This window comes from Pseudomonas sp. WSY_20, assembly GCF_043104335.1.
GTDB classification, from domain to species: Bacteria; Pseudomonadota; Gammaproteobacteria; order Pseudomonadales; family Pseudomonadaceae; genus Aquipseudomonas; species Aquipseudomonas parafulva_B.
Window position 1 is genome coordinate 1 of sequence record NZ_JBICKP010000069.1, and the last position, 55514, is coordinate 55514.

The 55514-nt window shown below is 62.4% G+C and carries 55 protein-coding genes and 1 rRNA gene; 31 read left to right on the top strand and 25 right to left on the bottom strand.

What is annotated here, in order from left to right:
* Positions 1-201: ribosomal RNA gene (locus tag ACF8E5_RS16585) — 16S ribosomal RNA — on the bottom strand; the annotation flags it as partial.
* A gap of 454 nt (positions 202-655) precedes the next feature.
* Here ACF8E5_RS16585 and ACF8E5_RS16590 point away from each other — a divergent pair.
* Together ACF8E5_RS16590 and ACF8E5_RS16595 are read left to right on the top strand one after the other, a co-directional pair.
* Positions 656-1552, top strand: coding sequence for a formate/nitrite transporter family protein (locus ACF8E5_RS16590; RefSeq protein ID WP_196126844.1), 897 nt, complete (start codon positions 656-658; stop codon positions 1550-1552).
* A gap of 238 nt (positions 1553-1790) precedes the next feature.
* Complete coding sequence (locus ACF8E5_RS16595; RefSeq protein WP_196126845.1) at positions 1791-2888, top strand: diguanylate cyclase; 1098 nt, start codon at positions 1791-1793, stop codon at positions 2886-2888.
* Here the strand turns inward: ACF8E5_RS16595 and ACF8E5_RS16600 are convergent.
* From ACF8E5_RS16600 to ACF8E5_RS16620, 5 genes are all read right to left on the bottom strand, one after another.
* A complete protein-coding gene (locus ACF8E5_RS16600; protein WP_196126846.1) occupies positions 2869-3216 on the bottom strand; it encodes a DUF2025 family protein in 348 nt (115 codons plus the stop codon). The two genes, ACF8E5_RS16595 and ACF8E5_RS16600, sit on opposite strands and share 20 nt — an antisense overlap.
* Before the next feature lie 169 nt (positions 3217-3385).
* A complete protein-coding gene (gene ccoM / locus ACF8E5_RS16605) occupies positions 3386-3502 on the bottom strand; it encodes a cytochrome c oxidase subunit CcoM (protein ID WP_392475552.1) in 117 nt (38 codons plus the stop codon).
* Positions 3503-3637: 135 nt separating this feature from the next.
* Positions 3638-3796, bottom strand: a complete 159-nt coding sequence (locus ACF8E5_RS16610) for a hypothetical protein (protein WP_088523537.1) — start codon at positions 3794-3796, stop codon at positions 3638-3640.
* 65 nt (positions 3797-3861) lie between these two features.
* The gene (locus tag ACF8E5_RS16615) at positions 3862-4197 is read right to left on the bottom strand and encodes a hypothetical protein (RefSeq protein WP_058606026.1); all 336 of its coding nucleotides are present in this window, start codon (positions 4195-4197) and stop codon (positions 3862-3864) included.
* A 62-nt stretch (positions 4198-4259) separates the two neighbouring features.
* The gene (locus ACF8E5_RS16620; protein ID WP_196121833.1) at positions 4260-4952 is read right to left on the bottom strand and encodes a M949_RS01915 family surface polysaccharide biosynthesis protein; all 693 of its coding nucleotides are present in this window, start codon (positions 4950-4952) and stop codon (positions 4260-4262) included.
* Between the two features lie 159 nt (positions 4953-5111).
* Between ACF8E5_RS16620 and rapA the strand changes: the two genes are divergently transcribed.
* A complete protein-coding gene (gene rapA / locus ACF8E5_RS16625; RefSeq protein WP_058606028.1) occupies positions 5112-7958 on the top strand; it encodes an RNA polymerase-associated protein RapA in 2847 nt (948 codons plus the stop codon).
* 112 nt (positions 7959-8070) lie between these two features.
* On the opposite strand, the gene ACF8E5_RS16630 is transcribed toward rapA, so the two are convergent.
* Both ACF8E5_RS16630 and ACF8E5_RS16635 read right to left on the bottom strand, forming a co-directional pair.
* Entirely contained in the window at positions 8071-8964 is an 894-nt protein-coding gene (locus ACF8E5_RS16630; protein ID WP_058637972.1) for an NAD(P)-dependent oxidoreductase, read from the bottom strand.
* Positions 8965-9159: 195 nt separating this feature from the next.
* Positions 9160-9459 (bottom strand): DUF2288 domain-containing protein, encoded by a 300-nt coding sequence (locus tag ACF8E5_RS16635; protein WP_058637980.1) that lies wholly within the window; start codon positions 9457-9459, stop codon positions 9160-9162.
* A gap of 354 nt (positions 9460-9813) precedes the next feature.
* Here ACF8E5_RS16635 and ACF8E5_RS16640 point away from each other — a divergent pair, with 354 nt between their 5' ends.
* From ACF8E5_RS16640 to ACF8E5_RS16670, 7 genes are all read left to right on the top strand, one after another.
* Positions 9814-10929, top strand: a complete 1116-nt coding sequence (locus tag ACF8E5_RS16640) for a branched-chain amino acid ABC transporter substrate-binding protein (RefSeq protein ID WP_058637971.1) — start codon at positions 9814-9816, stop codon at positions 10927-10929.
* 185 nt (positions 10930-11114) lie between these two features.
* Positions 11115-12038: a high-affinity branched-chain amino acid ABC transporter permease LivH gene (livH, locus tag ACF8E5_RS16645; protein ID WP_023535272.1), complete on the top strand. Its 924-nt coding sequence runs from the start codon at positions 11115-11117 to the stop codon at positions 12036-12038.
* A complete protein-coding gene (locus ACF8E5_RS16650) occupies positions 12035-13291 on the top strand; it encodes a high-affinity branched-chain amino acid ABC transporter permease LivM (RefSeq protein WP_058606033.1) in 1257 nt (418 codons plus the stop codon). The genes livH and ACF8E5_RS16650 overlap by 4 nt, the downstream gene beginning before the upstream one ends.
* Entirely contained in the window at positions 13288-14055 is a 768-nt protein-coding gene (gene livG / locus ACF8E5_RS16655; RefSeq protein ID WP_023535212.1) for a high-affinity branched-chain amino acid ABC transporter ATP-binding protein LivG, read from the top strand. The genes ACF8E5_RS16650 and livG overlap by 4 nt, the downstream gene beginning before the upstream one ends.
* Entirely contained in the window at positions 14056-14757 is a 702-nt protein-coding gene (locus ACF8E5_RS16660) for an ABC transporter ATP-binding protein (protein ID WP_023535231.1), read from the top strand. It abuts the gene before it with no gap.
* A 176-nt stretch (positions 14758-14933) separates the two neighbouring features.
* Entirely contained in the window at positions 14934-15608 is a 675-nt protein-coding gene (locus ACF8E5_RS16665) for a COG3650 family protein (RefSeq protein WP_392475553.1), read from the top strand.
* A gap of 103 nt (positions 15609-15711) precedes the next feature.
* Complete coding sequence (locus tag ACF8E5_RS16670) at positions 15712-17319, top strand: NAD(P)/FAD-dependent oxidoreductase (RefSeq protein WP_078478109.1); 1608 nt, start codon at positions 15712-15714, stop codon at positions 17317-17319.
* Positions 17320-17391: 72 nt separating this feature from the next.
* Here ACF8E5_RS16670 and ACF8E5_RS16675 read toward each other — a convergent pair whose 3' ends face one another.
* A complete protein-coding gene (locus ACF8E5_RS16675) occupies positions 17392-17856 on the bottom strand; it encodes a glycine zipper 2TM domain-containing protein (protein WP_023535237.1) in 465 nt (154 codons plus the stop codon).
* Positions 17857-18002: 146 nt separating this feature from the next.
* Here ACF8E5_RS16675 and ACF8E5_RS16680 point away from each other — a divergent pair, with 146 nt between their 5' ends.
* Entirely contained in the window at positions 18003-18236 is a 234-nt protein-coding gene (locus ACF8E5_RS16680; RefSeq protein ID WP_392475554.1) for a hypothetical protein, read from the top strand.
* Positions 18237-18274: 38 nt separating this feature from the next.
* On the opposite strand, the gene pdxH is transcribed toward ACF8E5_RS16680, so the two are convergent.
* The 5 genes from pdxH to dinG all read right to left on the bottom strand — a co-directional run bounded on the left by pdxH (position 18275) and on the right by dinG (position 25742).
* Positions 18275-18922 carry a pyridoxamine 5'-phosphate oxidase gene (gene pdxH / locus ACF8E5_RS16685; protein WP_058606037.1) on the bottom strand — a complete coding sequence of 216 codons (648 nt, stop codon included), beginning with the start codon at positions 18920-18922 and terminating at the stop codon, positions 18275-18277.
* An 18-nt stretch (positions 18923-18940) separates the two neighbouring features.
* A complete protein-coding gene (locus tag ACF8E5_RS16690) occupies positions 18941-19942 on the bottom strand; it encodes an OmpA family protein (RefSeq protein WP_392475555.1) in 1002 nt (333 codons plus the stop codon).
* Positions 19943-20041: 99 nt separating this feature from the next.
* Positions 20042-21187 carry a serine hydrolase domain-containing protein gene (locus ACF8E5_RS16695; protein WP_325943400.1) on the bottom strand — a complete coding sequence of 382 codons (1146 nt, stop codon included), beginning with the start codon at positions 21185-21187 and terminating at the stop codon, positions 20042-20044.
* Positions 21188-21272: 85 nt separating this feature from the next.
* Positions 21273-23519, bottom strand: coding sequence for a beta-galactosidase (locus ACF8E5_RS16700; RefSeq protein ID WP_392475556.1), 2247 nt, complete (start codon positions 23517-23519; stop codon positions 21273-21275).
* Between the two features lie 78 nt (positions 23520-23597).
* Positions 23598-25742 carry an ATP-dependent DNA helicase DinG gene (gene dinG / locus ACF8E5_RS16705; protein WP_392475557.1) on the bottom strand — a complete coding sequence of 715 codons (2145 nt, stop codon included), beginning with the start codon at positions 25740-25742 and terminating at the stop codon, positions 23598-23600.
* A 98-nt stretch (positions 25743-25840) separates the two neighbouring features.
* Between dinG and ACF8E5_RS16710 the strand changes: the two genes are divergently transcribed.
* The gene (locus tag ACF8E5_RS16710; RefSeq protein ID WP_058637966.1) at positions 25841-26305 is read left to right on the top strand and encodes a CopD family protein; all 465 of its coding nucleotides are present in this window, start codon (positions 25841-25843) and stop codon (positions 26303-26305) included.
* 15 nt (positions 26306-26320) lie between these two features.
* On the opposite strand, the gene ACF8E5_RS16715 is transcribed toward ACF8E5_RS16710, so the two are convergent.
* From ACF8E5_RS16715 to ACF8E5_RS16725, 3 genes are all read right to left on the bottom strand, one after another.
* Positions 26321-27079 carry a hypothetical protein gene (locus tag ACF8E5_RS16715; protein WP_058637965.1) on the bottom strand — a complete coding sequence of 253 codons (759 nt, stop codon included), beginning with the start codon at positions 27077-27079 and terminating at the stop codon, positions 26321-26323.
* A complete protein-coding gene (locus tag ACF8E5_RS16720; protein ID WP_392475558.1) occupies positions 27072-27347 on the bottom strand; it encodes a DUF1145 domain-containing protein in 276 nt (91 codons plus the stop codon). Before ACF8E5_RS16720 ends, ACF8E5_RS16715 begins: the two co-directional genes overlap by 8 nt.
* 178 nt (positions 27348-27525) lie before the next feature.
* On the bottom strand, positions 27526-28230 hold the full coding sequence (locus ACF8E5_RS16725; RefSeq protein ID WP_058637964.1) for an OmpA family protein: 705 nt from the start codon (positions 28228-28230) through the stop codon (positions 27526-27528).
* A gap of 160 nt (positions 28231-28390) precedes the next feature.
* Between ACF8E5_RS16725 and ACF8E5_RS16730 the strand changes: the two genes are divergently transcribed.
* Genes ACF8E5_RS16730 through ACF8E5_RS16745 form a run of 4 tightly spaced genes read left to right on the top strand, consistent with a single transcriptional unit; the run spans position 28391 to position 30048 of the window.
* Positions 28391-28885: a DUF6231 family protein gene (locus ACF8E5_RS16730; protein WP_196125935.1), complete on the top strand. Its 495-nt coding sequence runs from the start codon at positions 28391-28393 to the stop codon at positions 28883-28885.
* Between the two features lie 2 nt (positions 28886-28887).
* Positions 28888-29364 (top strand): YchJ family protein, encoded by a 477-nt coding sequence (locus ACF8E5_RS16735; protein WP_196185223.1) that lies wholly within the window; start codon positions 28888-28890, stop codon positions 29362-29364.
* A 2-nt stretch (positions 29365-29366) separates the two neighbouring features.
* Entirely contained in the window at positions 29367-29843 is a 477-nt protein-coding gene (locus tag ACF8E5_RS16740; protein WP_078478105.1) for an LEA type 2 family protein, read from the top strand.
* Between the two features lie 7 nt (positions 29844-29850).
* The gene (locus tag ACF8E5_RS16745; RefSeq protein WP_023535239.1) at positions 29851-30048 is read left to right on the top strand and encodes an SEC-C metal-binding domain-containing protein; all 198 of its coding nucleotides are present in this window, start codon (positions 29851-29853) and stop codon (positions 30046-30048) included.
* A 37-nt stretch (positions 30049-30085) separates the two neighbouring features.
* Here ACF8E5_RS16745 and ACF8E5_RS16750 read toward each other — a convergent pair whose 3' ends face one another.
* Positions 30086-31303 (bottom strand): MFS transporter, encoded by a 1218-nt coding sequence (locus ACF8E5_RS16750; protein WP_392475559.1) that lies wholly within the window; start codon positions 31301-31303, stop codon positions 30086-30088.
* Between the two features lie 131 nt (positions 31304-31434).
* Here ACF8E5_RS16750 and ACF8E5_RS16755 point away from each other — a divergent pair, with 131 nt between their 5' ends.
* The 7 genes from ACF8E5_RS16755 (at position 31435) to pdeM (ending at position 42663) form a co-directional block, all read left to right on the top strand.
* Positions 31435-32775: a PLP-dependent aminotransferase family protein gene (locus ACF8E5_RS16755; RefSeq protein ID WP_196185221.1), complete on the top strand. Its 1341-nt coding sequence runs from the start codon at positions 31435-31437 to the stop codon at positions 32773-32775.
* Between the two features lie 190 nt (positions 32776-32965).
* Positions 32966-35407 carry a penicillin acylase family protein gene (locus ACF8E5_RS16760; RefSeq protein WP_392475560.1) on the top strand — a complete coding sequence of 814 codons (2442 nt, stop codon included), beginning with the start codon at positions 32966-32968 and terminating at the stop codon, positions 35405-35407.
* A 114-nt stretch (positions 35408-35521) separates the two neighbouring features.
* Positions 35522-36538, top strand: a complete 1017-nt coding sequence (locus tag ACF8E5_RS16765; RefSeq protein WP_196136200.1) for a ligase-associated DNA damage response exonuclease — start codon at positions 35522-35524, stop codon at positions 36536-36538.
* Positions 36535-38193, top strand: coding sequence for an ATP-dependent DNA ligase (locus ACF8E5_RS16770; protein ID WP_392475561.1), 1659 nt, complete (start codon positions 36535-36537; stop codon positions 38191-38193). The genes ACF8E5_RS16765 and ACF8E5_RS16770 overlap by 4 nt, the downstream gene beginning before the upstream one ends.
* A gap of 117 nt (positions 38194-38310) precedes the next feature.
* Positions 38311-39426 (top strand): succinylglutamate desuccinylase/aspartoacylase family protein, encoded by a 1116-nt coding sequence (locus tag ACF8E5_RS16775; protein WP_058637956.1) that lies wholly within the window; start codon positions 38311-38313, stop codon positions 39424-39426.
* Positions 39427-39491: 65 nt separating this feature from the next.
* A complete protein-coding gene (locus ACF8E5_RS16780; RefSeq protein WP_078478101.1) occupies positions 39492-41936 on the top strand; it encodes a ligase-associated DNA damage response DEXH box helicase in 2445 nt (814 codons plus the stop codon).
* Positions 41937-42009: 73 nt separating this feature from the next.
* Positions 42010-42663, top strand: coding sequence for a ligase-associated DNA damage response endonuclease PdeM (pdeM, locus tag ACF8E5_RS16785; RefSeq protein WP_078478100.1), 654 nt, complete (start codon positions 42010-42012; stop codon positions 42661-42663).
* Between the two features lie 6 nt (positions 42664-42669).
* Here the strand turns inward: pdeM and ACF8E5_RS16790 are convergent, their stop codons facing one another.
* Complete coding sequence (locus ACF8E5_RS16790; RefSeq protein WP_058606055.1) at positions 42670-42894, bottom strand: hypothetical protein; 225 nt, start codon at positions 42892-42894, stop codon at positions 42670-42672.
* 95 nt (positions 42895-42989) lie between these two features.
* Positions 42990-43556: a dCTP deaminase gene (gene dcd, locus ACF8E5_RS16795; protein ID WP_023535255.1), complete on the bottom strand. Its 567-nt coding sequence runs from the start codon at positions 43554-43556 to the stop codon at positions 42990-42992.
* 348 nt (positions 43557-43904) lie between these two features.
* On the opposite strand from dcd, the gene ACF8E5_RS16800 reads away from it, so the two are divergent.
* On the top strand, positions 43905-44114 hold the full coding sequence (locus tag ACF8E5_RS16800) for a cold-shock protein (RefSeq protein ID WP_016488765.1): 210 nt from the start codon (positions 43905-43907) through the stop codon (positions 44112-44114).
* A gap of 217 nt (positions 44115-44331) precedes the next feature.
* Here the strand turns inward: ACF8E5_RS16800 and apbC are convergent, their stop codons facing one another.
* A complete protein-coding gene (gene apbC, locus ACF8E5_RS16805) occupies positions 44332-45426 on the bottom strand; it encodes an iron-sulfur cluster carrier protein ApbC (RefSeq protein ID WP_058637953.1) in 1095 nt (364 codons plus the stop codon).
* A gap of 157 nt (positions 45427-45583) precedes the next feature.
* Here apbC and metG point away from each other — a divergent pair, with 157 nt between their 5' ends.
* From metG to ACF8E5_RS16820, 3 genes are all read left to right on the top strand, one after another.
* The gene (metG, locus tag ACF8E5_RS16810; RefSeq protein ID WP_145256624.1) at positions 45584-47626 is read left to right on the top strand and encodes a methionine--tRNA ligase; all 2043 of its coding nucleotides are present in this window, start codon (positions 45584-45586) and stop codon (positions 47624-47626) included.
* A 108-nt stretch (positions 47627-47734) separates the two neighbouring features.
* Entirely contained in the window at positions 47735-48373 is a 639-nt protein-coding gene (nth, locus tag ACF8E5_RS16815; RefSeq protein WP_058637978.1) for an endonuclease III, read from the top strand.
* A gap of 102 nt (positions 48374-48475) precedes the next feature.
* Positions 48476-48652, top strand: coding sequence for a PA3496 family putative envelope integrity protein (locus tag ACF8E5_RS16820; protein WP_178091282.1), 177 nt, complete (start codon positions 48476-48478; stop codon positions 48650-48652).
* A 96-nt stretch (positions 48653-48748) separates the two neighbouring features.
* Here ACF8E5_RS16820 and ACF8E5_RS16825 read toward each other — a convergent pair whose 3' ends face one another.
* Complete coding sequence (locus ACF8E5_RS16825; protein ID WP_058637951.1) at positions 48749-49372, bottom strand: response regulator transcription factor; 624 nt, start codon at positions 49370-49372, stop codon at positions 48749-48751.
* 339 nt (positions 49373-49711) lie between these two features.
* On the opposite strand from ACF8E5_RS16825, the gene ACF8E5_RS16830 reads away from it, so the two are divergent.
* Complete coding sequence (locus ACF8E5_RS16830) at positions 49712-50170, top strand: hypothetical protein (RefSeq protein ID WP_058637950.1); 459 nt, start codon at positions 49712-49714, stop codon at positions 50168-50170.
* A gap of 50 nt (positions 50171-50220) precedes the next feature.
* Here the strand turns inward: ACF8E5_RS16830 and ACF8E5_RS16835 are convergent, their stop codons facing one another.
* Both ACF8E5_RS16835 and ACF8E5_RS16840 read right to left on the bottom strand, forming a co-directional pair.
* Positions 50221-51438, bottom strand: coding sequence for an argininosuccinate synthase (locus ACF8E5_RS16835; protein ID WP_058606061.1), 1218 nt, complete (start codon positions 51436-51438; stop codon positions 50221-50223).
* Between the two features lie 121 nt (positions 51439-51559).
* Positions 51560-52534 carry an OmpA family protein gene (locus ACF8E5_RS16840; protein WP_326383891.1) on the bottom strand — a complete coding sequence of 325 codons (975 nt, stop codon included), beginning with the start codon at positions 52532-52534 and terminating at the stop codon, positions 51560-51562.
* 129 nt (positions 52535-52663) lie between these two features.
* Here ACF8E5_RS16840 and pyrC point away from each other — a divergent pair, with 129 nt between their 5' ends.
* Positions 52664-53710 carry a dihydroorotase gene (gene pyrC, locus ACF8E5_RS16845; protein WP_392475562.1) on the top strand — a complete coding sequence of 349 codons (1047 nt, stop codon included), beginning with the start codon at positions 52664-52666 and terminating at the stop codon, positions 53708-53710.
* Complete coding sequence (rnt, locus tag ACF8E5_RS16850) at positions 53707-54375, top strand: ribonuclease T (RefSeq protein ID WP_027915348.1); 669 nt, start codon at positions 53707-53709, stop codon at positions 54373-54375. The genes pyrC and rnt overlap by 4 nt, the downstream gene beginning before the upstream one ends.
* An 86-nt stretch (positions 54376-54461) precedes the next feature.
* Here rnt and ACF8E5_RS16855 read toward each other — a convergent pair whose 3' ends face one another.
* Entirely contained in the window at positions 54462-55064 is a 603-nt protein-coding gene (locus tag ACF8E5_RS16855) for a peroxiredoxin (protein WP_023535284.1), read from the bottom strand.
* A 219-nt stretch (positions 55065-55283) separates the two neighbouring features.
* Between ACF8E5_RS16855 and ACF8E5_RS16860 the strand changes: the two genes are divergently transcribed.
* The gene (locus ACF8E5_RS16860; RefSeq protein WP_196126859.1) at positions 55284-55502 is read left to right on the top strand and encodes a bacterioferritin-associated ferredoxin; all 219 of its coding nucleotides are present in this window, start codon (positions 55284-55286) and stop codon (positions 55500-55502) included.
* Positions 55503-55514: the final 12 nt, after the last annotated feature.

Sequence of the window (55514 nt, forward strand, 5' to 3'; positions counted from 1 at the left end):
GGTCCCCTGCTTTCTCCCGTAGGACGTATGCGGTATTAGCGTTCCTTTCGAAACGTTGTCCCCCACTACCAGGCAGATTCCTAGGCATTACTCACCCGTCCGCCGCTGAATCCAGGAGCAAGCTCCCGTCATCCGCTCGACTTGCATGTGTTAGGCCTGCCGCCAGCGTTCAATCTGAGCCATGATCAAACTCTTCAGTTCAATACTGCTTGGGTTTTTAAGAAACCCTAAACTTGGCTCAGCAATCTCAAATGACTATGTGATTTCTCGCATGGCCACTTGTGATGCTGATAATCTTTCTGACTATCAGTCCGTACTCACAAGCACCCACACGAATTGCTTGATTCGATTTGTTAAAGAGCGTTTGGCTGAGAGTGTTTCGTCTCAACCGAGGCGCGCATTCTACGCTTTCCTCACTGCCTGTCAAGCGTTTATGTTGAAGTTTTTTGAAGCGCCTTACTCGAAGACTTGAAACTTCAACCGCTGACCGACTTCCCCGCTGCGTTACTCGCTGCGAGGTGGCGAATAATACGCGCTTTGAATCTGGAGTCAACCCTTTGATTTAAAAACTTTTGCGCGTGTACCGCCCCACTCCGCGCAACTTAATGAGGCCGCGGTGAATCTGTAGATAAACCCACCACGGAGCGTAGCGGTAATGAGCGAGGCGCAAAGCGAGAAAACCCCGGGCCTGTCTGCAGACGAACAACAGGAGGTCAGCTCCAACCAACCGCCACGTGCGGCAGTGCTGCACGAGACCATCCGGTTGCAGGGCGATCAGGAACTGGAACGAACATTGGCTGCGCTCTGGTGGTCAGCCCTTGCCGCAGGTTTGTCCATGGGGCTGTCACTGATGGCCATGGGTCTTCTGTACTCGCGTCTGCCGGACGGCGAGAGCGCGCAAGTCATCGCCAGTATCGGCTACAGCGCCGGCTTCCTAGCCGTCATCATCGCACGGCAGCAGTTGTTCACCGAGAACACTCTGACCGCCGTCCTGCCGGTGATGACGACGCCAACGCTAGGCAACTTCGGTCGCCTGTTGCGTCTCTGGGGCGTGGTCCTGGCCGGCAACCTGGCCGGTACCTTGCTGGTGGCCTGGGTAATGCTCGAACTGCCCATCTTCGATACCAAGACGGACATCGCGTTCCTGGAAGTGGGGCGCAAGGTGATGGAAAACGACGTCAGCCAGATGTTTGCCAAAGGCATCGTGTCCGGCTGGATGATCGCCACCATGGTCTGGATGATCCCCTCCATGGAGCACGCCAAGATCTGGATCATCCTGGTCATCACCTACCTCATGGCATTGGGCGACTTCACTCATATCGTGGTGGGGTCGGTAGAAGTCTCGTATCTGGTCTGGGCAGGTGAAGAGACCTGGAGTAACTTCCTGCTGCACTTTGCCTTGCCTACGCTGGCCGGCAACATCATCGGCGGCAGTTTCATCTTTGGTCTGATCAGCCATGCCCAGGTGCGCAGCGACAGCGGCAAGTCGCCGTCACAGTTACTCAAAGATGAAAATCGCTCGCAAACGCCTCAAGACGGTCAGCAAAAGTGAAACGTAGCCTCACGGCGTACGGGTAACATCCCCTCTTCTTCTACAAGGAAGCTGGGCCAAGGCGTGCCAATAACGCCGCCCAGCTTTGCCATCTTCTTTCAGATCCCAGTCAGGCATACTTGCCTCCACTGCTCGCATCACCCGTGATTTGGCTTGCAAGGCCATGTCTCGTGCACCGCCCATGGCCCAGAATACTCGCGCACGTTAAGCGATAAGCGCTCCGACAGAGATCACACCCATGGACACACGCACCGGCAAGGGCCTTTCGTTTGCCAAACGGATTTATCTGCCACGGGTACTGGGCAAGGGTGTGGGGCTTTTCGCGGTAATGGCCGCAGTGGAACCCCTGTCTCCCCCCGCCTGGGTTTGGGCATTGATGCTGTTCAATGGTTTGCTTTGGCCACATTTGGCCTATCTGTGGGCGGCCCGGTCCAAAGCGCCCTACCAGGCCGAACAACGTAACTTTTATCTTGACTCGCTGATGGGTGGGTTCTGGGCCGGTGCCATGCAGTTCAATCCGCTGCCGACGGTTACCGTTCTATCGATGATCACCATGAACAACGTCGCAGCCGGCGGCAAGGCCTTGGCTATTCGCGCAGGCATGGCGCAAGTGGCAGGCATGCTTACGGCCTGCGTCTTGCTGGGGGCGGGATTTCAACCCGACGCCACCGCCTTTCAGGTCTATGCCTGCCTGCCGATGCTGACGTTGTACCCGGCGGCGCTAGGGTGGGTCTGCTATCGACTGGCGATCAAGCTGGCCGAGCACAAACGCCGACTCAACACCCTCAGCCTGACCGATAGCCTGACCGGGCTGCTCAACCACGGCGCCTGGAAAGACCTTCTGGCGAGGCGTTTTCACGGGTGCAGGAAACAGCGCGGTGAAGCGGTAGTTGCCCTGATCGACATCGATCATTTCAAGACCATCAACGACACCTTTGGCCATGTAGTGGGCGATCAGGTGCTGCGCCAGGTGAGCATCGAGTTGCTCGGCGCCCTGCGCGAGGGCGACAAGGCCGGTCGCTACGGGGGTGACGAGTTTTGCGTGATACTGCCGAGTACCACCGAAGCCCAGGCCTGCCAGGCCATGGAGCGCCTGCGCGAGCGCGTGGCGGCCTACCGCGACCCGCAGACGCCGCACCTGCGCATCAGCTTGAGCATTGGCCTGTGCCCGTTCGACCCCTCGCTGGAGACGCCGGACGGCTGGTTACGCCAGGCGGACACCGCTTTGTATGTAGCCAAGCGCAACGGTCGGGATCGCGTCATGGCCACTCATCGAGCCGATACCAGCGTGACGCCTTCTGCCGAGCCCCCCGCCTTCATATCCCTGGCGCGATGACGCCTGCCGGGTGCAAGCGCCGCTCGGCCACAATCTCCGGCAGGTCCTGCCGACGTAGGTAAGCCCTCAGCGGCTCACTCACATTCAGCCGCTCATCCATGCGTTGCTCCAGCAACAGGCCCAGCCGCTCGCGACACAAGGCCATGCGATGCCCCTGCTCAGGTCGCCATACGAACTCGTTGCACGGCATGATGCTGTCGTCGGCGATATCCATGCCGAAGGCATCCTCGGAGAAACGCATGATATAGAGGCCACGTTTACCGTGAAAGCCGACGAAGCCCTTGAGCTGCTCGGCTGCATTGCAGATATCCTGGGATGTAATGGTCATGCCCCACCTCACGATGAATGGAACGCGCTGCGCAGTCATCAAACGCAAATGCTTGCCGCTGCCAACCACGCCCGCGCGTAACGGCCCACGTCGCCGGAACAAATGCCAGGCAAAAAAATGGGCGACCGAAGTCGCCCTAAATGCCTTGCGTGCTCGTGAATCGAGAAGGTCAAGGGCGCTTGCGCTTGATCGAGTCCTTCCAGATGAAAATGCCTAGACCGGCGAAGAAAGCCACCATCAACCCCACCGTTACCACCCCTGCGATAACTACGTTGTCGAAGAACATGCCGACCTCTCCATTTGTTTGCCGTTGTCCGATGGGAGAACAGTAACCAATGTCGGGCGGGATGAAATTGACCAGGGTCAATGACGCCCGGGGACGGGCGCGTGGGGTAGGTGCAGGGTTGACCTGCGTCAAGCATCAGCGTTTCTTGGGCTTGCGCTTGGACTTCTTCTTGGCAGCATTCAAGGGCAGTGCCTGCTCGAAGGCATCGCGCATCTCGTTCAGGCGCTTTTCCTTGATGTCATGCACGCGGCGTGCACGTTCGGCATCGAAATCAATGAGATTGTCTTGGCTCATACTGGGCTCTACACGCTACGGATACTGCATGATGGGGCCAGAACCAGACGCTTGCCAGTCCCGTTTCATACTTCGATGTCCACCAGCAGCCCCTGGCGCACGGGCTCGCCCATCAAGGGCACCACTGGCACGGTATTGTCGGCGTTGACCTCATGGCCCGGCAACGCGTCGAATCGCTCATCGTGACCTTTGCCTTTACCCTCGCGTTGCTGCTGTCGGCGCTGCTCCTCGCGCAGCAGCAACTGTTGGTCCTGCGGGTCACGCTGGCGCTTGAGGTCGATTGCACTTTCACCGGACGCAGGCTGCGCCGGCACTACCGGCTTTATATCCGGGGTCGGTTTGACCGGGTCCTGCTGCGAGGTGACCGGGGCAGCGCTGAGCGGAATGATCGGTGGCAGCATGGCGGTTCTCCTGTACCCCTGTATCGGCAGCCCTGCTGCTGCCTTGAAGTCATGGACAACATTTAGCCCGGTTCGTCCGCCGCCTCATCCTGGTCCTGCAAGGCGGTTTCGCTCCAGGGACGCTGGTAGACCTGCTGCCACACTGCATCCATATGGGCCCGAACCCAGGCCGGGGCGGCCTTGAGCGAGGCACTGTCCTGGCGCTCGCCGCCGATCGGGTCTTCGCCTGCCGGGGTGATCAGCGACTGGCCCGTGATGCTGTAGACCGTTTGCCCGTCCCGCATCTCGATGGCGATGTCATGGGGCTCGACACCTCCTCCGCAGAACGCATGACTGGCCACCGTCACCTCGGCCGCACCGTTCTGGTCGAGGTCGGCCACGCCGCTGACATCGGTGTAGAAATCCACATCCAGGTCCAAACCCGGACACGTGGTTTGCTGATCGATCTGCCAGCGCGCCTGGAAGGCTTCCTGCGCTTTGCTTCGGCCGTACAAGGTGGCCTTGAGCACAACCTTGTCCACTTCCTGCTCACTTTCAGGGTCGCTGGCCTGGCCATCGACACGGCTCAAGACCAACAGCCCTTCGCCGTCCCTGTCGCGGTAGTGCACACTCTTGAGCGGTGCCTGTACGCCCAGCACCTCCAGCTGCTCCATGGGGATAGGCGGCAACATTTCGAAGGTCTTCGGCTTGCATCCTGCCAGGAGCAGACCGCCAACAGTGAGGCTCAAGACAACGCAAAGAGGCTTGGCAGGCATGGGATGCAGAACCCTCGTCGGCACGGCAGGAAGCGACGAAACGGCTAGACTGATGCACCGGCCGAGACCGTTCGGCACCCTCAGGTGCACTCGGCACTTTGGTCTGCCCGGCCGATCCGTTAACATAATCGGCTTTTTCATCGCGGGAGTGCAGGCAGTATGGCGCAGCAGTATCAACCGGGGCAACGCTGGATCAGCGACAGCGAGGCAGAGCTCGGCCTGGGTACCATCCTGGCGCAGGATGGCCGCCTCCTGACCGTCCTCTACCCGGCCACTGGCGATACCCGCCAATATTCCCTGCGCAATGCGCCGCTGACACGCGTGCGCTTCTCGCCAGGTGACCAGATCACTCACTTCGAAGGTTGGAAGTTGACCGTGCGGGAAGTCGAGGACATCGACGGCCTGATGGTCTATCACGGGCTCGACGGGCAGAATCAGCCCCGCACGATGCCGGAGACCCAGCTGTCGAACTTCATCCAGTTCCGCCTGGCCAGCGACCGCCTGTTCGCCGGCCAGATCGACCCGCTGTCCTGGTTCAGCCTGCGCTACAACACCCTGCAGCATACCAGCAAGCAGATGCAGTCCACGCTGTGGGGCCTGGGCGGCTGCCGTGCCCAGCCCATCGCCCACCAGTTGCACATCGCCCGCGAAGTGGCCGACCGCAGCGCACCTCGCGTACTGCTCGCCGACGAGGTGGGCCTGGGCAAGACCATCGAGGCAGGCCTGGTGATTCATCGCCAACTGCTGACCGGCCGCGCCAGCCGGGTGCTGATCCTGGTGCCCGAGAACCTCCAGCATCAATGGCTGGTGGAGATGCGCCGGCGCTTTAACCTGCAGGTCGCCCTGTTCGATGCCGAACGGTTCATTGAAAGTGATGCCAGCAACCCCTTCGAGGACGCCCAGCTCGCGCTGGTCGCGCTGGAGTGGCTGGTCGACGACGAGAAGGCCCAGGATGCGCTGTTCGCGGCGGGCTGGGACCTGATGGTGGTCGATGAGGCGCACCACTTGGTCTGGCACGAGGAACACGCCAGCGCCGAATATGCACTGGTCGAACAGCTGGCTCAGGTCATTCCCGGCGTGCTGCTGCTCACTGCAACCCCTGAACAATTGGGCCAGGACAGCCATTTCGCGCGTCTGCGCCTGCTCGACCCCAACCGTTTCCATGACCTGGCGGCCTTCCGCGCCGAAAGCGAGCATTACCGCCCGGTGGCCGAGGCGGTGCAAGAGCTGCTGGATGAGGGACGCTTGTCGCCAAAGGCCCACGCCACCATCCAGGGTTTCCTCGGGGCCGAGGGCGACGCACTGCTCGCGGCGGTCAACGACGGAGACAGCCAGGCCAGCGCCCGACTGATCCGCGAACTGCTCGATCGCCATGGCACCGGACGCGTGCTGTTCCGCAACACCCGCGCCGCCATCCAGGGGTTCCCTGAGCGGCAGTTGCACCCTCACCCACTGCCCAACCCAGAGCAGTACGCCAGCTTGCCCGAGGGCGAACACGCCGAGCTTTACCCTGAGGTGGCGTTCCAGTCCCAGGCGGACCAGGCGCAGGAAGAGCGCTGGTGGCGCTTCGACCCGCGGGTCGACTGGCTGATCGACACCTTGAAAATGCTCAAGCGCACCAAGGTGCTGGTCATTTGCGCCCATGCCGAGACCGCCATGGACCTGGAAGACGCCCTGCGCGTGCGTTCCGGGATTCCGGCTTCGGTCTTCCACGAGGGCATGAGCATCCTGGAGCGCGACCGCGCGGCGGCCTACTTCGCCGATGAAGAATTCGGCGCCCAGGTGCTGATCTGCTCGGAAATCGGCAGCGAGGGGCGCAACTTCCAGTTCGCTCATCACCTGGTGATGTTCGACTTGCCTGCCCACCCCGACCTGCTCGAACAACGTATCGGCCGTCTGGACCGTATCGGCCAAAAGCACACCATCGAGTTGCACGTGCCGTACCTGCAAGGCACGCCGCAAGCGCACCTGTTCCAGTGGTACCACGAAGGGCTCAACGCCTTCCTCAACACCTGCCCCACCGGTAACGCCCTGCAGCATCAGTTCGGCCCCCGCCTGCTGGCACTGCTGGACAGTGATGACAGCAAGGCCTGGGACAGCCTGGTCAACGAAGCGCGAAGCGAACGTGAGCGGCTCGAAGCCGAGCTGCATACCGGCCGTGACCGCTTGCTCGAACTCAATTCCGGCGGCGCCGGAGAGGGTGAAGCGCTGGTGGAGGCCATCCTCGAGCAGGACGATCAGTTCGCCCTGCCGATCTACATGGAAACCCTGTTCGATGCGTTCGGTATCGACAGTGAAGACCATTCGGAAAACGCGCTGATCCTAAAGCCCAGCGAGAAGATGCTCGATGCCAGCTTCCCTTTGGGCGATGACGAAGGTGTGACCATTACCTATGACCGCGGCCAGGCGCTGTCGCGTGAAGACATGCAGTTCCTGACCTGGGAGCACCCGATGGTGCAAGGCGGCATGGACCTGGTGCTGTCCGGCTCGATGGGCAATACCGCTGTGGCGCTGATCAAGAACAAGGCGCTCAAGCCTGGGACCGTGCTGCTCGAGTTGCTGTTCGTCAGCGAGGTGGTCGCGCCGCGCAGCTTGCAACTGGGCCGGTACCTGCCGCCAGCCGCCCTGCGCTGCCTGCTTGATGCCAACGGCAATGACCTGGCGTCGCGGGTAGCATTCGAGACCCTGAACGATCAGCTCGAAAGCGTACCCCGTGCCAGTGCCAACAAGTTCGTCCAGGCACAGCGCGACGTGCTTGCAAAGCGTATCGGCAGCGGCGAAGAAAAGATCGTCCCGCTACACGAGCAACGGGTGGCCGAAGCCCAACGACGCCTGGCCGCCGAGGCCGACGAAGAGCTCGCACGCCTGGTGGCACTGCAAGCGGTCAACCCAAGCGTGAGGGACAGTGAAATCGACGCGTTGCGCAAGCAGCGCGAAGAGGGCCTGGCCATGTTGGCCAAAGCAGCGCTGCGCCTTGAAGCGATCCGCGTACTGGTCGCAGGCTGACCGCAGCGGGCCCGCCTGACCTGCAGCGGCCTTACCCGTCTTGGGATGAGGCCGCTGCAGGTCAGACCGTCCCAACCTCGCGCGGTTTCCCTACCGCGCGCTTGGGCAGCACCTAGTCCTGGCGTTTGATTCGATACTGCTCGACCAAGGTCGAAGGGTCCTGGTCCAGGTAACCCTGACTGCCGTGCAAGCGCATCAATTGGGCAGCCAGACCCGTCAGCGGTGTCGCCGCGCCCTGTTCGCGTGAAAACTTCACGGCACCATCCAGGTCCTTGAGCAGCGTTCGCACATGCCACTTTATGGGAGCGAAACGGCTTTCTGCCATCTGCGGGGCCAATATCTGCAAAGGCTTGGAATCAGCAAATCCGCCTGCCAGGGCCTGGGCGATCAACCCGGCGTCCACCCCGGAACGCTCGGCCAGCGCGATGACCTCGGCAATGACCAGGGCATTGCACGCCACGATCATCTGGTTGCAGGCCTTGGTCACTTGGCCCGCGCCAACGCCCCCCATGTGCGTCACCCGCTGACCAAGTACCTCCAGCACTGGGCGAGCACGCGCCAGGTCAGCCTCCTCCCCGCCCACCATGATGGCCAGTGTACCTGCCTGCGCGCCCGCCGTGCCGCCGGACACCGGGGCATCCAGCCAGGCCATCCCACACAAGGCGCCCAGTTGGGCTGCCATTTCCCGGGTAGCGCCAGGCTCCAGGCTGGAAAAATCCACCAGTAGCTGGCCCTGCCGCCCGCCTGCAGCAACGCCCTGATCGCCAAATACCACCTCGCGCACCACGGCGGTATCGGCCAGGCATAGCAATACCATGTCCACCTGCCGTGCAAGCTCGGCGGGGCTTGCGGCCAGTCGTGCGCCTGCGGCAACCAGCGCCTGGCATTTTTCCGGGCTGCGGTTCCATACCCACAGCCGATAGCCGGCCGCCAGCAGGCGCTTGCACATCGGCAGGCCCATCAGACCGACACCAGCGAAACCAAGTGAAGGTAATGCGTTGCTCATCAGGTACTCCTGGCTGAAAAAGGGGCTGGGGCAACGCCGCGCTGCGTGACTGCGGCGACGACCACCTTTACGCATGCCGTAAACTGTTACCGCCACGCCGAATTGTTACTTACCTCTACCTCAATTGAGCAATGACGAGCACCCAAAAGAGGCGCCTGCGCGTTTTCGCGCACCAAAAAAGCACAAGGCTGCTATTCACTGCCTGACTTGAATGACGATGAACGGCGCCACAACCACCGCCCAGATCTCTGGATCGCGGGTTTGCAGTTCACTGGCCTGTTCTGCCGTCACCGGGCCGACAGTGCCATCAGTGCGCCACTTATCGAAGAGATCACTGCGGTTTTCGGCCATTGCCGTGGCCACGGTGATCAGATCCAGGGCGGGATCGACCCAAATCAGGTCACCTTTTGCCCAGAATCTTTCCAGGGCTTTCCACTCGATGGTGGCGGTCTCTCCGAGCAATTTGGCATAGAGGGTGCTTGTTCGATCAGTCATGGGAATATCCGCTGGAAATCTGGCTTTGAAAGGGCCGGCATTTTTGCAGAAAAACCTGGTTTCAAATATGCAATTGGCTGGCAGGCCGCGTCTTTTCGAGGTGCGACTGCCAATATAGGCCATCTGATGGCGCCTTTTTGTACTTTAGTGTCAAGCAAGCGACAACCGTGAAACCAGGCGCTTTTTGCCCGCTTTTCAAGCGCGCAGACAGCGCTCTACACTGTACCGGTACAGTTCCGGGACATGTTCCGGGGAAGGTGGGCTTGCGCGTTGGCATGACCACGCCGCAACCCGCCTGGTCTGTAGCCCTGGCCGCCAGGACTATAAGAATTACAACAGAATGAGTGGAGCACTATGATCAAGATTTCCAAGCTGTTCGCTGCAATGGTTCTGGCCGGGGTAGCCAGCCATTCGTTTGCCGCCGACACCATCAAGATCGGGATCGCCGGGCCCAAGACCGGCCCCGTGACCCAGTATGGCGACATGCAGTTCATCGGTGCCAAGCAAGCCATCAAGGACATCAACGCCGCAGGCGGTGTCGATGGCAAGATGCTCGAAGCCAAGGAATACGACGACGCCTGCGACCCTAAACAGGCCGTGGCCGTCGCCAACAAAGTGGTCAACGACGGCGTCAAGTTCGTCATCGGCCACCTGTGCTCCAGCTCTACCCAGCCAGCGTCCGACATCTACGAAGACGAAGGCGTGATCATGATCACCCCGGCGGCAACGTCCCCGGAAATCACCTCCCGCGGCTACAAGCTGATCTTCCGCACCATCGGCCTGGACAGCGCCCAAGGCCCTGCCGCCGGCAACTACATCGCCGACCACGTCAAGCCCAAGGTAGTCGCGGTACTGCACGACAAACAGCAGTACGGTGAAGGCATCGCCACGGCCGTCAAGCAGACCCTGGAGCAAAAAGGCACCAAGGTTGCCGTGTTCGAAGGCCTCAACGCCGGCGACAAGGACTTCTCGTCCATCATCCAGAAGCTCAAGCAGAACAACGTCGATTTCGTGTACTACGGCGGCTACCACCCAGAGCTGGGCCTGATCCTGCGTCAAGCGCAGGAAAAAGGCCTGAAAGCCAAGTTCATGGGCCCGGAAGGCGTGGGTAACGACTCCATTTCGCAAATCGCCCAGAATGCCTCCGAAGGCCTGCTGGTCACCCTGCCCAAGTCGTTCGATGCCGACCCTGAGAACAAGAAGATCGTCGACGCGATCAAGGCTGACGGCAAGGACCCGAGCGGCCCGTTCGTCTTCCCTGCCTACTCGGCTGTCGAGCTGATCGCCCAAGGCATCAAAGCCGCGAAATCCGAGGACACCGACAAGGTGGCCGAGGCTATCCACAGTGGCTCGTTCAAGACCCCTACCGGCACCCTGGCCTATGACGACAAGGGTGACCTCAAAGACTTCAAGTTCGTGGTTTACGAATGGCACTTCGGCAAACCGAAGACTGAAGTCTCCCCTCAGTAACAAGCGTGACTAATAGCTGACCGAGAAGCCCACTGTGCGAGCAGTGGGCTTTGTTTTACGAGGTTCATGGGCCCGCCCCCGCGATCCGGGGACGGGCTCACCTGAAAATCTTAAAACCGTCACCCGCGGTTTCCTGGCCGTACCCCGGCCAGCGAAATGCAAATCAGGTTTTTAGGAGCGCTGTAATGCCTGAGATCTACCATTTCTTCCAACAACTGGTTAATGGATTGACCATCGGCAGCACCTATGCCTTGATCGCCATCGGCTACACGATGGTGTACGGCATCATCGGCATGATCAACTTCGCCCACGGCGAGGTTTACATGATCGGCTCGTATGTGGCGTTCATCGCCTTGGCGGGTCTGGCCATGATGGGTATTCATTCGCTGCCGATCCTGATGACCGTTGCCTTCGTCGCGACCATTTTCGTGACCAGTGCCTATGGCTACAGCATCGAACGGGTTGCCTACCGCCCGCTGCGCAACAGTAACCGGCTGATTCCGCTGATTTCTGCCATCGGTATGTCGATTTTCCTGCAGAACACCGTGCTGTTGTCCCAAGACTCCAAGGACAAGTCCATTCCCAACCTGATTCCGGGCAGCTTCTCGTTCGGACCAGGCGGCGCAGAAGAAGTCCTGGTGTCCTACATGCAAGTACTGGTGTTCGTGGTAACACTGGTGGCCATGACCCTGCTGACCCTGTTCATCTCCCGTTCGCGACTGGGCCGCGCGTGTCGCGCCTGCGCCGAGGACATCAAGATGGCCAACTTGCTGGGCATCAACACCAACAACATCATCGCCCTCACCTTCGTCATCGGTGCTGCCCTGGCGGCCGTCGCGGCCGTGCTGCTGAGCATGCAATACGGGGTCATCAACCCTAACGCCGGCTTCCTGGTTGGCCTGAAGGCCTTTACCGCCGCGGTGCTAGGCGGTATCGGCAGCATTCCGGGCGCCATGCTCGGTGGGCTGGTGCTGGGTGTGGCCGAAGCGTTCGGCGCCGACATCTTCGGCGACCAGTACAAGGACGTCGTGGCATTCGGCTTGTTGGTTCTCGTCCTGTTGTTCCGGCCGACCGGCATCCTGGGCCGCCCGGAGGTTGAAAAAGTATGAACAAGAATCTCAAACCGGCGTTTTTCAGCGCCTTGCTGGTATGGGCCGTGGCCTTCCCGGTGCTGGGCCTGAAGCTGAGCATCGACGGCATTAGCCTGGTGGTGCATAGCCAGGGCTCGTTCACTATCAGCATCATCGCCGTGTGCTCGGTGCTGATGTTCCTGCGCGTGCTGTTCGACCGGCAGTGGAGCTCGGTGATGAGCCGTCGCTCGGACCGCAAGCTGATTCCACCTGCGCTAAGCAACTACCTGACCCTTCCCAAAACCCAGCGCTGGGTGATTCTGGGGCTGGTCGTGGTGGCCCTGATCTGGCCCTTCTTCGGCTCGCGCGGCGCGGTCGACATCGCCACCCTGATCCTGATCTACGTGTTGCTCGGCCTTGGCCTGAACATCGTGGTCGGCCTGGCCGGGTTGCTGGACCTGGGGTATGTGGGCTTCTACGCCGTGGGTGCCTACAGCTACGCCATGCTGTCGCACTATCTGGGGTGGAGTTTCTGGGTCTGCCTGCCGATTGCCGGACTGATGGCCGCCACCTTTGGCTTCCTGCTCGGTTTTCCGGTGTTGCGCCTGCGGGGTGACTACCTGGCGATCGTGACGCTGGGCTTCGGCGAGATCATTCGCCTGTTCCTGCGTAACCTCACCGACTGGACCGGTGGCCCCAACGGCATCAGCAACATTCCCAAGCCCGAATTCTTCGGCCTTACCTTCGAGCGACGCGCCGCCGAGGGCATGCAGACCTTCCACGAGTATTTCGGCCTGCCCTACAACTCGATCAACAAGGTCATCTTCCTGTACCTGGTTGCACTGTTGCTGGCACTGCTTGCGCTGTTCGTGATCAACCGCTTGTTGCGCATGCCCATCGGCCGTGCCTGGGAAGCGTTGCGCGAAGACGAGATCGCCTGCCGTGCCCTGGGCCTGAACCCCACCGTGATCAAACTCTCGGCCTTCACCCTGGGTGCCTGCTTCGCAGGCTTTGCCGGCAGCTTCTTTGCCGCTCGCCAAGGGCTGGTGACGCCAGAATCGTTCACGTTCATCGAGTCGGCCATCATCCTGGCCATTGTGGTGCTCGGCGGCATGGGCTCGCAGCTCGGCGTGATCCTCGCTGCCATCGTCATGATCCTGCTGCCGGAGCTGATGCGCGAATTCAGTGAATACCGGATGCTGATGTTCGGTGCGCTGATGGTGCTGATGATGATCTGGCGTCCGCAAGGTCTGCTGCCAATGCAACGTCCCCACATGGAGCTGCGTCGATGAGCCGCGAAATTCTGCAAGTCAGCGGCCTTAGCATGCGCTTCGGCGGCTTGTTGGCGGTCAATGGCGTAGGCCTGACCGTCAAGGAAAAACAAGTGGTGGCGCTGATCGGTCCGAACGGCGCCGGCAAGACCACGGTGTTCAACTGCCTGACCGGTTTCTACCGGCCCAGCGGCGGCACCATCCTGCTCGATGGCGAGCCCATCCAAGGCCTGGCCGGGCACCAGATCGCGCGCAAAGGGGTGGTACGCACCTTCCAGAACGTGCGCCTGTTCAAGGAAATGACGGCGCTGGAAAACCTGCTGATCGCCCAGCACCGGCACTTGAACACCAACTTCTTCGCCGGGCTATTCAAGACCCCGGGGTTCCGCCGCAGTGAAAAGGAAGCCATGGAGCGGGCGCAGTACTGGCTGGACAAGGTCAATTTGACCGAATTCGCCAATCGCACCGCCGGCACCCTCGCCTACGGCCAGCAACGGCGCCTGGAAATCGCCCGCTGCATGATGACCCGCCCGCGGATCATCATGCTCGACGAGCCGGCTGCCGGGTTGAACCCGAAAGAGACCGAGGACCTCAAGGCATTGATTGCCTATTTGCGTGAATCACACAACGTGACCGTGCTGCTGATCGAGCATGACATGAAGCTGGTGATGAGCATTTCCGATCACATTGTGGTCATCAACCAGGGCACGCCCCTGGCCCACGGCACGCCCCAGGAAATCCGCGACAACCCTGAAGTGATCAAAGCCTACCTGGGGGAAGCGTAAATGCTGAAGTTCGAGAACGTTTCCACTTTCTACGGCAAGATACAGGCGCTGCACAGCGTCAACGTGGAGATCAACCAGGGCGAAATCGTCACCCTGATCGGCGCCAACGGCGCCGGCAAATCCACTTTGCTCATGACCCTGTGCGGTTCACCCCAAGCCCACAGCGGCAGCATCAAGTACCTGGGCGAGGAACTGGTCGGCCAGCCCTCCTCGCACATCATGCGCAAGAGCATTGCCGTGGTGCCCGAAGGCCGCCGGGTGTTCGCCCGGCTGACCGTCGAGGAGAACCTGGCCATGGGCGGGTTCTTCACCGACAAGGGCGACTATCAGGCGCAGTTGGACAAAGTGCTGCAGCTGTTTCCGCGCCTGAAGGAGCGGTATGCCCAGCGCGGCGGCACCATGTCCGGGGGCGAACAGCAGATGCTGGCCATCGGGCGTGCCCTGATGAGCAAACCCAAGTTGCTGCTGCTCGACGAACCCTCCCTGGGCCTGGCACCGATCATCATCCAGCAGATCTTCGACATCATCGAACAACTGCGCCGTGATGGCGTGACAGTGTTCCTGGTAGAACAGAACGCCAACCAGGCACTGAAGATCGCCGACCGGGCCTATGTGTTGGAGAATGGGCATGTGGTGATGCAGGGTACGGGCGAAGGGCTGCTGACCGATCCAAAAGTGCGTGACGCCTATCTAGGCGGTTGATGCCAGCGGGGCCTGCCAGGGCCCCGTTATCTTGACACTGCACGCTTGCACCCCCGGTTCACGATCAAACAGCACGGACTGCGCGCAGGTGGCAGCCGTCTATTTATCTTCGCCGGGCTTGTATTGCCCCTGCCTGCCTCAGTAACGTGACGGCCTCTCGAACACCGGAGCCCGTCATGCGCCTGACCCCTTCCCTGCTACTGACCGCCTTGTTGCCCCTGTTCGCGGGCTGCCAGCTCCTGGCCGAAAAACCCGCCGACCCTGATATCGGCAGCACCCGCATGCAAGGCCAGGTTCACGCTGCCGGTGGGCAGTTGCTATTCAAGCCCTGCAACGAACCCCGCAGCTTCGTCATCAACGATGCCGCCGCCACGGGTATCCTGCAGGAAGCAGCGAACCTTGCAACCGGTGCCAACGACACCCTGTTCGCCGACGTGCGTGGCCGGCTTACAGGCAGCAAGCAGGCCAATACCGATGGGCAGCTGGACCTGCGCCGCCTGTACCGCCTGGAACACGCCAGCAATGGGTGCATCGACCCCAACTTCAAGCAGCTCACCCTGCGAGCCGGTGGCCACAAGCCTGACTGGGACGTCAAGGCCAATAGCCGGGGCATGGTGCTCAACCGTGCCGACCAACCCCCGCTTGCCCTGCCCTTTCTGGAGGAGCAGGTACCCGGTGGCGGCTTGACCCTGACCAGCGAAGCCAATGGGCAGCGCGTCGAACTCTGGCTGGCGCCACAGCGCTGCAGGGACCCGGCCACGGGCGCGTTCAACCATCTGCGCGCCGAGCTGCGCATTGATGGCACGACCCTGCAAGGCTGCGGTTATTACGGTGGCGCGCGCGATGACTGATGACCGGGCGGCTTAATCCTGCCAGTCGAGGCGGCTAAAGCTTTATACTTGGCGGTTTGTGTTAAGCCGCCGGCCGCCCATGGCCGGGATACTGGACCCTGCCATGCTACGAATCACCGAACTCAAGCTGCCCCTGGACCATCCCGATGAAGCACTGCGCGAGGCCATCGTCCAGCGCCTGGGCATCCGCGACGAGCAGCTGATCAGCTTCAACCTGTTCAAGCGCAGCTACGATGCGCGCAAGAAGAACACCGAACTGCTGTTCATCTACACCATCGACCTGCATGCCAGCAACGAAGAAGAGTTGCTGCGCAGGTTCGCCGACGACCATAACGTCGGGCCCGCGCCGGACGTGACCTACAAGTATGTCGCCCATGCTCCTGAGGGCCTGGGCGCAAGACCCATCGTGGTGGGCCTGGGCCCGTGCGGGATTTTCGCCGGTTTGCTGCTGGCGCAGATGGGCTTCAAGCCGATCATCCTCGAACGCGGCAAGGAAGTGCGCCAGCGCACCAAGGACACCTGGGGCCTGTGGCGCAAGAGCGTGCTCAACCCCGAGTCCAACGTGCAGTTCGGCGAAGGCGGCGCCGGGACATTCTCCGACGGCAAGCTGTACAGCCAGATCAAGGACCCGCAGCATCACGGCCGCAAGGTGTTGGAGGAGTTCGTCAAGGCCGGCGCGCCTGACGAGATCTTGTACATCAACAAGCCGCACATCGGCACCTTCCGCCTCACCGGCATGGTCGAGCAGATGCGCCAGGAAATGATCGCCCTGGGGGCCGAGGTTCGTTTCGAACAAAAGGTCACCGACCTGCTGATCGAAGAAGGTCAGGTTCAGGGCGTGGTGCTTGAAAGTGGGGAGCAGCTGCTTTCACGGCATGTAGTTCTGGCATTGGGCCATAGCGCCCGGGACACCTTCCGCATGTTGCATGCGCAGGGTGTGTACATGGAAGCCAAACCGTTTTCCGTCGGTTTCCGCATCGAGCACCCGCAATCGCTCATCGACAAGGCGCGCCTGGGCAAGTATGCAGGTCACCCCAAGCTGGGTGCGGCGGACTACAAGCTGGTGTATCACGCCAAGAACGGGCGGTCGGTCTACAGCTTCTGCATGTGCCCAGGCGGCACGGTAGTGGCCGCCACCAGTGAACCCGGCCGCGTCGTCACCAATGGCATGAGCCAGTACTCACGCAACGAACGCAATGCCAACTCCGGCATTGTCGTCGGCATCGACCCGGAACGGGACTACCCCGGCGGCCCACTGGCCGGCATCGAGTTGCAAGAGCGCCTGGAAGCGCACGCCTACGTCATGGGCGGGAGCAACTACCAGGCACCGGCGCAGCTGGTGGGCGATTTCGTGGCTGGCAAGCCTTCGACCGCACTGGGCAGTGTCGAGCCGTCCTATAAGCCTGGCGTGACCCTGGGCGACCTGGCGCCAAGCCTGCCGGCCTTCGCCATTGAGGCAATACGCGAGGCCTTGCCCGCCTTTGATCGGCAAATCAAGGGCTATAACCTGCATGACGCGGTGTTGACCGGGATCGAGACCCGCACCTCTTCGCCGCTTCGCATCACGCGGGGCGAAGATTTCCAGAGCCTGAACGTAAAGGGGCTGTTCCCTGCCGGCGAAGGGGCCGGTTATGCAGGTGGCATTCTGTCTGCAGGGGTTGATGGCATTCGGGTTGCTGAAGCGGTGGCCAAGGCCATGCTGGCCCAGTAACAAGCCCTGAAATGCTGGTACAAAAAACCCGACCAGGCCAGAAGCCTGATCGGGTTTTTTTTAGGGCGTTGATCAGTGCGAGACGCGGCTGGTGCCATCGACCGTCATGATGCGCACACGGTCGCCCACTCGGAAAATCTCGTTTTCCTGCACGGACTGCACATAGGCGCGCATGCTGCCGTCGTCTTCGCGCACCGTGATCTCCACACCCTGGGTACGGGTGATACCCTCTTCGGCGGCCGAACCGGCCAGGCCACCGGCAACGGCACCAATCACGGCAGCGACGATGCTGCCACGCCCGCCACCGACGGCGCTGCCCGCCAGGCCACCCACTACGGCACCAGCGCCTCCGCCAATCGGCGTCTTGGTACCTTCGATCTTCACAGGGCGCAGCGATTCGATGGTGCCCATGCGCACGGTTTGCACACGGCGGGCCTCATCGCGCGAATAGCTGTCGCCGCTCAAGTTTGACGCACAGCCACCGAGTAGCAGCGCGGTGGCTGTGAAGGTCGCAACCAGCAAAGCGGATTTACGCATGGGTAGAATCTCCATAAGTCAGGTACTCATTAGACGCTGCACATTGACGGCTGTCACGGTACTCACTGCATAAAATTGCTTTCATTCAGCCAGCGTACAGCCAACGCGGTCAGGCAGGGCGCTTACCCATCAGACCAAGGATAACCATGGATTACTTCATCGTCGTGGTCGCCACCCTCGCCGGGTTGGGTTTCCACGTCTGGCTGTACGTGCGCATGCGGCGATGGATGGACCGTGACCTGGCGCTGTCACTGGCAGGTGGCGACCCGCACAAGCAGGCGTACATGCTGCAGCGGTTGCAACATGCGCGTCAGTCGAAGATGGGGCGCAAGGCACTGGCTCAGTGGCTTGCGCAGGAGGCGGCGGCGTATTCGCGCTGAAGAACAGAGCCGATGGGGCTATCTCGTAGCCCCGTGTATCAAGGCGCGAGACGCTCGCGATGCCAGCCTTGGGCCGCCTTGCGGTAGTTCAGGCGGTCATGCAGGCGACTGGCGCGCCCTTGCCAGAACTCGATGCGCTCTGGCAGCAGGCGATAGCCACCCCAATGCTCGGGGCAATGAGGCTGGGTGTCGGAGAAACGCGCCTCGGTCGCCTTGACCAAGGTTTCGAGCGCCTCGCGCCCAGCGATCACCTGGCTCTGGGGCGATGCCCAGGCGCCCAGGCGGCTGCCCAACGGCCTGACCTGGTAGTAATCGTCCGATTCCTTGGCCGAGACCTTCTCGACACGGCCCTCGATACGCACTTGCCGTTCGAGCGCCGGCCAGAAAAAGGTCATGGCGGCGAACGGGTTGGCCTGCAGCTGCCTACCCTTGGCGCTGTCGTAGTTGGTGAAGAACGTGAAGCCCTGCTCGTCCAGCCCCTTGAGCAACAGCACACGGCAGTGCGGTCGCCCATCGGCGTCCACCGTGGCCAGGGTCATGGCGTTAGCTTCCACCGGCGCCTGCTCTGTTTGCACGGCATCGCCGAACCATTGGTGAAACAAGGCGAACGGCTCGGCCGGGGCCTGAGCCTCGGTCAGGCCGTCGCGGGTGTAATCGCGGCGCATATCGGCCAGGGATTGGGTCATTGCTGCGTTCCTTGACGATCAGTTGGTCTTCGCAGGGCTGTTGGCAGCTACCTTCTTGTCAGTGGCAGCTTTCTTGGCGGCAGGTTTGGCGGCCGCCGCTTTTTTGGTCGCCGTCTTGGTCGGGGACTTGGCTTTGGCGGCAGGCTTCTTGGCAGCGGTTTTGCCGGCTGGCTTGGCTGCAGCTTTGCTTGGCTGGGCCTTGGCGGCTGTAGCCTTGGTCACAGGTGCCTTGGCATCCTGCACGGCTACCATGGCAGCCGGCGACGGCGTTGGCGTGGCCTGTTGATACTTGCTCAGCAGCGCGACCATGGTGTTCTGTGGGGTCAGCAGCATTTCCACGCGGCGGTTCAGCGCACGGCCTTCGGCACTGTCGTTGGCGGCGCGAGGCATCACCGAGCCCATGCCCTTGAGGATCAGGCGATCACGTTGCAACCCGCTCAGGCGGAAGATGGCCGATACCGAGGCAGCCCGCTCAAGGCTCAGCTTCTGGTTGGCAGCCACCACGCCACTGGTGTCGGCGTGGCCCAGCACCAGCACGGCCGTCTTGGGGTCGCCTTCGACCGTCTTGGCCACGCGGGTGATGGGGCCCAGGGTGACGGGCAACAACATGTTCGGACGGTCAGGGTTGTACGCGCCGTCTACTGGCAAGGTGACTGCCAGCACGTTGTCGCGCCGCTCGAGCTCCAGCTTGCTGTCCTTGATGGCCTCGCGCAGCTTGGGTTCGTACTCGTCCAACCAGGCCTGGGTGGCCTGTTGGTCGATCTTCGGCACCACCGGCCCTTGGGCCTGCTTCTGCTCACCGCCAAACGGCCACCACCAGCGGCTGCTGCTTTCGGATTTGGCGTCGGCCTGGGCGACCTTTTCCGTGACTGCTGCCTTCACTTCCTGTTCGGCGACCTTGTCCGAGCCGAATGGCCACCAGCTTGAACTGGCGCTCTTGGCAGAACCCTCGGGATGGCTGGCGCAGCCGGTGACAGCGGTCAGGCACAGGGCGAGTGCTAAGGTTTTATGTGAAGACATCAGCGATACACCATGAATTAGAAAGAAATTTTGCCCACACTCTTGAGGCGTCGGCATTGAGGATAGTCAAAGAGGCTGGGCAATACCCGCACTAACCGATCAAAGGCATTGCCCAAGTACGCGCACCAGTTTCTGGGCGCGAGGGTCCATCAGCACGTAGGGGCCCAAGGTATTGACGACAAAGCCAAAAGCCACATCTCGCTCCGGATCTGCAAACCCGACCGAGCCCCCGGCACCGGGGTGACCGAAGGCGCGAGCGCCCAAGCCGAAGGTTGCATTGGCCACATCAGGCTGGTCGAGCATGCAGCCCAGCCCGAAGCGCGTCTGGGTCAGCAAGGTCCGGTCCTGGCCCAGGCTGTGTTGGCGAGTGAACACCTCCAGCAGTTCCGACTCCAGCAGGCTGCCTTCGAGCAGGCCTGCATAGAACCCAGCCAGGCTGCGGGCATTGCCATGGCCATTGGCTGCGGGTTGCTGCATGCGCCGCCACTCAGGTTTGTTGGTACTGGTCAGAATGGCGGGTGGGTTGGTAAACGCCCTTGTAGACAGCGCCTCGGGCTCACGCAGCGTCACCTGCAGCAGGCGCTGGGCAGCAGCGTCACCAGGGTTGCCCTTGCCGCGTGCAATATGGGCCACCCGATGAAACTCCTCGTCGGCCAGCCCCACATGGAAGTCCAACCCCAGCGGCCGCGCCGTACGCGCCACGATGGAGTCGCCTGGGCCGCGCCCATCTGCGCGACGAATCAACTCACCGATCAGCCAACCAAAGGTGATAGCGGCGTAGCCGTGCTCGCTACCCGGTGTCCACCACGGTGTTTGCGCGGCCAGGGCATCGACCATTGCCTGCCAGTCGTAAAGGGCCTCGGCTGGCAGCAGCTCGCGAATCGCAGGCAGACCGGCACGGTGGCTGAGCAATTGTCGTAGCGTGATAGCCGCTTTGCCCGCCTGACCGAACTCAGGCCAATAACGCGCCACCGGGGCATCCAGTTCGAGTTTGCCCTCGCCCACCAGTTGCAAGGCGGTGACGGCGGCAAAGGGTTTGGTGCAGGAAAACAGGTTGGCGATGGTGTCGCTGTGCCAGGGCTGCTGGCCATCCTTGTCGGCGGTGCCCGCCCACAAGTCCACTACCGTTTCACCGCCCACCTGAATGCACAGCGCAGCCCCGCGTTCCTGGGGATCATCGAACAGCGCCGCGAAGGCTTCGCGCACTGCTTCGAATTTCAGCTCAAAATGACCCTGAATCTGCACCCTGTGTTCTCCATGCGGCATGTTGGCAAAAGGGCCTGCATTGTTTCAGTAGTTCGGCCTTTTGCCTACAGGCGCCCATCGCTCGTCACGGCGACGCTGGCGCTTGGCTGTGCGCGCGCAACTGGTCCATTGCTTCGAGATTGCTCTTGCGCACGGCCTGGACGAAGCCTGGGTAGGCGATGTCGGTGATGGCGACCAAACCCAGGTGCCCGTTCTCTGCGTCCAGCAATCGGCCGCTGGCAGGCTGGTCAAGGTACTGGAACCAATGGGCGCCGACGATCGTGGGCTGGGCGAGCGCCGCCTTGAGGAAGTTGCCATAGGCAGGCCCGCGGTCTTCCTCGCGTGCGACCTCCACCGGCCCCGGCCAGAACGGCCCGCGATCGCGCGAGCCGAATTGGAACTCGGACACCAGCACCGGCTTGTCCAGCTCCGCCAGGCGCGCGAAGTCATAGCCGTCCTGAGGCTTGAGGGTATAGAAATTGAAGCTGAGCACATCGCAGAACTCGGCGCAGGCCTTGACCGCTTCGGGCGTACTCACGGCAAACCGCCCACCCAGCAAGAGGTGATTCGGCGCATGCCACTTGAGCGAGTCGGAGAGGGTCTTGAAATAGGTCTGGGCGAACACCTGCTGGAAATACTGGTAGTCGCGTTCGATTTCCGGGTGTTCCGGGCTGGGCAGTGGGGCCTCGAAACCGGGGTCTTCCATCAACTCCCAAGCCGACAGCTCGATGCCCCAGGCCTTGGACAAGCCTTCCTGATTTCGGTACTTGTCACGCAGCTGCTTGAGGAATGCGCGCTTGGCCGGTACGTCGGTGGTCAGGCGCAAGGTACCGTAGGCCAGCCCATAGCGCGCTTTCGGGTCATCGCCCGGGGCCGCCCAGGCCAGCTCGTTGTCGGCAAAATAACCAATCAGCCAAGGGTCATCGCGGTGGTCGCGGGCGGCGATAGCCACGGCCCGTTCGGTGGCCATCGCAAAGCGTGGGTCGAAGGGATCGGGCATGCGGCCCCACCAGTCCATGCCGGTGCTGATGCTCGCGTAATCGCCCACGATGGACAGCGGCAAGGTGTAAGGCACGCGCTGGTGCTCGCCCAAGGCCGCATCGCTCCAGTTGCCCAATGTGTTGAAGCCCCAGGCCTGCAGCCGGTCGAGCGTATGGCGCTGCCAGCGGGCGCTGTCCAACTTGGCAGGAGGGCAATTGGCCGGCTGCGCTGGCGCCTGCGGGTCGGCCCCCTGGCACGGTGCTCCGTAGGTGCGTTCGAGATTGGCGGCATAGAAGTCGAACCACTGCCCCTTCTTGAAGGCGCGCCCCTGGGACGAGGCATTGCCGTCATCGTTATTGCCCTGGCCATAGAAGGCGGACAAGAGCTCGCCCTGTTGCGGCAGCGCCTTGAACATCCCCTCGCGCCCCGCCACATACGTGCGCCCGCCATCTGCGGCCACGGCATTGACGCCCAGGGAATAGAACGGGTGCCCCAGCGGCGTCACCAGGTACCAGCGCCCCTCGCGTTTTTCGGTGCGGAAGAACCCGGTAGCCTCGAAGGGCGTGCCTGCCGTCACGCCGCCATAGGTGTCCAGCGGCTGCTTTTCACGCTCGGCCAACCACCCCTTGATCTGCTGCTGTTCACGCCCGGCGCTCGCCTTGAGCTGCTCATCACTGGTTACTTTCTCAGGCCAGGTGCTGCGCGTGAACTGGCCGTAGGCGTCGATGAGTTCGCGGTAGGCCGCCTGCCACGTCTGGTCGTCATCCTGGATACCCACGCGCTCGATCAGCAGGCTCTGGGCTGCCTTTGGACCAGGGATGCTCAGGCTGACCGCCGCGACCTGTGCCAGGTCCACCGCGCCCGTGCTGCTGCCGAGTAGCACGCGCTGGCCGCCGAAGCTCCACGGCATGGGCGGGCCTGCACGCAGCCCTTGCTGCAGGGGCGAACGCGCTGTCAACGGCACCATCACCGTTTGCGCAGGCCCTGCCGGCAAGTCGATACGGCTGGTCAGCGTACGGCCGTCATTGCCCTGCACCGTCACATCCAAGGTCAGCGCCCAGGCCATCGCGTTTTGCAGGCGCAGGGTCAGGAAGCGGCCGCTAGACCAGTCCCAGGTGCCGCTTTGCGGGCTCATGCGCAAGGTCGGACGCTCGGCGGCGTTGAACACCACGCGTCGCAACACCTCGCCCTGGGCGGTCTGCTCGGCGTTGTACTGGGGCATGCCGGCATCCACGGTTGCGACATTGACCACCGAGGCCGGGCGCACGAAGCTGAACAACGTCTGCTGCCCCGCCAGCAACGGCGGACTCAACAGCAGGGCGATGACAGCGGGCAAGGTACGGCGAACCATAGGGCGGGGTCTCTCCTTCAGGGCCCTCATGGCCCACGACTGAGGTTGGACAACGTGCCGGCGCAAGCGCTCCGGCCGTCAGGAAATCTCCCGCCGAAATGGCGGCAGCGCATTGAGAATAGCCTTGCCGTAGCGCTGGGTGACCAGGCGCCGGTCCAGCAAGGTGATGACACCGCGGTCCTGCTCGGTGCGCAACAGTCGGCCACATGCCTGGATCAGGCGCAACGAGGCATCAGGCACGGCAATTTCCATGAACGGATTGCCGCCTCGCGCTTCGATCCACTCTGCCAAGGCCGCCTCGACAGGGTCGTCAGGCACGGCGAACGGGATCTTGGCGATGACCACGTGCTCGCAATAGGCCCCCGGCAAGTCGACGCCCTCGGCGAAGCTGGCCAGGCCGAACAGCACGCTGTGCTGGCCGTCGTCGACGCGGGCCTTGTGCTTGTTCAGGGTTTCCTGCTTGGACAAGTTGCCCTGGATCAGCACCAGCTTGCGCCAGTCCCGGTCCAGGCCATCGAACACGTCCTGCATCTGCTTGCGTGACGAGAACAACACCAGCGCGCCGCGGGCCTCTTCGACGATGCCCGGCAACTCGCGAATGATGGCCGCGGTGTGGCCGGCGGCGTCACGGGGGTCGGCCTTGAGGTCGGGCACCCGCAGCAGGCCTGCATCACCGTGCACGAACGGGCTGGGCACCACGCAGGAAACCGCATCGCGGGGCAACCCCGAACGCATGCGGAAGCGGTCGAACTTGCCCAGCGCAGTCAGGGTCGCAGAAGTGACCAATGCGCCGTGTGCCACGTTCCACAAGCTGCGCCGCAGCATCTCGGCCGCCAAAATGGGGCTGGCATTGACCTCGATATCGAACAGTGCCCCACTCTCGGCCAAGGTCAGCCAGCGGGCCATGGGCGGACTGTCCTCGGGGTCTTCGGCGGTGAACGCCGTCCACAATTCCCAGTTGCCCTGGGCACGGGTCTGCAGGCTACCGAACAGCGGGTACCACTCCTCGGCCTGGTGGCTGGCGATGCCAATGCTGACCTCGCCGCCCATGCCTTCCTTGAGCAGGTCGGCCAGGCGGGTGAACACATCGTTCAGACGGGCAAAGCCTTTTTTCAGCTCGACGCCGACCTCGCGGATTTCATCGGGCACCACGCCACCTGGAAAACGGTAGCGGGGGCGTTCACGCCCTTCGTTGTCTTCGCCTGGACGAAAATCGGCCACCTGCTCGCAGAGCGTGAACATGAACTGCTGCTGGGTGCGGATTTCGCGGGCAAGCTCGGGCACCTGTTCGATCAGCTTGCCCAGATCGCCCGGCAGGGGGTGCTGGGCCAGCAGCTTGGTCAGGTTCTTGGCGGTTTGCTCTAGCCAGTCGGCCGTCGAACGCAACCGTGAATAATGGGCGAAGTGGCCGATGGCTTTGTCTGGCAGGTGATGCCCTTCGTCGAACACGTACATGGTGTCCCGGGGGGCCGGGAGCACCGCACCGCCGCCCAGCGCCAGGTCGGCCAGAACCATGTCGTGGTTGGTGACGATTACGTCTACCTTGCCCATGCCTTCACGGGCCTTGTAGAACACGCACTGCTGGAAATTGGGACAGTGGCGGCCGGTGCATTGGCTGTGGTCGGTGGTCAGCCGTGCCCAGTCCTCGTCTTCGAGGCTGTCTGGCCAACTGTCGCGATCACCGTCCCAACGGTTGCCGGCCAGCTTTTCGATCATGCTGTTGAACAGCTTCAGGCTGCGCTCGTCCACGTCGATGCGAAAACCTTCTTCCTCCAGCAACTGCGCCTGGGAGGTCTGGGCGTGGCCTTCCTGGACCAGGATGTCGAGCTTGGACAGGCACAGGTAGCGGCCCCGCCCCTTGGCCAGGGCAAAGCTGAAATTCAGCCCGCTGTTGCGCATCAGGTCAGGCAGGTCCTTGAAGACGATCTGCTCCTGCAGCGCCACGGTCGCAGTGGCGATGACCAGACGCTTGCCTGCCGCCTTGGCCGCCGGAATGGCCGCCAGGCTATAGGCAACCGTCTTGCCGGTACCGGTGCCCGCCTCCACCGCCACGACGGCGGGCTCGCCGGCACGGCGGCCTTCGTCGTCGCAGGGAATGTCCCCGAGGACCTTGGCTACCTCGGCGATCATCAGGCGCTGGCCGTAACGCGGCTTGAGGCTCTTGGCTTCGAGAAATCGCGTATAGGCGCCCTGGATGGTGGCTTTGAGTTCAGTGCTGATCATGGTGTGCAGGCGCCCGAAGGGCTGGATATATTTTCAGTATCGCGCATAGGGCGGCTATCATACCCCGCTCACGCTGTTTATGCCGCATGGAGATCCGGATGACTGCCTTTGCCCTGCCCTACACCCTGCACGTTCTGGCCGCCCTGGTCTGGGTGGGGGGCATGTTCTTCGCCTGGATGGTGCTGCGCCCGGCAACGGTTGCAGCGCTGGACGGGCCTGCCAGGCTACGGTTATGGGTGGAAGTTTTCCGACGCTTCTTCGGCTGGATCTGGGTGGCCGTGGCGATTTTGGCGATAAGCGGCGTGGGCATGATCCACCTGCGCTTCAATGGCTTTGAAACCGCGCCGCGGTACGTCCAGGTGATGATCGGGGGCGGTATCGTCATGTTCGCCCTGTTCATGCGTATCCAGGCGTTGCTGCTTGCGCAAATGAAAACGGCGGTCCAGGCCGAGGATTGGCCGGGGGCAGCGGCCGTGCTGGGGCGCATCCGCCGGATGGTGGGGGTGAACCTGCTGCTGGGCCTGGCCGTGGTCGCCGTGGCCAGTGCCCGCCTGATGTTCTGAGCGTACCCGCAGCGTTCAGAGTCGCTGCAGGATCAGCTCGCCAGCAGCCCCGGCAAGGCCTGGCTGACCCGGTTGCCCGGCGCGGCCACTGTGGCCCGGCGAGGTGCGGTAGACCAGGCAACCCTTGCTCGCACCGCCCTTGCCCGCCTTGCCTGCGGCACCAGGCTTACCCGGCGCGCCCCCGTCAAGGCGCACCCTGATGCGATCGGCCGGGAAAGCCTCGGGTACGCTCAGGCGAATTCGACCACCCGGCGCACCGTCGTGGCCATTGCCGCCATCATCCCCGTTGAAACCACGGCTGGCACGACCCCAGGTGCAGCCACCGGCCTGGCCGTTGGCGCCATCGAGCCCGGCGAACCCTGGCGCACCCGCGCCACCGCGGGCATCGATGGACAGTTGTTCGCCCTCTAGCTGGGCAAGCTTGAGGTCAAGCCCGCGCCCTGAACGCGCGGCACGTTCATAGGTCCCAGGCGCGCCCGGCGCACTGAACTCACTGCCAGCACCCAGGCTGGCACTGGCGGCCTCGATCAGGAGCGGGGTATCGGCCGGTGCCACGGCGATACGGGCATCACGGCCCAGCTCCAGCCGATCGACCGTCAGCGAGGCGAGCGTGGCGGGAAGCAGCAAGGTGGCATCGTCTGCCACCCTGAGCTGCTCCAGGTGCACCTCGGCCGACTTGGTTGGCAGGCGCAGCATGGAATTGGCGGGTACTTCCAGGTTCTGTGCCTGCGCAAGCGGCGCGGCCAGCAGGGCGAACAACATCAGATTACGCATTTCGTGGCGCCTCTTGCGCGCGGGGGATGGACATGATGTGGAAAATGCCCGTCAACAGGATCCGCAGACGGTCGAACCAGCGATGGCTACGGCCGCGCAGACTGGCATTGAACACCAGCATTTCGAGCAGGTGCAGCAGCGCCAACATCAAGCCCGTGGCGTTGATCAACAGGTTCAACGGCACAGGTTGCGGCACCATCTGGTTGTACAGCACTACGCCCCAGAAGACTATGGTCAGGAGCTTGCCCAGGCTCAAGATGAATTTCATGCTCTGCCCCACCGTATGGCGTACTGCCGGGATGGCCAACGCGACCGTTTCACAGTAACTGCTCGGTCGGGAACCGCGCCAGCGCATATCCTGCTTGGCAAGGTCTAGTCCTCCGGCCATTACCGCCCAAGGCGATTGCAGAGCGCCCGCGCTGTAACGGTGCGCGGGCGCCATTGCCTCACCGTTGGATCTTGATTTCCGTACGACGGTTCATGGCACGCCCCTCGGCGGTGGCGTTGTCGGCCACAGGTTGGGATTCGCCAGCCCCGACCACAGACACGAAGCTGTTGCGCGGGATGCCGCTTTCAACCAGATAGTCGGTGACCGAATGGGCACGGCGCTCGGAGAGTTTCTGGTTGTAGCTGTCGGCGCCTACGCTGTCGGTGTGGCCGCTCACGCTCAAGCGGGCCGAAGGCGCTTCCTGCTTCAGGCGTGTAGCGATGGTATTAAGGCGCTGCTTGTCGGCGGCGGTCAGCCGTGCAGAGTCGAATTCGAAATGCACGTCGCGGATGACAATCACCTCTTCTTTCTCGACCACCACTTCTTCGACGACAACAGCCTCGGCCTGCGGCGCAGGCGGCGGGCAACCGTTGGCATCGACCTGTACGCCTCGCGGTGTCCCTGGGCACTTGTCGCGGCTGTCCGGTACACCATCGCCGTCTTCGTCACCATCCCCATGGGCCCAGCAATACCCCGCCGCAAGGCCGCCCCCGAGCAGCGCACCCCAGCCTGCCCAACTCGAGCTTTCGATAGCGCCAAGTGCCGCGCCGCCCACACCGCCGACCGCCGCACATTTGGGCCAGTCGGTCTTTTGCAAACCCGCGCAACCAGTCAACACACTGGTGAGCAGAACCAGGGGTACAGCTGTGCGTACTATGCTCATTTCATAGCCTCTTTATAGGGGGAATCGGCATCGTGGCCGATCAGGGCAGTAAAGACGCTGCTTGCTCAGCCTGCCAGCCATTTGCCATGACCGCATGCCACGGCCCTATGCCGACAGGCGCTGGCCCGATAGTCTTGGCTGAACTTGATGAGGACTGGCAATGACCGACGGTTTTTCCCAACGCACGCCACAGCAGGCGCTCGCCGCCTTGCTCGAGCGCGTGACCCCGCACCGCCTGTTGCTGGTGGGCACGCGGTTCCCGGCACTCGACGCCTTCCTGCTGGCCCACCCTCAGGCGAGCCTGGCGAGCACGCCGCCGGGCCCATTGCCGGCTGAACTGGCAGCCCAGCGCTTCGACCTGGCGCTTCTGGTCGATTGCCTGGAGCACCTGCCCAAGCGCAACGGGTTGGAACTGCTTGGTGGCATCCGCAATCTCAACGCCAGTCGAGTCGCAGTGCTGGCCGACCTGACGGCCTGCGGCTGGCAGGACACGGACTTCTTCGCCCTGGCCCTGTCGGCCAGCGAGAAGTTTCAGCGCGACCAGCAGGTGTTAAGCCTGTTCACCTATGATCTACATGACTACAAGCAGGTCCCTGACTGGCTGAACGCGCGGTTCTGGGCCAACCCTGAAAACTTCGGCAAATACTGGTGGTGATGATGAGTGTTTCGGTCTGCCCATGTGGCAGTGGCAACTTGCTCGACGCCTGCTGCGGGCATTACCACGCCGGCACGCCGGCACCGGATGCCCAGGCGCTGATGCGCTCACGTTACAGCGCCTATGTGCTGGGGCTGGTCGATTACTTGGTGGCGACCACCATGCCAGCCCAGCAGGCGGGCTTGGATCGCGCCGCCATGGCCGCCTGGAGTGCCCAGAGCACCTGGCTGGGCTTGGAGGTGGAGGACACCGAGCTGATCGGTGGCCAGCCCGAGCACGGCTTCGTGACCTTCACTGCCCGCTGGCATGACCAGGACGGCGATCATCAGCACCGCGAACGCTCGGCCTTCGTGCAGCACGAAGGGCGCTGGTATTTCATCGACCCCACCGTGGGCCTGAACGCCACGCGCAATGATCCCTGCCCTTGCCAAAGCGGGCAGAAATTCAAGAAATGCTGCGCCAGCTATGTGGGTGGCTGAGCATGATGACCCGCCTGCGTGTCCTGCTGCCTGCCTTGCTGGTGATGCTTCTGGGCGGCTGCGTCAGTTGGGGCGGTGAGCCCTGGCGGCAACCGGAGATCCACCTGGTCAGGGTGGAAACGGTCAAGGCCCGCCTGCTGCAACAGGAATTCGTGCTCCATGTGCGGGTGGAAAACCCCAACGACAGTCGCCTGTTCATCCGCAACCTGTCCTATGCCCTGCGGTTGAACGATGTGCTGCTGGCAGAGGACGAAGCCAGCCTGTGGCGCAGCGTTGGCGGACACGACCAGCGCACCTTCAAGATCACCGCCCGTACCAACCTGTGGCAGCGCCTCAAGCCACTGGCCAAGATGCTCAAGAGCCACCAGCCTTTGAAATACACGCTCAAGGCCGAACTGCGCACCGGCCTGTTGATCCATCGGAACCTGCACTTGTTGCGCGGTGGTGAGATAATGCCCGGCGATCATTACCTGGAGTAACCCCGCAATGTCCCAACAGCCTCACGTTCACGGCCCTGACTGCGACCACGACCACGATCATCACCATGATCACGGCCATGTCCATGGGCCGCACTGCAACCACGGTCACCAGGAGCCGGTGCGCAACGCCCTCAAGGATGTTGGCCGCAACGATCCGTGCCCGTGCGGCAGCGAGAAGAAATTCAAGAAGTGCCACGGCGCCTGACCGCCGCCCCGCCGTTCGACGGCACCGCGCCTGTCCGTTAGCGCGGGCGCGGCGCGGTCTGCAGCTTCGGCGCCGAGGGGCCCGGCTTGGCTGGCAACCGTAGCGCGGTGGCCAGCAACAGCCCCAGGCACAGCACCATGCACAGACCGTTGGTGCCCTTCCAGCCTGCCAAGTCCAGTAACAAGGAAGGCGTAAAGGCCCCGAGCGTGGCACACACGGCAATGGCCAGGTCATTCTTGCCCTGCAGGCGCATCGCGCACGGGCTGTCCTGCAATGCCTGCGCCAGCAGCGCGCCCCCGCCTACATAGGTCAGGTTCCAACCCAGGCCCAGGGCGATCAGGGCCGCGGTCATCACTGCATAACTGCTGGACCCCATGTTCAAGGCCGTGCTCACCACGAACAGGCCCAACCCTGCGCAGATCGTTACCTTGATGCCCAACCGTTGAATGATGCTGCCTGTGAAGAACGACGGCGCAAACATCGCCACGACATGCCACTGGATGGCCATGCGCACGTCGGCGAAGTCCTGGTGCATACCTTTCATGTGCAGCGAAGCCTGGATCATCAACAGGTTCATGATGCCGTATCCAAGCGCCGCCACGCTCATTGCCACCATCAGCACCCTGCGTGGCGCAGGTCGCACCGTCTCGGACGCTTGCAGGCCCTGCTGCGGGCGATTCACCGGCATCTCCTTGGGTAAGCACAGGGCTATCAACCACGACACGAGCGCCAGACCAATAAAGGCGGCATAGCACAGCGAGAACAGTGGATACCCGCCCACATCCCTGAGCCACCCGGTCAAGGCCGGCCCCGCCACGGCCGCGATCACGCCGCCTGCCACCACCAGTGAAAGCGCTCGCGCCTTGAGGTGTTGCGTCAGGTTGTCGGTAGCGGCAAACCGGTTGAAGTTGGCGAACGCGATGTACACCCCCAAGGCACAGTGGCTGAGTATCAAGGCGAAAAAGTGCTGGTGCTGCACGGCCAGGAACCCGCTGACGCCGGATACGGCCAAGGGCAGAGCACCCAGCATGAATGCGCGGCGACGACCGATGCGCCCCATCAGCCACGACACCGGGTAGGTCGCCAGCATTACGCAGAGAAACTGAAACCCGTAGGGCACCGTCGACCACGCAGGATCGGGCGCCAGGGCAGCACCGACAAGGGCTGCCATGGTCACGGACATCACAGCCGTGGTGAGGTTGACCGATTGCGCAATGAAATACAGGTAGGTACGTGCTGGCAGGGTTTCGGTCATGGCGTGCTCGATGAAGGCGCAGTAAATGAATGCGCCGAAGCTTCTCACTGATCGGCTGGCCACGGGCGAACAGTCGACGCGGTTTCCAGCTAACTGTTAGGCTGTTTTTTCTAACACTGACGGGCCAGTCGATGCGTGCTGACACTCTCCTTCATCAACTCCGGCAGCGTCTGGCTGCCAGCGAATGGCTGCCGGGGCAACGCATGCCGTCGATTCGCAAGCTCACGGCCAGCACGGGTGCCACCTACCACGAGGTCGTGTCCAGCTATGGGCGCCTGGTCAGTGAAGGGTTGTTGACGGCCGTGCCAGGGCGTGGCTACTTCGTGGCCGGTACCACTCGGCCGCCAGCCAGGGACGAGGCGCCCGGGCATATGGCCGGGGACGCGCTGTTCAAGCTGCTGCAAGGCGGCCCGCGCTACACCAAGCTCGGCTGCGGCTGGCTGCCCCCTGCCTGGCGCGACACCGAGCTGCTGGCCAAGGCCGTGCGGCGTACGGCGCGCCTGGAGCAAAGCTCGCTGGCCGACTATGGCGACATCCAGGGTTACCTGCCCATGCGCAAGCAGCTGTGCGTGCACCTGCGGCGCATGACCCAGATCGATGTAGGCCCGCAGCAATTAATCAGCACCTTGGGCGCCACCCAGGCCCTGGACCTGGTGGCCCGCCTGCTGATCGCCCCTGGCGATCACGTGTTCGTTGACGAGCCTTGCAACGGCAACCTGGTCAAGCTGATCGAGCTGGCCGGGGGGCACGTGGTCGGCATCCGTCGGCTGCAAGACGGTCCCGACCTTGAAGACATGCAGCGGCACCTGGCCCAGCACAAGGTCAAGGCCTTCTTCTGCAACAGCACATTCCACAACCCCACCGGTAGCAACGTCAGCCCGCACAACGCCTTCGGCGTGCTGAGACTGGCGATCGAACACGGCTTCTACGTCGTCGAAGACGACGTATACGGCGACTTCAGCCCGGGTGTGCGCCAGACCTTCGCCGGCTTGGATAACCTGCAGCAGGTCATCTATATCGGCAGCTTCTCCAAGTGCCTGTCCGCCTCCCTGCGCGTGGGTTACATCGCCTGCCCGGCTGCACTGGTCGAACCGCTCATGCGCCTAAAACTGCTCACCTGCGTGGCCGTGCCTGCATTCTGCGAGCGCTTCGTCAATACGATCCTCACCGACGGCACCTACGCCAGGCACATGAGCGACTTGCAGCAACGCCTGATTCGACAGCAGGTTCAGACCCAGCGCACGCTGACAGACCGCGGCTGGCGCTTCGACATCACGCCGCACGGCGGCATGTTCCTGTGGGTCCATCACCCCGATATTGCCAACCTGCATCCTTTCTTGCGCCAACTCGAACAGCACGATGTACTGCTGATGCCTGGCGAATCCTTTGCGATCACGCGCAACTACGTTCGGTACACCCGCATCAACTGCACGCACTTTTCCGACGCCATGGCTGTGCATTTCGAAGTTTGACCCGCTGCAACGCGCCCCTGGATACCCCGGCGTCACGGCCGGGGATTGGCAAATGGCCGACAAGGTCTTGCCACTCATCCAGCGCTGGGCCGATGTGCCGAAATAAAGCCAGGGCAGGCCTTGCACCCAGGCGGCCTGCTCACTACCTTAGCGCCTTTCCATCCCCGCTATGCCTTGCAGGAGCCTTGCCATGGCCGCCCCCGCCCTTTTCTTTTTCCGCCCGCGCGCTGCAACGGCTGCCCTGCTGCTCGGTTCACTTGGCCTGGCCGGTTGCCAGACCACTGCCCAACAGGACAGCCTGCCGCCGGCCAGCGGCGTGCAGCCGCTCAAGGGCCTGGCCCAGAACGTGTCGGTCAGGCGCAATGCCATGGGCGCTCCGCTGATTGAGAGCAGCACATTCCATGACGCGCTGTTCACCTTGGGCTACGTGCATGCCGGGGACCGGATCGAGCAAATGGTTGCCATGCGGTTGCTGGCCCAGGGGCGGCTGGCTGAAGTGGCGGGCCGCGATGCACTGGATATCGACCGTTTGATGCGCGCCGCCAACCTCAAGCAAAGCGCGGCACAGCTGTACGCCGACGCATCGCCACGGCTCAAGCGTTTCTTCGACGTCTATGCGCGCGGGGTCAACGCCTACCTGTTCCGCTACCGCGACAAGCTGCCGGCGGACCTGGCCAACAGCGGCTACCGCCCCGAATACTGGAAGCCTGAAGACTCCGCGCTGATATTCGCGTTGTATGCCTTCAGCCAGTCGGTCAACCTGCAAGAAGAGATCAGCGCCTTGACCCTGGCGCAGAAAGTCGGCAGTGCCAAGCTGGCCTGGCTGCTGCCCGGCGCCGCCGACGAACCGCTGGCCGAAGGCGAAGCAGCCAAGCTCAAGGGCCTGGACCTTGCCAGTCAGTTGCCGGGGTTGTCTGCCCTGGCAGCTGCCAGCCAGAAACTGGTCGACCTTGACCTGCTGGGTAGCCCCGGTTCAGCTAACCTGGCCATCGGCCCGCAACGCAGCCGCAGCGGCAAGAGCCTGCTGGCCAGCGACAGCCGTGCAGTCTGGGCGCTGAGCCCGGTACAGATCCACACCAGCAAGTACCAGGTGGCCGGCCTGTCGCTGCCGGGCCTGCCGATCGTGCTGGCTGGCTACAACGGCCAGCTGGCATGGACCAGCAGCGCGGTGATGGCCGACAACCAGGACCTGTTCCTGGAAAAGCTGCGCCATCAAGGCAACCAGGTCAGTTACCTGGCGGACGGCAAATGGGTAGCCGCCAGGGCGCACACCGAGACCTTTCTGGTACGCGGCGAGCGCCCACAGCGCGAAGTGATGCATGACACGCGTCATGGCACGCTACTCGGCCAGCCAGGCAATGCCAGCCTGGGCCTTGCCCTGAACTTGCCGCAGTTCAAAGGTGATCGCAGCCTTGATGCACTGTTCGACCTGACCCGTGCCAAGACCGTGGAGCGCGCGTTCGACAGCACCCGTGATGTCACGGCTGCTGCGCTGAACTTCGTCTTTGCCGAACCTTCGCACATTGGCTGGCAGGTGAGCGGGCGCTACCCCAACCGCCGAGAAGGCCAAGGCCTGTTGCCTTCGCCGGGATGGGATGGACGCTATGACTGGGATGGCTATGCCGACCCCATGCTGCACCCGTACGACCAAGATCCGACTGCTGGCTGGATCGGCCACGCCAACCAGCGCAGCCTGCCGCGCGGCTACGGCATGCAGCTGTCGAGCAGCTGGTACTACCCGGAGCGTGCCGAGCGCCTGGGCCAGCTTGCCGGCAATGGCCGAATTGATGGCCGCAGCCTGATGGCGCTGCAGAACGACCAGGTCACCTTGTTGGCCGGCAAGCTCAAGCAGATGTTCGAAGCGCCAGGCATGGCAGGCCCGCTGCAGCAGGCCATCAATGCCTTGCCCACCGATCAGCGCGACAAGGCCCGTACGGCGCTGGCCAGGCTCAAGGCATTCGATGGCCGCTTGAGCCCGGTGTCGTCCGATGCTGCGCTGTACGCCCTGTTCCTCCAGGCCGTTGCCCGTCAGACGTTCCTCGATGAACTGGGGCCGGAGTCGGGGGCGGCCTGGCAGGCATTCGTCAGCAATGCACGCCTGTCGTTCTCGGCACAGGCCGATCACCTGCTGGGCCGGGATGACAGCCCGTTCTGGGACGACCGCGGTACGCCCCAGAAGGAAGACAAACCCGCCATCCTGGCCCGCAGCCTGGTTGCGGCAATGGACACGGGCATCGCCCAACTGGGCGCCGATCGCAGCGCCTGGCAATGGGGCAAACTGCACCAATACCAATGGCCTGCACCGGCCTACCACGGGCTGGGAGATGCCATCGGCCGTCCTGCACAGCCTGCAGGCGGCGACTTCAGCACGCTCGCCTTTACCCCCTACGCCTGGGGAAGCGACTTCGTCACCCGCCTGCCGGCATCGGCGCGGCTGATCGTGGACTTCAGCCAGGCTGAACCCCTGCAGGTGCTGACCAGCAGCGGCCAGTCCGGCAACCCGGCCAGCCCGCATCATGGGGATGGCCTCGATGCCTGGTTCAAGGGCCGCTTCGCGGTCATGCCGCTTGCGCCCCAGCACTTCGCACGTGCCTATGGCACCCAGCGCCTGACCCTGGTACCGGGCAAGTAGAAAAGGTCCGCGGCGTGCAGCAGCTGCGATGGTCAAGGGCTGAACAAACCACCGGTCGAACTTCCCTTGGCCGCTGCGGCTCCTAACTGGTAACTCCCTACCAGTGCGTGTGCCATGGACCTCGTCATCGCTCGACCCGAAGGCCTGTACTGTCCGCCCGGCGATTTCTACATCGATCCCTGGCGGCCGGTAGACCGCGCCGTGATCACCCACGGCCACGGTGACCACTCGCGTTCCGGCAATCGCCATTACCTCACCGCAGACCCCGGCGCCGGTATCCTGCGCAGCCGCCTGGGCATGGACATCAACTTGCAGACCCTGCCTTACGGCGAGCGCCTGTTGCACCACGGCGTGACCCTGAGCCTGCACCCTGCCGGGCATGTGCTGGGATCGGCACAGGTGCGCCTGGAATATCAGGGCGAGGTCTGGGTGGCCTCGGGCGACTACAAGGTCGAGCCAGACGGCACCTGCGCGCCCTTCGAGCCAGTGCGCTGCCATACCTTCATCACCGAATCGACGTTTGGCCTGCCCATCTACCGCTGGCCGACCCAGGCGGATGTGTTCGCCGGCATCAATGCCTGGTGGCGGGCCAACAGCGAACAGGGCAAGGCCAGCGTGCTGTTCTGCTACGCCTTCGGCAAGGCGCAGCGCATCTTGCATGGCCTGGACCCCAGCATTGGCTCGATCCTGGTGCACGGTGCCGTCGAGCCGCTGAACAGGGTGTATCGCGAAGCGGGGGTGTACCTGCCCGAAACCCGCTATGCCGGCGACATTGCACGCAACGATCCGCTGTTGCGCACGGCCCTGGTGATGGCCCCGCCGTCCGCTGGCGGCAGCAGCTGGATGCGGCGCTTCGGCGATTACAGCGACGCGTTCGCCAGTGGCTGGATGCTGCTGCGCGGCACCCGGCGCAGACGCGGTGTGGACAAAGGCTTCGTGCTCTCGGACCACGCCGATTGGCCGGGGCTGTTGTGGGCCATCGGCCAGACGGGCGCCGAACGGGTCATGGTCACCCACGGGTCGGTGGGCGTGCTGGTGCGTTACCTAAATGAACAGGGGCTCGACGCCCGCGCATTCGTCACCGAATACGGTGAGGAAGATGACGCCGCAGCCGGGGAGAAGGGCGCATGAAAGCCTTTGCCGAATTGTACTTGCGCCTCGATGGCACCACCTCCAGCAATGCCAAGCTTCAGGCCCTGCGCGAATACTTCGCCAGCGCACCGGCCCAGGACGCCGCCTGGGCGGTGTATTTCCTGGCGGGTGGGCGCCCGCGTCAACTGGTGCCCACCCGAGTATTGCGCGAACTGGCCGGCGCGATGGCAGGGTTGCCGGACTGGCTGTTCGAGGAAAGCTACCAGGCGGTGGGCGATCTGGCCGAGACCATTTCGCTGTTGTTGCCCGACACCCAGCAGGGCGATGACGAAGGTCTGGCGCATTGGGTCGAAACCTACCTGCTGCCGTTGCGCGGCCTGCCCCCGGAGGAACTTCAGCAACGTCTGCCACCTCTGTGGGCACGGCTGGATCGCCCCAGCCTGATGCTGTGCCTGAAGCTGATCACCGGCAGTTTCCGCGTCGGCGTATCGAAACTGCTGGTCACACGCGCCCTGGCTCAGTTGGCGGAGCTGGACGCCAAACGGGTAGCCCAGCGATTGGTTGGGTATACCGACATCCGCCACCGGCCAACCGCCGAGCGCTACCTTCAACTGATAGCGCCCGAATCTGCCGACGAGCATAGTCAGCGTGGCGGGCAGCCCTATCCCTTCTTTCTCGCCCACCCCCTGCAGGCCCCGGTCGAACAGTTCGATACGCTGCTCGGGCCGCCCAGCGCGTGGCAAATCGAATGGAAGTGGGATGGCATCCGGGCACAGGTGGTCAAGCGCGACGGGCAGCTGTGGGTATGGTCGCGCGGCGAGGAGCTGGTCACCGAACGTTTTCCCGAGTTGCAGAGCCTGGCCCAGACCCTGCCCGATGGCGTGGTGCTCGATGGCGAGATCCTGGTCTGGAAAGCGAGCGATGCCAAGGCAGAGGCCTCCGTTCAGCCCTTCGCCCTGCTGCAGCAACGCCTGGGTCGCAAGACCTTGGGCAAGAAACTGTTGAGCGATGCCCCGGTGGTGTTGCAGGCCTATGACTTGCTGGAGTGGCAAGGCGAGGACTGGCGCAGTCGCCCGCAGCATGAGCGGCGCGCGCAACTCGAACGTGTGCTTGAAGCCTGCCCATTGGCACCCGTACTGCTCTCCCCGCTGCTGCAAGGGCCCGACTGGGCGGACCTTGCCCGGCAGCGGGAGCAGTCACGCAGCCTGGGCGTGGAAGGCATGATGCTCAAGCAGCGCGAGGCACTGTATGGCGTTGGCCGCACCAAGGACATGGGCACCTGGTGGAAATGGAAGATCGATCCGTTCAGCGTCGACGCCGTGCTGATCTACGCCCAGCGTGGCCACGGACGGCGCGCCAGCCTGTACAGCGACTACACCTTCGCAGTCTGGGACGGCCCTGCCGGCACCCCGGACCGCACGTTGATCCCCTTCGCCAAGGCCTATTCCGGCCTGACCGACGAGGAGATGCGCAAGGTCGATGCCATCGTGCGCAAGACCACCCAGGAAACCTTCGGCCCCGTGCGCAGCGTAACGCCCACGCTGGTGTTCGAGTTGGGCTTTGAAGGCATTGCTCTGTCCAAGCGCCACAAGAGCGGCATCGCCGTGCGCTTTCCACGCATGTTGCGCTGGCGCCTGGACAAGCCTGTCGAGGAGGCCGACGACCTGGCGACCTTACAGGCCTTGCTGGCCTGATCAGGGATCACAGGCAGCTGTGAGGGGCTGGCGTGAGGCGCTGGCAGCGAAATTGTGCTTTCATCTGAAGGCTCAGCCCGTGCTCCAGACCGTTCCAGCCCCGTATTCAGGACCATCATGCACCACTCGACCCACGACATCCTCTCCCCTGTTCCGGGGGTAACCCGCCAACTGCACAGCTTCCACTTCGGGCCACGCGGTGGCCGCAAGGTGTACATCCAGGCCTCGCTGCATGCTGACGAATTGCCCGGCATGCTAGTGGCCTGGCACCTCAAGCGCCAGTTGCTGGAACTGGACCAGCAAGGCCGCCTGCAGTGCGAGGTCATCCTGGTGCCGGTTGCCAACCCGGTAGGCCTTGAGCAGGTGCTGCTCGACGCCCCGCTGGGCCGGTTCGAGTTGCAAAGTGGCGAGAACTTCAACCGCAATTTCGTCGATCTGTCAGACAGCATCGGTGATCAGGTCGAGGCCCACCTGACCCAGGACCCGCTCCACAATCAGGCCCTGATCCGCGAATACCTGCGCCGTGGCCTGGATGCTCATCCGGCGCGTACTCCACTGCAAGCGCAGCGCCTGATCCTGCAGCGCCTGGCGTGCGATGCCGACCTGGTCCTGGACCTGCACTGCGACTTCGACGCTGTCGAACATCTCTATACCACCCCGGACGCCTGGCCGCAGTTCGAGCCCTTGGCCCGTTACCTGGGTGCCCAGGCCAGTCTGTTGGCGACCGATTCGGGCGGGCAGTCTTTCGACGAGTGCTTCAGCCTGCTGTGGTGGCAACTGCAACAGCGCTTTGGCAAACGCTTCCCCATCCCGGCGGGCACGTGTTCAGTCACCCTCGAATTGCGCGGCCAGGCGGATGTGAGCCACGACCTGGCGCGCCAAGACTGCCAGGCCATTCTCGACTTCCTGACCCATGCCGGCGTGATACAGGGCCATGCCCCTGCCCTGCCGCCCTTGCGCTGGCCAGCCACGCCACTGGCTGCGGTGGAGCCAATCACGGCCGCTGCGGGCGGGTTGCTGGTGTACCACGCCAAGCCAGGGCAGTACCTGGAGGCAGGACAACTGATTGCCGAGGTCATCGACCCGCTCAGTGATCGCGTCATGCCCTTGCGCAACAGCCAGCCTGGTCTGCTGTATGCGCGCAGCGTGCGGCGCATGGCCACGGCAGGCATGGTGATCGCCCATGTTGCCGGCGAGCAGGTGTGCCGCAGCGGCAATCTGTTGGCCAACTGACAAGTAAACCAATGCCTTGCAGCGGTGGTCTCTAGAAGCACAGCCTTCGAGGGACTGCCCGCCTGATGCCCGCCGCCACCGATCTTGCCAATGCCTGGTTCGCCCAACGCGGCTGGAAGCCGTTCGCTTTCCAGCGCAAGGTGTGGGCCGCCGTCGAGCGTGGGGAGTCGGGCCTGCTCTATGCCAACACTGGCGCTGGCAAGACGTATGCGGTCTGGCTGGCGGCACTGCGGGCGTTCAAGGCCCAGGCCCAGGGGCGCCACGCGGCGCCGCTCCAGGTCATCTGGATCACCCCCATGCGCGCCCTGGCCGCTGATACGGCACGAGCGCTGCAGGCGCCCATCGACGAGATGGGCTTGCCCTGGAGCGTTGGCGTGCGCAGCGGCGATACCGGCAGCGCCGAGCGCGCACGCCAGGCCCGGCGCATGCCCAGCGTGCTGGTCACCACACCTGAAAGCCTGACCCTGCTACTGACAAGGGCACAGGCCAGCAATGACTTCGCGACGCTGCGCATGGTGGTGGTGGATGAGTGGCACGAACTGCTCGGCAACAAGCGGGGGGTTCAGCTGCAACTGGCTTTGGCCCGCCTTCGGCGTTGGCACCCTGGCCTGCCGACCTGGGGGCTGTCGGCCACCCTCGGCAACCTGCAGCATGCCCTGGACGTGTTGCTGCCCCAAGGTGGTCAGCTGGTCCGCGGGCGCCAGGACAAGGTGCTGCAGGTCGATACCCTGGTGCCTGAGCACATCGAGCGCTTTCCATGGGCAGGGCACATCGGCCTGAAGATGTTGAAGCAGGTGAGCCGGGAAATCGACGCCAGCAGCAGTTGCCTGGTGTTCACCAACACCCGGGCGCAGGCCGAGCTCTGGTACCAGGCCCTGCTCGAAGAGCGCCCCGACTGGGCGGGCCTGATCGCGCTACATCACGCCAGCCTGGCACGTGACACCCGCGATTGGGTCGAACGCAGCCTCAAGGAGGGCACGCTCAAAGCCGTCGTCTGTACATCGAGCCTGGACCTGGGCGTGGACTTTCTGCCGGTCGAGCGCGTCCTGCAGATCGGTTCGGCCAAAGGAATCGCCCGGTTGATGCAGCGCGCAGGCCGCTCAGGGCATGCGCCTGGACGGCGCTCGCGTATCACCCTGGTGCCCACCCACAGCCTGGAGCTGGTGGAAGCCGCCGCCATGCGCCAGGCCCTGGCGGCCGGCCACCTGGAGGGACGCCGGTCACCGCGCCTGTGCATGGATGTACTGGTCCAGCACCTGGTCAGCATGGCCCTGGGCAGCGGGTTCGAGCCGCAGCAACTGCTCGCTGAAGTGCGCAGCACCTGGGCCTTCGCCGACCTGCGTGACAGCCAGTGGCAATGGGCACTGGACTTCGTTTGCCATGGCGGCAGCTCGCTCAGCGCCTACCCCGATTATCAACGTGTTGAAATGCACCCAGACGGCTTATACCGGGTCGCCAGTGAGCGCCTGGCGCGCCGCCATCGCATGGGCATCGGCACCATCGTCAGTGACGCCTCGCTGCACCTGAAGTACTGGAGCAAAGGCGGTGGCGGCAAGAACCTGGGCAGCGTGGAAGAAGCGTTCATCTCACGCTTGAGGCCCGGGGACACATTCGTCTTCGCCGGCCGCGTGCTGGAGCTGGTTCGCGTGGAAAACATGACCGCCTATGTGCGCCGCAGCAACGCGCGCAAGGCGGCGGTGGCCCGCTGGAACGGCGGGCGCATGCCACTTTCCAGCGAACTGGCAGATGCTGTGGTCCAGCAACTTGACGCCGCAGCGCACGGTCGCTTCGACAGCCCTGAAATGCGCGCAGTAAGGCCGTTGCTCACGGTACAAGCCCAGTGGTCGGCGCTGCCGACGACAGGGACGCTGCTGGCAGAGACATTCAAATCCAGGCAGGGCTGGCACCTGTTCGTGTACCCGTTTGCCGGGCGCATGGCCAACATGGGGTTGGCCAACCTGATCGCCTGGCGTGTCAGCCGTGAGCAACCGCTGTCGGTTTCCATCGCCGTCAACGACTACGGCTTCGAGCTGCTAAGCCCTGGGCCGGTGGATTGGGCCAGCTACCTGCCCCAGGCGTTGAGTACCGAAAATCTTCTGGAGGATGTGCTTGCCAGCCTCAATGCCGGGGAAATGGCGCTGCGCCGGTTCCGGGAAATCGCCCAGATCGCTGGGCTGGTGTTCGGTGGCTATCCTGCGGCGCAAAAGAGCATGCGCCAGATCCAGGCCTCGAGCGGGTTGTTCTACGAGGTGTTCCGCAAGCACGACGCAGGCAACCTGCTGCTGGGCCAGGCACGTGATGAGGTACTTAGCGAGGAGTTGGAAATCGATCGGCTTCGGGCCCAGTTGCTGAAACTGACCGACCTCAGGCTGGACTTGCGTGTGATGGAGCGCACCGGGCCGCTGGCGTTCGCGCTACTGGTCGAAGGGCTGCGTGAAACCCTCAGCACGGAAAAACTGGCAGACCGCATCGCGCGGATGGTAGCGGAATTGGAGAGCATTGCAGGTTGAACCAGATAACGATCAGACGCATTCATGGGGTAGCGGTCATATCGCTGGCCATCGACGGCCTGGCGATCCCCACATGACGACACATTGCGCCATCGAACTGGCCGGGCAGAAACTCTGGCTGCTGCCGGACAAAGCCGTGTATTGGCCAGCCCGCAAGACGTTGCTGCTGGCCGATGTGCACATCGGCAAGGCGGCGAGCTACAGGGCCTTGCACCAACCCGTTCCCAGAGGCACTACCGAAGCCACGTTGGCCCGGCTCGACACACTGCTTGCCGAGCATGACTGCGAGCAACTGATCGTACTGGGTGATTTCCTGCATGCCCGGACTGCGCGGGCGCCGGCTACGCTGGCCCGGGTGCAAGCCTGGCGAGAGCGTCATCCGGAGTTGAGCATCGTGCTGATACGCGGCAACCATGACCGCAACGCAGGCGATCCACCTGTTGAGCTGGGGATCGACGTGGTAGACGAACCTTATGTAGTGGGGCCGTTCGCCCTGCAACACGAACCCAAGGCGCATCCGGCACTCACGGTGCTTTCAGGGCACGTCCACCCGGTCTTCGTGCTGCGCGGCAGGGCTCGCCAGCGGCTGCGCCTACCGTGCTTTCTGATCGACGAAAAAGTCAGCCTGCTGCCAGCTTTCGGAGAATTCACAGGCGGTTGGGAGATCGAGCCCGCCGGCACCAGCCAGGTCTATCTGGCCGGTGCCGGCCGGGTGTGGCCGCTATGAAATGAATCAGGCCACAGGCGCCGGAGGCGGCTCATCGGGAAGGGTGGGCTCGCCGGGCTCCATAGGCGTATCACCCGGCTGGCCAGGCTGCGGCGTGTCCGGGTCAGGCTGCCCTGGCACACCGCCGGCATGCAGCGGCAATGGGTCAGCCAACAGCGACCAGGACAGCAGCCCGATGTGATTGGGCTGCAAGCCAGCCAACTTCGCACTGATCGTTGGGTGGAGTTTCATTGGCACCTCCTGACAACAGCCGACCCGCTTTATGCAAATCGGCAGGGTTACCACTTGGAGCGTCAAAAGCCGATGAAATTCCCGACGCCTGTCGGTCAGGTGCGTGGCAGGGTGACGCCACGTTGGCCCTGGTACTTGCCGCCGCGGTCCCGGTAGGACACTTCACAAGGCTCGTCCGATTGCAGGAACAGCATCTGCGCCACCCCTTCGTTGGCGTAGATCTTGGCCGGCAACGTGGTGGTGTTGGAGAACTCCAGCGTCACGTGGCCTTCCCATTCGGGCTCGAGCGGGGTCACGTTGACGATGATGCCGCAACGCGCATAGGTGCTCTTGCCCAGGCAGATGGTCAGCACGTCGCGCGGGATGCGGAAGTACTCCACGGTGCGCGCCAGTGCAAAGGAGTTGGGCGGGATGATGCACACGTCGCTCTTGATGTCGACGAAGCTGCCGGCATCGAAGTTCTTCGGGTCGACGGTGGCCGAGTTGATATTGGTGAAGACCTTGAATTCGTCGGCGCAGCGCACGTCGTAGCCGTAGCTGGAAACGCCGAAAGAGATGACCCGGTTATCCTGTTCGCCACGCACCTGGCGCTCCACGAACGGCTCGATCATGCCGTGTTCCTGCGCCATGCGGCGAATCCACTTGTCCGATTTGATGCTCATGGCGGGATGTCCTGAAGAGTCTGCAAGGTAAAGATAGACGCGCATCTTACCGGTCCCGGCGCGGTCTTCAAAGTTCCATCCAGCGTTTGCCGCCCGCCGCGGCTACAGTGCCCGCGAGGCGTGGCTTGCAGCCGCCGTCGATCTCTTTTCGGGGAAAGCAGCGTCTGGCCATTGGCAGCTTGGGCAAAGTGGGGTAAGGTGTTGCCACTGTGCTGCACGTGACACCGAGAATCTCTAGTTTGATGCACGATCCTGATCGGCCCATCGCTGAATTTTCTGCTCTCTTTGCGCTCAGTCCCGGGCAGGGTTTTTCCTGACCGAAATCAAATTGTCCAAGGAGACAGAAAAATGTCCAATCGTCAAAGCGGTACCGTCAAGTGGTTCAACGATGAGAAAGGCTACGGCTTCATCACCCCTCAGTCGGGCGACGACCTGTTCGTGCACTTCAAAGCCATCCAAGCTGACGGCTTCAAAACCCTGAAAGAAGGCCAGGCTGTTACTTTCGTCGCTACCCGCGGCCAGAAAGGCATGCAGGCTGAAGAAGTTCAGATCGCCTAAGTCGATCGAGCTTTCTAGCTTTCAAAAAAAACCCGCTTCGGCGGGTTTTTTTATGCCTGCTACTCAGTCAGCAGGCGCCAGGGCGCGCTGACCATGGTCAAGGATCGCCCGTTGAACAGATACGCGCCTGGCCTCCTCTGAGCACGACCTGTCAGCACGAGCGGCTCACCGAGCCGCCCTCTGGTCTTGATCTGAAAGGCTGCGGTACTACAGCCGACTAGTCTTCGCTGATGGTGATGCTCGGCATCGCTGGCGCTGCCGCCTCACGCAGTACGATACGTGCCCCCACCTTGCGCGCCAGCTCCTGGTACACCATGGCGATCTGGCTCTCAGGCTCGGCGATGGCCGTAGGCTTGCCGTTGTCGGCCTGCTCGCGGATCAACATCGAAAGCGGCAACGACGCCAGCAGATCGACGCCGTACTGGCTGGCGAGTTTCTCACCGCCACCCTCGCCGAACAGGTGCTCAGCGTGGCCGCAGTTCGAACAGATGTGTACAGCCATGTTCTCGACCACGCCTAACACCGGGATGTTGACCTTGCGGAACATTTCCACGCCTTTTCTGGCATCGAGCAGCGCCAGGTCCTGGGGCGTGGTCACGATGACCGAACCTGCCACCGGCACTTTCTGCGCCAGCGTCAGCTGGATATCGCCGGTGCCAGGCGGCATGTCGATGACCAGGTAATCGAGATCATTCCAGGCCGTCTGGGTTACCAACTGCAGCAGCGCCCCCGAGACCATGGGGCCGCGCCACACCATCGGGGTATTGTCATCGGTCAGGAATGCCATCGACATCACTTCGACCCCATGGGCCTGGATAGGCACGAACCATTTCTGATCACGAATCTGCGGCCGCGTACCTTCGGCGATGCCGAACATCACGCCTTGGCTGGGGCCGTAGATATCCGCATCGAGGATGCCTACGCGCGCACCCTCACGGGCCAGTGCAAGCGCCAGGTTGGCGGCGGTGGTGGATTTGCCCACGCCGCCCTTGCCCGATGCCACGGCGATGACGTTCTTGACGTTGGCCATGCCGGGCACTTGGGCCTGGCCCTTGTGGGCCGCGATCACGCACTCGATGCTCACCTGTGCGCGGGTCACACCCTCAAGGTTACCGATCGCCGTTTCCAGCACCTGCGCCCAGCCCTGCTTGAACAGGCCTGCGGCATAGCCGAGCTGCATCTGTACGCTGACACACCCATCCTGGATTTCGATGGCACTCACGCAACCGGCAGTGACCGGATCCTGGTCGAGATAGGGGTCGGTGTACTGGCGAAGCACGCCTTCGATGGCGGCGCGATTGAGGGCACTCATGGACACTCCCATTGGCAAACTGAATGTAAAACAAGCGCCTATCCTAACCCGTCAATCGTCAGCAGATGCGTGCGCGGGGTGAAATATATTCGTCAGCCCTTTATAGTGGCCGATCATCCTCATTTTCACCCGTCGCCAGATAAGTAGCCGAGCCACCATGTCCGAGCCACGTCAGATTCTCGTCACCAGCGCCCTGCCCTATGCCAATGGATCCATCCATCTTGGCCATATGCTCGAGTACATCCAGACAGACATGTGGGTCCGCTTTCAAAAGCTGCGCGGCAATCAGTGCATCTATGTCTGTGCCGATGATGCGCACGGCTCGGCCATCATGCTGCGAGCCGAAAAGGAAGGCATCACGCCAGAGCAACTGATCGCCAACGTACAGGCCGAGCACAGCGCCGACTTTGCCGATTTCCTGGTGGACTTCGATAATTTCCACTCCACCCACAGCGAAGAAAACCGCGAGCTGTCGGGCATGATCTATACCCGGCTGCGCGAGGCGGGGCATATCTCCACTCGCTCGGTGACCCAATACTTCGACCCTGAAAAGGGCATGTTCCTGGCAGACCGCTTCATCAAGGGCACGTGCCCGAAGTGCGCGGCCGAAGACCAGTATGGCGACAACTGCGAAAAATGCGGCGCGACCTATGCACCGACCGAATTGAAAGACCCCAAGTCTGCTATTTCAGGGGCTACACCGGTGCTGCGCGACTCCCAGCACTTCTTCTTCAAGCTGCCCGACTTCCAGGCCATGCTCCAGCAGTGGACGCGCAGCGGCACGTTGCAGGACGCCGTGGCCAACAAGCTCGCCGAATGGCTGGATGCCGGTCTGCAGGAGTGGGACATCTCCCGGGACGCGCCTTATTTCGGTTTCGAGATCCCTGGCGAGCCTGGCAAGTTCTTCTACGTCTGGCTGGACGCGCCGATCGGCTACATGGCGAGCTTCAAGAACCTGTGCGCGCGTCGCCCGGACCTGAACTTCGATGCCTTCTGGAACCAGGGCTCCAGCGCTGAGCTTTACCACTTCATCGGCAAGGACATCGTCAATTTCCACGCCCTGTTCTGGCCCGCCATGCTCGAAGGCGCTGGCTTGCGCAAGCCGACCGCGGTCAACGTGCACGGCTACCTCACCGTCAACGGTGCGAAGATGTCCAAGTCGCGGGGCACGTTTATCAAGGCCCGTACCTACCTCGACCATTTGCAACCCGAATACCTGCGTTACTACTATGCCGCCAAACTCGGTCGCGGGGTCGATGACCTGGACCTGAATCTTGAGGACTTTGTGCAGAAGGTCAACTCCGACCTGGTGGGCAAGGTGGTCAACATCGCCAGCCGGTGTGCCGGGTTCATCCATAAAGGCAACGACGGCGTGATGGTGGCCGGTGATGCAGCTCCAGAGCTGACCGAAGCCTTCCTGGCAGCTGCACCGTCCATTGCCGAGGCCTACGAGGGCCGAGACTTCGCACGCGCCATGCGTGAGATCATGGCACTGGCCGACCGCGCCAATGCCTGGATTGCCGAAAAAGCGCCTTGGTCGCTGGCCAAGCAGGAAGGCAGGCAAGACGAGGTGCAAGCCATCTGCGCCCAGGGCATCAACCTGTTCCGTCAGTTGGTGATCTTCCTCAAGCCTGTGCTGCCAGTGCTTGCGGCCGATGCCGAGGCCTTCCTGAATGTGGCCCCCTTGACCTGGGACGATCACCGTTCGCGCCTGGAAAATCACTCACTCAACCCGTTCAAGGCCCTGCTCAGCCGCATTGAACCTGCCAAGGTGCAAGACATGATCGCGGCCAGCAAGGAGGACCTGTTGGCCGCCGAGGAGCCCAAGGCACCTGTGGGTAATGGCGAGCTGCACAAGGACCCGCTGTCGGCGGAAGTCGACTTCGACACCTTTGCCGCTGTCGACCTGCGCGTGGCACTGATCGTCAAGGCCGAGGCCGTACCGGGTGCTGACAAGCTGCTGCAGTTGACCCTGGACATCGGTGATGAGCGCCGCAACGTCTTCTCCGGCATCAAGTCAGCCTACCCTGACCCCGCTCAGCTCGAAGGCCGGCTGACCATGATGGTCGCCAACCTCAAGCCACGTAAAATGCGCTTTGGGGTTTCCGAGGGAATGGTGATGGCCGCCGGCCCTGGCGGTGAAGAAATCTACCTGCTCAGCCCCGACAGCGGCGCCAAGCCCGGTCAGCGCATCAAGTGACCCACAAGCGGGACCTGCATCAGGCCCCGCCTTGCGACGATGGCGCGCAGCCACGGGCTGCTGCGCCTTGCCTGCCTTGCTCACGTTCTCCAGGAACGCTACGAATTCATGAATGCCGTCAAACGTCGAGAAATCTTCCGTCGACTGCACGAAGACAACCCGACACCCAAAACCGAGCTGGCTTACACCACACCCTTCGAGCTGTTGGTAGCCGTGACCCTTTCCGCGCAATCCACCGATGTAGGTGTGAACAAGGCCACAGCGCGGCTTTTTCCAGTTGCCAACACCCCTGAGGCTATCTACGCGCTCGGAGTCGACGGACTGAGCCAGTACATCAAGACCATTGGGCTCTACAACAGCAAGGCCAAGAACGTCATCGAGGCCTGTCGCCTACTCATTGAGCGGCATGACGGGCAGGTGCCGGACACGCGCGAGGCCCTCGAAGCCTTGCCGGGCGTTGGCCGCAAGACAGCCAACGTAGTGCTCAATACGGCATTTCGCCAACCGGCGATGGCAGTGGATACCCATATCTTCCGCGTCAGCAATCGCACGGGCATTGCTCCGGGCAAGACGGTGCTGGAGGTGGAAAAAAAGCTGCTCAAGTTCGTCCCCAAGGATTACTTGCTCGACGCACACCATTGGTTGATCCTGCACGGACGCTATGTATGTCAGGCCCGCAAGCCCAGGTGCGGCAGCTGCCGAATCGAGGACCTGTGTGAATTCAAGCACAAGACCAGTGATGATTGAGGCAATAGTAGAAAGATTGCGCTTCGATTGAAAAAATCTTTTTTACCAGCGCCCACTTTATGGTTATAAGGTCGGCCATTGGCCCTTGCCGTGGAGCGACTCATGAGCACTGATAAAGACGACCTCACGATTGAAGATGATTTTGTGACCGCTGAAGAAGAAGTCGAGCCGCAAGTAGAACCGGCGAAAACCAATCTGAGCAAGCGTCGCACCATCGACAATCTGCTGGAAGAACGTCGACTGCAAAGGCAACTGGCCGATTTCGATTACGATCTCTAGGAGGTGCTGGCTGGCGGGCCTCCGAAAGACCCGCTCCTTCTCCGTTCAGGCCTCGAATTCGGTGCAGAGCCCTCCTGCAGGAGGCTCTGCATACCATCAGTTCAACCCGTGTCGCTGTGCCAGTTCGATCAAGTCCACCAATGACCGCGCGTTGAGCTTGAGCAGCAACCGAGATTTGTAAGTACTGACCGTCTTGTTGCTCAGGTACATGCTGTCGGCGATTTCCTTATTCGACCGGCCCCGCGCCAATTGCTGAAGCACTGTCATCTCCCTTGCCGAAAGGCGGTTGACCATTTCCGCTTCACTGCCGCCGCTGCGCCCTCGCGAGGCGTGCAGCGCCTGGTTGGGGAAGTAGCTATAGCCCGACAACACCGCCTTGATCGCGCTGAGCAGTTCGGTCAGTTCCTGTTGCTTGCACACGTACCCTGCCGCCCCTGCCTGCATGCACCGCATCGAGAAGTTGCCGGGCGCCTGGGAGGTCAGTACCAGTACTTTGCTGCATGGGCTTGAACTGGCCATGCGGGCTATGACTTCGAGGCCGTCGAGCTTGGGTATGCCGATGTCCAGCACGACGATATCGGGAAGATGTTGCCGTGTCAGTTGCAGCGCGGCCACTCCGTTGTCCGTTTCAGCGACGACATCGTACCCATGCCGCTCCATCAGCATGCGTACGGCCAGACGTATCACAGGGTGATCATCTACGATAAGCACTTTGTTCATGCGATATCCATTCATTGCTGTTGCATTGGCAGGCCACGATAACCGAGAGAAGAACTCATGGCGCGGCGTTTTCGCCTAGAAACGGACGTACAGACACGGCTTACTAAACTTACGGAAGTTTCCTACACACAAGATGAAGAGTTGTTACAAGCTAATTAATAAAAGCGGATAAGAACTCCCTTAGAGGGCAACTCCCGACAACTTTTACATCAAACACTGACACCGTTGTCGTGACGCTTGAAGCGCTTGGCAGGCGCAGGCCCGGCATGGGAAACAGTGCAGGGTTTAGCTGAGCAAGGACCTAGGTTATAGATGTACGAAAGCGCAGGAGAAGGCTCCATGAATCAAGCACAACCCGTTGCTCCGCTGACAATCGTCGCTATCTTTGCGGGCATAATCGAAGCCTCCGCCCTGGCTACCTTGCCCTTTCTCAGCGAAGCCAGCCAGACGCTGTATACATGGTTCCTGGTTGGTTTTCCCTTCTTCCTGACCGCCCTGTTCTTCTTGACGCTGAACTTCAATTACAAGTCTTTCTATACGCCTGCTGGATCGCGTATCGAATCCGTGGACAGTGCGCAGAGCGCGCGGAAGATCACGTCCACGACCCTGCCAACCGCAAGCGCAATCGTGCACGGCGAGCCGGTGACCTTCATGTTCAGCGGGCCAGAGGCAAATCAGTTAATGGAAAAGGAGGTGTTGCAAGCGCTCGCCCAAGCGCCAGAGCCGGCTCGCACCTGGCAGTTCTGCAATGTGCCAAGAGGACAATGTGTCCGGCTTTCAGTCAGCCCCCTCGAGTAAAGGCAAAAAACCCGGCACTAGGCCGGGTATTTGCAGAACGGCGTGCTGAATCAGAGCAACGAGCGGCCCTTGTTCGCAGCGATACGCATACGCAGCGCATTGAGCTTGATGAAGCCCGCCGCGTCTTCCTGGTTGTAGGCACCGCCGTCTTCTTCGAAGGTGGCGATGTTGGCATCGAACAGCGAATCGTCGGATTTGCGGCCGACCACGGTAACGTTGCCCTTGTAGAGCTTCAGGCGTACGACACCGTTCACATTGACCTGGGACGCGTCGATCATCTGCTGGAGCATGACCCGCTCCGGGCTCCACCAGTAACCGGTGTAGATCAGGCTGGCGTACTTGGGCATCAGCTCGTCTTTGAGGTGAGCGACTTCGCGGTCCAGGGTGATCGACTCGATGGCGCGGTGCGCCTTGAGCATAATGGTGCCGCCAGGGGTCTCGTAGCAGCCACGCGACTTCATGCCCACGTAGCGGTTTTCGACGATGTCCAGTCGACCGATGCCGTTGGCGCCGCCGATACGGTTCAGATCGGCCAGCACGGTGGCCGGGCTCTTCTCTACGCCGTCAATTGCGACGATGTCGCCGTTGCGGTAGGTCAGCTCAAGGTAGGTTGCCTGGTCTGGGGCGTTTTCGGGCGAAACGCTCCAACGCCACATGTCTTCTTCATGCTCGGTCCAGGTATCTTCCAGCACACCGCCTTCATAGGAGATGTGCAGCAGGTTGGCGTCCATCGAGTACGGCGACTTCTTCTTGCCATGACGCTCGATCGGGATACCGTGCTTCTCGGCGTAGTCCATCAGTTTCTCGCGCGAGAGCAGATCCCATTCACGCCATGGCGCGATGACCTTGACGCCGGGCTTGAGGGCATAGGCGCCCAGTTCGAAACGAACCTGGTCGTTGCCTTTGCCGGTAGCGCCGTGGGAGATGGCGTCGGCACCGGTTTCGTTGGCGATTTCGATCAGACGCTTGGCGATCAGCGGACGGGCAATGGAAGTACCCAGCAGGTACTCGCCCTCATACACGGTGTTGGCGCGGAACATCGGGAATACGAAATCGCGCACGAATTCTTCGCGCAAATCGTCGATGTAGATTTCTTTGACGCCCATTGCCTGAGCCTTGGCACGCGCCGGCTCGACCTCTTCACCCTGCCCCAGGTCGGCGGTGAACGTCACCACTTCGCAGTTGTAGGTATCTTGCAGCCACTTGAGAATCACCGAAGTATCAAGGCCGCCGGAATACGCCAGTACGACCTTTTTTACGTCCGCCATGCCATCACTCCACGGGGTTGTACGGAAAAGGCCCGATTCTAACGGCGTTGAGGCTCAATTTATAGAGGCGCGACAGCTTCTGACGACAAAGCGACAAGAATTGTCGATGGCGCGACGGCCGCTACTTGGCAGTGGCGGGTTTGTCCGGGACCGACTTGGTGGCACTTGCAGCCTGCGCCGGGGCAGCGGAGGCAGCGGAGGCAGCGGGGGCCTCGACCGCCTTTTGCGTGGGCTGCGCCTGGGCAGGGCCTCGCTCAAGTTCGATGTTGACCCGCCGGTTACGGGCGCGATTGCCGGCGCTGTTGTTCTTGACCAGCGGATAACGCTCGCCGTGGAAACGCACGGTTATCTGGCTTTCAGGCACGCCGTGGGCCATGAGGTAATCGGCGACCGCCAGTGCCCGCCGGCGGGACAGGTCGCGGTTGGTCAACCGATTGCCGCTGTTGTCGGAATGCCCGTCCAAGGCCACCTGATTGACGCTGGGGTCGGCCTTCATGTATTCGAGCAGCACATCGAGGCGGGTCTTGGCCGCCTGATCCAGCACGATGCCGCCACCGGGGAAGCCCACCTGGGTCTGACGCACCTGGTCGTAGTTCATCGGCAACAGCTTGCTGGCGCAGGCCTGGTAGTCACTGTAGGCCTTGGCGAAACTGACCGGCAGCACGCGCACTTCCATTGCCCGCCCGCCCTCCCCGGCGAAGTTGCGCACCACGGCGCTGCGGCCATCGAGCAGGCCGTTGATCAAGCGGCTGGCCTGGCCTTGGGAGGAGTTGAACAGCACGCCGGTACGTGCCATGCGCACATTGCCCAGGTTGATGTCCCCGCGCCCAGGTTGCCAGGGCGCTGCAGCAGCCAGCAAGGCGGCACCGCCGGCACCCATCGCATTGGTTTGTGAGCGCAGGCGGAACACCGGTTGCTCACCGGCACGGCGTACGAACTCACCGCTTCCGAAACCGTCTATCGGCTGGGTCAGCCGGCATTCGAACGCGTCACCCTCCACCGTCCAGGCAATGCGCTCCATGCGTGTCTGAAACGTCAAGGCACCGGCCGGCACGCTGGCAAACACGATAAACAGGGCTAGGTAACGCTGGCGCACGGCGGGCTCCACATAATTCGACACTCACCTTTACACTATCGGGCGGCCGCGGGAAAACTTGATACCTGTGCTCTGGAGGGGCTTTTCCGGTAGCATTACGGCTTGAGTTCGACCCGCCTGGAATCCTCAATGTCCGATCGCCTGACCCTTCTGCGCCCCGACGACTGGCACATCCATCTGCGTGATGGTGCCGTCCTGCCTCACACCGTTAGTGATGTGGCGCGCACCTTCGCCCGTGCCATCATCATGCCCAACCTGGTGCCGCCGGTGCGCAATGCCGCCGAAGCCGGGGCCTATCGTGACCGTATTCTGGCTGCTCGCCCGGCTGGCAGTCGGTTTGAGCCGTTGATGGTACTGTATCTCACCGACCGCACCACCCCACAAGACATCCGAGATGCCAAGGCTAGCGGTATCGTGCACGCCGCCAAGCTCTACCCGGCAGGCGCCACCACCAATTCCGATTCTGGCGTGACCAGCATCGACAATATTTTCCCGGCTATCGAGGCGCTGGCTGAAGTCGGCATGCCATTGCTGGTGCACGGCGAAGTCACGCGCAGCGAGATCGACGTGTTCGACCGTGAAAAGCGCTTCATCGACGAGCATATGCGCCGCCTGGTCGAGCGCTTCCCCTCGCTCAAGGTGGTCTTCGAGCACATTACCACCAGCAATGCGGCCCAGTTCGTGACCGAGGCTTCGGCCAACGTTGGCGCCACCATCACCGCGCAGCACTTGCTGTACAACCGCAACCATATGCTGGTGGGCGGCATACGGCCGCATTTCTATTGCCTGCCCATCCTCAAGCGCAACACGCATCAGGTGGCGTTGCTCGACGCCGCCACCAGCGGCAACCCGAAGTTCTTCCTCGGCACCGACTCGGCTCCCCACGCCCGCCACGCCAAGGAAGCGGCGTGTGGATGCGCTGGCTGCTACACCGCCTATGCGGCCATCGAGCTCTATGCAGAGGCGTTCGAACAGCGCAACGCTCTGGACAAGCTCGAAGGCTTTGCCAGCCTGCACGGTCCTGCTTTCTACGGCTTGCCAGCCAACACCGACACCATCACCCTGGTTCGTGATCAATGGACGGCCCCAGAAAGCCTGCCCTTCGGTGAGCAAACCGTGATTCCGCTTCGCGCCGGGGAAACACTGCGCTGGCGCCTGCTGGAGGAACACGCGTGAGCGAAGACCTGTACGAAGATGAACTTGAATCCTCTGGCAGCGGTGGTCACCGTCACCCGATGGCCGAACGCTTTCGGGGTTACCTGCCCGTGGTGGTGGATGTGGAGACGGGTGGTTTCAATAGCGCCACCGACGCCTTGCTGGAAATTGCTGCCGTCACCATTGGCATGGACGAAAAGGGTTTTCTGTTCCCCGAACATACCTATTTTCACCGGGTAGAGCCCTTCGAAGGCGCCAACATCGAGGCCGCGGCGCTGGAGTTCACCGGCATCAAACTCGACCACCCGCTGCGCATGGCGGTGAGCGAGGAAACGGCCCTGACGGATATCTTCCGAGGCATCCGCAAGGCGCTCAAGGCCAATGGTTGCAAGCGCGCCATCCTGGTGGGCCACAACAGCAGTTTCGACCTGGGTTTCCTTAACGCGGCGGTAGCGCGCAACGACCTCAAGCGTAACCCGTTCCACCCGTTCTCGAGCTTCGACACGGCCACCCTGGCAGGGCTCGCCTATGGGCAGACCGTGCTGGCTCGCGCCTGCCAGAGCGCTGACATCGATTTCGATGGTCGCGAGGCGCACTCGGCACGCTACGACACCGAAAAAACGGCTGAGCTGTTCTGCGGTATCGTCAACCGCTGGAAAGACATGGGCGGCTGGCGACAGGATTGATCCGCGCGTTTCAGCGCTAAAGCCAGCCCGTGCGGCTGGCAAAAAAAACCGGCCATGAAGGCCGGTTTTTTTTGCTCGACGCGGGCTTACAGCTTGCCGGCGTTCTCGCTCAGGTAGGCAGCAACGCCTTCTGGCGATGCGTTCATGCCCTTGTCGCCTTTTTTCCAGTTGGCAGGGCAGACTTCGCCGTGCTCTTCGTGGAACTGCAGGGCGTCGACCAGGCGCAGCAGCTCGTCCATGTTACGGCCCAGCGGCAGGTCGTTGATGATCTGCGAGCGCACGACACCGTTGGTGTCGATCAGGAAGGCGCCACGGAAGGCCACGCCGCCTTCGGACTCTACGTCGTAGGCCTTGCAGATTTCGTGGGTCATGTCGGCAGCCAGGGTGTACTTGACCGGGCCGATGCCGCCGTTGTTGACGGGGGTGTTGCGCCATGCGTTGTGGGTGAAGTGCGAATCGATCGATACGCCGATCACTTCCACGTTGCGCGCCTGGAAGTCAGGAATGCGATTGTCCAGAGCAATCAGCTCGGACGGGCAGACGAAGGTGAAGTCCAGCGGGTAGAAGAACACCAGGCCGTACTTGCCCTTGATGGCCGAGGCCAGGTTGAAGCTGTCGACGATCTCGCCGCTGCCCAGTACGGCAGGTACGGTGAAATCGGGGGCTTTCTTGCCAACGAGTACGCTCATTGTTATCTCCTGATGTGAGTGAAGAACCATTGCCGGGCCGAGTCGCCGACCCGACATGCAACAAAGGTTGACCATCATACACAGGTTACGGTGGCAGGCCGAATGCTGAGCGCGCGACCGTTGGTCACTCGGGGCGAATGCCTTCTGAAACCACTTTGACAAGCATTCTCATTCACATTAAGCTCCAACCCATCGAACCCGCCAGCGATGGTCAGCCCTATGTATGTGTGTCTTTGTGTCGGCGTCACCGACGGACAGATCCGCGATGCGATCTATGAAGGATGCTGCAGCTACAAGGAAGTCCGAGCCGCGACCAACGTCGCCAGCCAGTGTGGCAAATGCGCTTGCCTGGCCAAGGAGGTGGTGCGCGAAACATTGACCACGCTTCAGGTCAGCCAGGCCGCCCTGCCCTACCCAGTGGAATTTACCGCTGCCTGATATACGGAATGA

What these genes read in the sequence shown, in the direction of transcription:
- ACF8E5_RS16590 (WP_196126844.1), top strand. Translation starts at nt 656, where the DNA reads ATGAGCGAGGCGCAAAGCGAGAAAACCCCGGGCCTGTCTGCAGACGAA.
- ACF8E5_RS16595 (WP_196126845.1), top strand. Translation starts at nt 1,791, where the DNA reads ATGGACACACGCACCGGCAAGGGCCTTTCGTTTGCCAAACGGATTTAT.
- ACF8E5_RS16600 (WP_196126846.1), bottom strand. Translation starts at nt 3,216, where the DNA reads ATGACCATTACATCCCAGGATATCTGCAATGCAGCCGAGCAGCTCAAG.
- ccoM (WP_392475552.1), bottom strand. Translation starts at nt 3,502, where the DNA reads ATGTTCTTCGACAACGTAGTTATCGCAGGGGTGGTAACGGTGGGGTTG.
- ACF8E5_RS16610 (WP_088523537.1), bottom strand. Translation starts at nt 3,796, where the DNA reads ATGAGCCAAGACAATCTCATTGATTTCGATGCCGAACGTGCACGCCGC.
- ACF8E5_RS16615 (WP_058606026.1), bottom strand. Translation starts at nt 4,197, where the DNA reads ATGCTGCCACCGATCATTCCGCTCAGCGCTGCCCCGGTCACCTCGCAG.
- ACF8E5_RS16620 (WP_196121833.1), bottom strand. Translation starts at nt 4,952, where the DNA reads ATGCCTGCCAAGCCTCTTTGCGTTGTCTTGAGCCTCACTGTTGGCGGT.
- rapA (WP_058606028.1), top strand. Translation starts at nt 5,112, where the DNA reads ATGGCGCAGCAGTATCAACCGGGGCAACGCTGGATCAGCGACAGCGAG.
- ACF8E5_RS16630 (WP_058637972.1), bottom strand. Translation starts at nt 8,964, where the DNA reads ATGAGCAACGCATTACCTTCACTTGGTTTCGCTGGTGTCGGTCTGATG.
- ACF8E5_RS16635 (WP_058637980.1), bottom strand. Translation starts at nt 9,459, where the DNA reads ATGACTGATCGAACAAGCACCCTCTATGCCAAATTGCTCGGAGAGACC.
- ACF8E5_RS16640 (WP_058637971.1), top strand. Translation starts at nt 9,814, where the DNA reads ATGATCAAGATTTCCAAGCTGTTCGCTGCAATGGTTCTGGCCGGGGTA.
- livH (WP_023535272.1), top strand. Translation starts at nt 11,115, where the DNA reads ATGCCTGAGATCTACCATTTCTTCCAACAACTGGTTAATGGATTGACC.
- ACF8E5_RS16650 (WP_058606033.1), top strand. Translation starts at nt 12,035, where the DNA reads ATGAACAAGAATCTCAAACCGGCGTTTTTCAGCGCCTTGCTGGTATGG.
- livG (WP_023535212.1), top strand. Translation starts at nt 13,288, where the DNA reads ATGAGCCGCGAAATTCTGCAAGTCAGCGGCCTTAGCATGCGCTTCGGC.
- ACF8E5_RS16660 (WP_023535231.1), top strand. Translation starts at nt 14,056, where the DNA reads ATGCTGAAGTTCGAGAACGTTTCCACTTTCTACGGCAAGATACAGGCG.
- ACF8E5_RS16665 (WP_392475553.1), top strand. Translation starts at nt 14,934, where the DNA reads ATGCGCCTGACCCCTTCCCTGCTACTGACCGCCTTGTTGCCCCTGTTC.
- ACF8E5_RS16670 (WP_078478109.1), top strand. Translation starts at nt 15,712, where the DNA reads ATGCTACGAATCACCGAACTCAAGCTGCCCCTGGACCATCCCGATGAA.
- ACF8E5_RS16675 (WP_023535237.1), bottom strand. Translation starts at nt 17,856, where the DNA reads ATGCGTAAATCCGCTTTGCTGGTTGCGACCTTCACAGCCACCGCGCTG.
- ACF8E5_RS16680 (WP_392475554.1), top strand. Translation starts at nt 18,003, where the DNA reads ATGGATTACTTCATCGTCGTGGTCGCCACCCTCGCCGGGTTGGGTTTC.
- pdxH (WP_058606037.1), bottom strand. Translation starts at nt 18,922, where the DNA reads ATGACCCAATCCCTGGCCGATATGCGCCGCGATTACACCCGCGACGGC.
- ACF8E5_RS16690 (WP_392475555.1), bottom strand. Translation starts at nt 19,942, where the DNA reads ATGTCTTCACATAAAACCTTAGCACTCGCCCTGTGCCTGACCGCTGTC.
- ACF8E5_RS16700 (WP_392475556.1), bottom strand. Translation starts at nt 23,519, where the DNA reads ATGGTTCGCCGTACCTTGCCCGCTGTCATCGCCCTGCTGTTGAGTCCG.
- dinG (WP_392475557.1), bottom strand. Translation starts at nt 25,742, where the DNA reads ATGATCAGCACTGAACTCAAAGCCACCATCCAGGGCGCCTATACGCGA.
- ACF8E5_RS16710 (WP_058637966.1), top strand. Translation starts at nt 25,841, where the DNA reads ATGACTGCCTTTGCCCTGCCCTACACCCTGCACGTTCTGGCCGCCCTG.
- ACF8E5_RS16715 (WP_058637965.1), bottom strand. Translation starts at nt 27,079, where the DNA reads ATGCGTAATCTGATGTTGTTCGCCCTGCTGGCCGCGCCGCTTGCGCAG.
- ACF8E5_RS16720 (WP_392475558.1), bottom strand. Translation starts at nt 27,347, where the DNA reads ATGAAATTCATCTTGAGCCTGGGCAAGCTCCTGACCATAGTCTTCTGG.
- ACF8E5_RS16725 (WP_058637964.1), bottom strand. Translation starts at nt 28,230, where the DNA reads ATGAGCATAGTACGCACAGCTGTACCCCTGGTTCTGCTCACCAGTGTG.
- ACF8E5_RS16730 (WP_196125935.1), top strand. Translation starts at nt 28,391, where the DNA reads ATGACCGACGGTTTTTCCCAACGCACGCCACAGCAGGCGCTCGCCGCC.
- ACF8E5_RS16735 (WP_196185223.1), top strand. Translation starts at nt 28,888, where the DNA reads ATGAGTGTTTCGGTCTGCCCATGTGGCAGTGGCAACTTGCTCGACGCC.
- ACF8E5_RS16740 (WP_078478105.1), top strand. Translation starts at nt 29,367, where the DNA reads ATGATGACCCGCCTGCGTGTCCTGCTGCCTGCCTTGCTGGTGATGCTT.
- ACF8E5_RS16745 (WP_023535239.1), top strand. Translation starts at nt 29,851, where the DNA reads ATGTCCCAACAGCCTCACGTTCACGGCCCTGACTGCGACCACGACCAC.
- ACF8E5_RS16750 (WP_392475559.1), bottom strand. Translation starts at nt 31,303, where the DNA reads ATGACCGAAACCCTGCCAGCACGTACCTACCTGTATTTCATTGCGCAA.
- ACF8E5_RS16755 (WP_196185221.1), top strand. Translation starts at nt 31,435, where the DNA reads ATGCGTGCTGACACTCTCCTTCATCAACTCCGGCAGCGTCTGGCTGCC.
- ACF8E5_RS16760 (WP_392475560.1), top strand. Translation starts at nt 32,966, where the DNA reads ATGGCCGCCCCCGCCCTTTTCTTTTTCCGCCCGCGCGCTGCAACGGCT.
- ACF8E5_RS16765 (WP_196136200.1), top strand. Translation starts at nt 35,522, where the DNA reads ATGGACCTCGTCATCGCTCGACCCGAAGGCCTGTACTGTCCGCCCGGC.
- ACF8E5_RS16770 (WP_392475561.1), top strand. Translation starts at nt 36,535, where the DNA reads ATGAAAGCCTTTGCCGAATTGTACTTGCGCCTCGATGGCACCACCTCC.
- ACF8E5_RS16775 (WP_058637956.1), top strand. Translation starts at nt 38,311, where the DNA reads ATGCACCACTCGACCCACGACATCCTCTCCCCTGTTCCGGGGGTAACC.
- ACF8E5_RS16780 (WP_078478101.1), top strand. Translation starts at nt 39,492, where the DNA reads ATGCCCGCCGCCACCGATCTTGCCAATGCCTGGTTCGCCCAACGCGGC.
- pdeM (WP_078478100.1), top strand. Translation starts at nt 42,010, where the DNA reads ATGACGACACATTGCGCCATCGAACTGGCCGGGCAGAAACTCTGGCTG.
- ACF8E5_RS16790 (WP_058606055.1), bottom strand. Translation starts at nt 42,894, where the DNA reads ATGAAACTCCACCCAACGATCAGTGCGAAGTTGGCTGGCTTGCAGCCC.
- dcd (WP_023535255.1), bottom strand. Translation starts at nt 43,556, where the DNA reads ATGAGCATCAAATCGGACAAGTGGATTCGCCGCATGGCGCAGGAACAC.
- ACF8E5_RS16800 (WP_016488765.1), top strand. Translation starts at nt 43,905, where the DNA reads ATGTCCAATCGTCAAAGCGGTACCGTCAAGTGGTTCAACGATGAGAAA.
- apbC (WP_058637953.1), bottom strand. Translation starts at nt 45,426, where the DNA reads ATGAGTGCCCTCAATCGCGCCGCCATCGAAGGCGTGCTTCGCCAGTAC.
- metG (WP_145256624.1), top strand. Translation starts at nt 45,584, where the DNA reads ATGTCCGAGCCACGTCAGATTCTCGTCACCAGCGCCCTGCCCTATGCC.
- nth (WP_058637978.1), top strand. Translation starts at nt 47,735, where the DNA reads ATGAATGCCGTCAAACGTCGAGAAATCTTCCGTCGACTGCACGAAGAC.
- ACF8E5_RS16820 (WP_178091282.1), top strand. Translation starts at nt 48,476, where the DNA reads ATGAGCACTGATAAAGACGACCTCACGATTGAAGATGATTTTGTGACC.
- ACF8E5_RS16825 (WP_058637951.1), bottom strand. Translation starts at nt 49,372, where the DNA reads ATGAACAAAGTGCTTATCGTAGATGATCACCCTGTGATACGTCTGGCC.
- ACF8E5_RS16830 (WP_058637950.1), top strand. Translation starts at nt 49,712, where the DNA reads ATGAATCAAGCACAACCCGTTGCTCCGCTGACAATCGTCGCTATCTTT.
- ACF8E5_RS16835 (WP_058606061.1), bottom strand. Translation starts at nt 51,438, where the DNA reads ATGGCGGACGTAAAAAAGGTCGTACTGGCGTATTCCGGCGGCCTTGAT.
- pyrC (WP_392475562.1), top strand. Translation starts at nt 52,664, where the DNA reads ATGTCCGATCGCCTGACCCTTCTGCGCCCCGACGACTGGCACATCCAT.
- ACF8E5_RS16855 (WP_023535284.1), bottom strand. Translation starts at nt 55,064, where the DNA reads ATGAGCGTACTCGTTGGCAAGAAAGCCCCCGATTTCACCGTACCTGCC.
- ACF8E5_RS16860 (WP_196126859.1), top strand. Translation starts at nt 55,284, where the DNA reads ATGTATGTGTGTCTTTGTGTCGGCGTCACCGACGGACAGATCCGCGAT.